At 66.6% G+C, this 55,960-nt stretch carries 57 protein-coding genes and 1 pseudogene (2 of these 58 only partly in view); 23 read left to right on the forward strand and 35 right to left on the reverse strand.

Annotated elements, in window-relative coordinates; translation table 11 throughout:
- Positions 1-552: the 3' portion of a carboxylesterase gene (locus DIE03_RS22705; RefSeq protein WP_124454236.1), read on the forward strand. Its footprint begins 264 nt before the window's first position; the window shows 552 of its 816 coding nt (coding positions 265-816); the start codon falls outside the window, past its left edge; its stop codon occupies positions 550-552.
- Positions 553-559: 7 nt separating this feature from the next.
- Here the strand turns inward: DIE03_RS22705 and DIE03_RS22710 are convergent, their stop codons facing one another.
- The 14 genes from DIE03_RS22710 to DIE03_RS22775 form a co-directional block, all read right to left on the reverse strand.
- Positions 560-1,582 (reverse strand): MerR family transcriptional regulator, encoded by a 1,023-nt coding sequence (locus DIE03_RS22710; RefSeq protein ID WP_124454238.1) that lies wholly within the window; start codon positions 1,580-1,582, stop codon positions 560-562.
- A gap of 82 nt (positions 1,583-1,664) precedes the next feature.
- Complete coding sequence (gene xylB, locus DIE03_RS22715; protein ID WP_124454240.1) at positions 1,665-3,131, reverse strand: xylulokinase; 1,467 nt, start codon at positions 3,129-3,131, stop codon at positions 1,665-1,667.
- Positions 3,128-4,063 carry an AraC family transcriptional regulator gene (locus DIE03_RS22720; RefSeq protein WP_124454242.1) on the reverse strand — a complete coding sequence of 312 codons (936 nt, stop codon included), beginning with the start codon at positions 4,061-4,063 and terminating at the stop codon, positions 3,128-3,130. The genes xylB and DIE03_RS22720 overlap by 4 nt, the downstream gene beginning before the upstream one ends.
- Positions 4,064-4,092: 29 nt before the next feature.
- Positions 4,093-5,286, reverse strand: coding sequence for an ABC transporter ATP-binding protein (locus DIE03_RS22725; RefSeq protein ID WP_124454243.1), 1,194 nt, complete (start codon positions 5,284-5,286; stop codon positions 4,093-4,095).
- A gap of 3 nt (positions 5,287-5,289) precedes the next feature.
- A complete protein-coding gene (locus DIE03_RS22730) occupies positions 5,290-6,324 on the reverse strand; it encodes an NAD(P)-dependent alcohol dehydrogenase (protein WP_124454245.1) in 1,035 nt (344 codons plus the stop codon).
- 10 nt (positions 6,325-6,334) lie between these two features.
- Positions 6,335-7,162, reverse strand: coding sequence for a carbohydrate ABC transporter permease (locus tag DIE03_RS22735; RefSeq protein WP_124454247.1), 828 nt, complete (start codon positions 7,160-7,162; stop codon positions 6,335-6,337).
- Positions 7,150-8,109, reverse strand: a complete 960-nt coding sequence (locus DIE03_RS22740) for a carbohydrate ABC transporter permease (protein ID WP_260434937.1) — start codon at positions 8,107-8,109, stop codon at positions 7,150-7,152. Before DIE03_RS22740 ends, DIE03_RS22735 begins: the two co-directional genes overlap by 13 nt.
- The gene (locus DIE03_RS22745; RefSeq protein WP_409364430.1) at positions 8,093-9,358 is read right to left on the reverse strand and encodes an ABC transporter substrate-binding protein; all 1,266 of its coding nucleotides are present in this window, start codon (positions 9,356-9,358) and stop codon (positions 8,093-8,095) included. The genes DIE03_RS22740 and DIE03_RS22745 overlap by 17 nt, the downstream gene beginning before the upstream one ends.
- Positions 9,359-9,584: 226 nt before the next feature.
- Entirely contained in the window at positions 9,585-10,553 is a 969-nt protein-coding gene (locus DIE03_RS22750; RefSeq protein WP_124454251.1) for an amidohydrolase, read from the reverse strand.
- A gap of 1 nt (position 10,554) precedes the next feature.
- Positions 10,555-11,502 carry a YncE family protein gene (locus tag DIE03_RS22755; protein ID WP_124454253.1) on the reverse strand — a complete coding sequence of 316 codons (948 nt, stop codon included), beginning with the start codon at positions 11,500-11,502 and terminating at the stop codon, positions 10,555-10,557.
- 43 nt (positions 11,503-11,545) lie between these two features.
- Positions 11,546-12,838 carry an MFS transporter gene (locus tag DIE03_RS22760; protein WP_124454255.1) on the reverse strand — a complete coding sequence of 431 codons (1,293 nt, stop codon included), beginning with the start codon at positions 12,836-12,838 and terminating at the stop codon, positions 11,546-11,548.
- A 126-nt stretch (positions 12,839-12,964) separates the two neighbouring features.
- Positions 12,965-13,882 (reverse strand): dihydrodipicolinate synthase family protein, encoded by a 918-nt coding sequence (locus DIE03_RS22765; RefSeq protein ID WP_124454257.1) that lies wholly within the window; start codon positions 13,880-13,882, stop codon positions 12,965-12,967.
- An 8-nt stretch (positions 13,883-13,890) separates the two neighbouring features.
- The gene (locus DIE03_RS22770) at positions 13,891-15,063 is read right to left on the reverse strand and encodes an L-rhamnonate dehydratase (protein WP_124454260.1); all 1,173 of its coding nucleotides are present in this window, start codon (positions 15,061-15,063) and stop codon (positions 13,891-13,893) included.
- Positions 15,064-15,121: 58 nt separating this feature from the next.
- The gene (locus DIE03_RS22775) at positions 15,122-16,177 is read right to left on the reverse strand and encodes a 4-hydroxythreonine-4-phosphate dehydrogenase PdxA (protein WP_124454262.1); all 1,056 of its coding nucleotides are present in this window, start codon (positions 16,175-16,177) and stop codon (positions 15,122-15,124) included.
- Positions 16,178-16,292: 115 nt separating this feature from the next.
- On the opposite strand from DIE03_RS22775, the gene DIE03_RS22780 reads away from it, so the two are divergent.
- A complete protein-coding gene (locus DIE03_RS22780) occupies positions 16,293-17,240 on the forward strand; it encodes a LysR family transcriptional regulator (protein ID WP_124454264.1) in 948 nt (315 codons plus the stop codon).
- Between the two features lie 274 nt (positions 17,241-17,514).
- Here DIE03_RS22780 and DIE03_RS22790 read toward each other — a convergent pair whose 3' ends face one another.
- A complete protein-coding gene (locus tag DIE03_RS22790) occupies positions 17,515-18,786 on the reverse strand; it encodes an MFS transporter (protein WP_124454269.1) in 1,272 nt (423 codons plus the stop codon).
- 183 nt (positions 18,787-18,969) lie between these two features.
- Between DIE03_RS22790 and DIE03_RS22795 the strand changes: the two genes are divergently transcribed.
- Positions 18,970-19,656: a hypothetical protein gene (locus DIE03_RS22795; RefSeq protein ID WP_124454271.1), complete on the forward strand. Its 687-nt coding sequence runs from the start codon at positions 18,970-18,972 to the stop codon at positions 19,654-19,656.
- 25 nt (positions 19,657-19,681) lie between these two features.
- On the opposite strand, the gene DIE03_RS22800 is transcribed toward DIE03_RS22795, so the two are convergent.
- The 4 genes from DIE03_RS22800 to DIE03_RS22815 all read right to left on the reverse strand — a co-directional run bounded on the left by DIE03_RS22800 (position 19,682) and on the right by DIE03_RS22815 (position 22,341).
- A complete protein-coding gene (locus tag DIE03_RS22800) occupies positions 19,682-20,767 on the reverse strand; it encodes an ATP-binding protein (protein WP_124454274.1) in 1,086 nt (361 codons plus the stop codon).
- Positions 20,764-21,501 (reverse strand): response regulator, encoded by a 738-nt coding sequence (locus DIE03_RS22805; protein WP_124454276.1) that lies wholly within the window; start codon positions 21,499-21,501, stop codon positions 20,764-20,766. The genes DIE03_RS22800 and DIE03_RS22805 overlap by 4 nt, the downstream gene beginning before the upstream one ends.
- A gap of 354 nt (positions 21,502-21,855) precedes the next feature.
- The gene (locus tag DIE03_RS22810) at positions 21,856-22,011 is read right to left on the reverse strand and encodes a DUF3309 family protein (RefSeq protein ID WP_034185249.1); all 156 of its coding nucleotides are present in this window, start codon (positions 22,009-22,011) and stop codon (positions 21,856-21,858) included.
- A 138-nt stretch (positions 22,012-22,149) separates the two neighbouring features.
- Entirely contained in the window at positions 22,150-22,341 is a 192-nt protein-coding gene (locus DIE03_RS22815) for a DUF1737 domain-containing protein (RefSeq protein ID WP_124454278.1), read from the reverse strand.
- A gap of 175 nt (positions 22,342-22,516) precedes the next feature.
- On the opposite strand from DIE03_RS22815, the gene DIE03_RS22820 reads away from it, so the two are divergent.
- The 6 genes from DIE03_RS22820 (at position 22,517) to DIE03_RS22845 (ending at position 28,093) form a co-directional block, all read left to right on the forward strand.
- Positions 22,517-23,191, forward strand: coding sequence for a histidine phosphatase family protein (locus DIE03_RS22820; protein WP_124454279.1), 675 nt, complete (start codon positions 22,517-22,519; stop codon positions 23,189-23,191).
- Between the two features lie 19 nt (positions 23,192-23,210).
- Positions 23,211-24,242 (forward strand): phosphotransferase, encoded by a 1,032-nt coding sequence (locus tag DIE03_RS22825; protein ID WP_124454282.1) that lies wholly within the window; start codon positions 23,211-23,213, stop codon positions 24,240-24,242.
- A gap of 69 nt (positions 24,243-24,311) precedes the next feature.
- Positions 24,312-25,076, forward strand: coding sequence for an SDR family oxidoreductase (locus DIE03_RS22830; RefSeq protein ID WP_124454284.1), 765 nt, complete (start codon positions 24,312-24,314; stop codon positions 25,074-25,076).
- A 7-nt stretch (positions 25,077-25,083) separates the two neighbouring features.
- On the forward strand, positions 25,084-25,842 hold the full coding sequence (locus DIE03_RS22835; RefSeq protein ID WP_124454286.1) for an SDR family NAD(P)-dependent oxidoreductase: 759 nt from the start codon (positions 25,084-25,086) through the stop codon (positions 25,840-25,842).
- A 39-nt stretch (positions 25,843-25,881) separates the two neighbouring features.
- On the forward strand, positions 25,882-27,126 hold the full coding sequence (locus tag DIE03_RS22840; RefSeq protein WP_124454288.1) for an acyl-CoA dehydrogenase family protein: 1,245 nt from the start codon (positions 25,882-25,884) through the stop codon (positions 27,124-27,126).
- A 61-nt stretch (positions 27,127-27,187) separates the two neighbouring features.
- On the forward strand, positions 27,188-28,093 hold the full coding sequence (locus DIE03_RS22845) for a LysR family transcriptional regulator (RefSeq protein WP_124454290.1): 906 nt from the start codon (positions 27,188-27,190) through the stop codon (positions 28,091-28,093).
- 43 nt (positions 28,094-28,136) lie between these two features.
- On the opposite strand, the gene DIE03_RS22850 is transcribed toward DIE03_RS22845, so the two are convergent.
- From DIE03_RS22850 to DIE03_RS22860, 3 genes are all read right to left on the reverse strand, one after another.
- Entirely contained in the window at positions 28,137-29,264 is a 1,128-nt protein-coding gene (locus DIE03_RS22850) for a J domain-containing protein (protein WP_124454292.1), read from the reverse strand.
- Positions 29,265-29,373: 109 nt separating this feature from the next.
- The gene (locus DIE03_RS22855) at positions 29,374-29,697 is read right to left on the reverse strand and encodes a DUF4148 domain-containing protein (protein ID WP_124454294.1); all 324 of its coding nucleotides are present in this window, start codon (positions 29,695-29,697) and stop codon (positions 29,374-29,376) included.
- A 153-nt stretch (positions 29,698-29,850) separates the two neighbouring features.
- Positions 29,851-32,235, reverse strand: a complete 2,385-nt coding sequence (locus DIE03_RS22860) for a DNA polymerase II (protein WP_124454296.1) — start codon at positions 32,233-32,235, stop codon at positions 29,851-29,853.
- A 483-nt stretch (positions 32,236-32,718) separates the two neighbouring features.
- On the opposite strand from DIE03_RS22860, the gene DIE03_RS22865 reads away from it, so the two are divergent.
- The 4 genes from DIE03_RS22865 to DIE03_RS22880 are packed head-to-tail and all read left to right on the forward strand — an operon-like array spanning position 32,719 to position 33,723.
- Positions 32,719-33,003, forward strand: a complete 285-nt coding sequence (locus DIE03_RS22865) for a hypothetical protein (RefSeq protein WP_124454298.1) — start codon at positions 32,719-32,721, stop codon at positions 33,001-33,003.
- A gap of 47 nt (positions 33,004-33,050) precedes the next feature.
- Positions 33,051-33,260, forward strand: a complete 210-nt coding sequence (locus DIE03_RS22870) for a hypothetical protein (protein WP_124454300.1) — start codon at positions 33,051-33,053, stop codon at positions 33,258-33,260.
- Positions 33,261-33,294: 34 nt separating this feature from the next.
- A complete protein-coding gene (gene rpsU, locus DIE03_RS22875) occupies positions 33,295-33,507 on the forward strand; it encodes a 30S ribosomal protein S21 (RefSeq protein WP_124454478.1) in 213 nt (70 codons plus the stop codon).
- A gap of 9 nt (positions 33,508-33,516) precedes the next feature.
- Positions 33,517-33,723, forward strand: a complete 207-nt coding sequence (locus DIE03_RS22880) for a hypothetical protein (protein ID WP_124454302.1) — start codon at positions 33,517-33,519, stop codon at positions 33,721-33,723.
- A 50-nt stretch (positions 33,724-33,773) separates the two neighbouring features.
- Here DIE03_RS22880 and kdgT read toward each other — a convergent pair whose 3' ends face one another.
- Complete coding sequence (kdgT, locus tag DIE03_RS22885; RefSeq protein WP_124454304.1) at positions 33,774-34,793, reverse strand: 2-keto-3-deoxygluconate transporter; 1,020 nt, start codon at positions 34,791-34,793, stop codon at positions 33,774-33,776.
- Positions 34,794-35,142: 349 nt separating this feature from the next.
- Here kdgT and kdgR point away from each other — a divergent pair, with 349 nt between their 5' ends.
- Together kdgR and DIE03_RS22895 are read left to right on the forward strand one after the other, a co-directional pair.
- Entirely contained in the window at positions 35,143-36,024 is an 882-nt protein-coding gene (gene kdgR, locus DIE03_RS22890; RefSeq protein WP_124454306.1) for a DNA-binding transcriptional regulator KdgR, read from the forward strand.
- Positions 36,025-36,113: 89 nt separating this feature from the next.
- Positions 36,114-36,485 carry an SH3 domain-containing protein gene (locus DIE03_RS22895; protein ID WP_124454308.1) on the forward strand — a complete coding sequence of 124 codons (372 nt, stop codon included), beginning with the start codon at positions 36,114-36,116 and terminating at the stop codon, positions 36,483-36,485.
- Between the two features lie 31 nt (positions 36,486-36,516).
- Here the strand turns inward: DIE03_RS22895 and DIE03_RS22900 are convergent, their stop codons facing one another.
- Positions 36,517-38,001 carry an EAL domain-containing protein gene (locus DIE03_RS22900; protein WP_260434938.1) on the reverse strand — a complete coding sequence of 495 codons (1,485 nt, stop codon included), beginning with the start codon at positions 37,999-38,001 and terminating at the stop codon, positions 36,517-36,519.
- A gap of 16 nt (positions 38,002-38,017) precedes the next feature.
- On the opposite strand from DIE03_RS22900, the gene DIE03_RS38375 reads away from it, so the two are divergent.
- Positions 38,018-38,326 carry a hypothetical protein gene (locus DIE03_RS38375; RefSeq protein WP_185658207.1) on the forward strand — a complete coding sequence of 103 codons (309 nt, stop codon included), beginning with the start codon at positions 38,018-38,020 and terminating at the stop codon, positions 38,324-38,326.
- Positions 38,327-38,625: 299 nt separating this feature from the next.
- Here the strand turns inward: DIE03_RS38375 and DIE03_RS22905 are convergent, their stop codons facing one another.
- Positions 38,626-38,931 carry a hypothetical protein gene (locus DIE03_RS22905; protein WP_124454312.1) on the reverse strand — a complete coding sequence of 102 codons (306 nt, stop codon included), beginning with the start codon at positions 38,929-38,931 and terminating at the stop codon, positions 38,626-38,628.
- A 50-nt stretch (positions 38,932-38,981) separates the two neighbouring features.
- On the reverse strand, positions 38,982-40,028 hold the full coding sequence (locus tag DIE03_RS22910; protein WP_124454314.1) for an AraC family transcriptional regulator: 1,047 nt from the start codon (positions 40,026-40,028) through the stop codon (positions 38,982-38,984).
- Between the two features lie 94 nt (positions 40,029-40,122).
- Between DIE03_RS22910 and DIE03_RS22915 the strand changes: the two genes are divergently transcribed.
- Together DIE03_RS22915 and DIE03_RS22920 are read left to right on the forward strand one after the other, a co-directional pair.
- Entirely contained in the window at positions 40,123-41,139 is a 1,017-nt protein-coding gene (locus tag DIE03_RS22915) for a sterol desaturase family protein (protein WP_124454480.1), read from the forward strand.
- Between the two features lie 36 nt (positions 41,140-41,175).
- Positions 41,176-41,846, forward strand: a pseudogene (locus tag DIE03_RS22920) (alanyl-tRNA editing protein).
- 85 nt (positions 41,847-41,931) lie between these two features.
- Here the strand turns inward: DIE03_RS22920 and DIE03_RS22925 are convergent.
- Together DIE03_RS22925 and DIE03_RS22930 are read right to left on the reverse strand one after the other, a co-directional pair.
- The gene (locus DIE03_RS22925; protein WP_124454315.1) at positions 41,932-42,366 is read right to left on the reverse strand and encodes a phosphatase; all 435 of its coding nucleotides are present in this window, start codon (positions 42,364-42,366) and stop codon (positions 41,932-41,934) included.
- A 323-nt stretch (positions 42,367-42,689) separates the two neighbouring features.
- Entirely contained in the window at positions 42,690-44,048 is a 1,359-nt protein-coding gene (locus DIE03_RS22930; RefSeq protein ID WP_124454317.1) for an NAD(P)/FAD-dependent oxidoreductase, read from the reverse strand.
- A gap of 100 nt (positions 44,049-44,148) precedes the next feature.
- On the opposite strand from DIE03_RS22930, the gene DIE03_RS22935 reads away from it, so the two are divergent.
- Positions 44,149-45,102, forward strand: coding sequence for a LysR family transcriptional regulator (locus DIE03_RS22935; RefSeq protein WP_124454319.1), 954 nt, complete (start codon positions 44,149-44,151; stop codon positions 45,100-45,102).
- A 21-nt stretch (positions 45,103-45,123) separates the two neighbouring features.
- On the opposite strand, the gene DIE03_RS22940 is transcribed toward DIE03_RS22935, so the two are convergent.
- Complete coding sequence (locus tag DIE03_RS22940; protein ID WP_185658201.1) at positions 45,124-45,318, reverse strand: hypothetical protein; 195 nt, start codon at positions 45,316-45,318, stop codon at positions 45,124-45,126.
- Between DIE03_RS22940 and DIE03_RS38380 the strand changes: the two genes are divergently transcribed.
- From DIE03_RS38380 to DIE03_RS22950, 3 genes are all read left to right on the forward strand, one after another.
- Positions 45,317-45,493: a hypothetical protein gene (locus DIE03_RS38380; RefSeq protein WP_185658202.1), complete on the forward strand. Its 177-nt coding sequence runs from the start codon at positions 45,317-45,319 to the stop codon at positions 45,491-45,493. The genes DIE03_RS22940 and DIE03_RS38380 overlap by 2 nt on opposite strands.
- 17 nt (positions 45,494-45,510) lie before the next feature.
- Complete coding sequence (locus DIE03_RS22945) at positions 45,511-46,434, forward strand: AraC family transcriptional regulator (protein ID WP_124454321.1); 924 nt, start codon at positions 45,511-45,513, stop codon at positions 46,432-46,434.
- Between the two features lie 136 nt (positions 46,435-46,570).
- Positions 46,571-47,464, forward strand: a complete 894-nt coding sequence (locus DIE03_RS22950; protein WP_124454323.1) for an NAD(P)H-binding protein — start codon at positions 46,571-46,573, stop codon at positions 47,462-47,464.
- Between the two features lie 133 nt (positions 47,465-47,597).
- Here the strand turns inward: DIE03_RS22950 and DIE03_RS22955 are convergent, their stop codons facing one another.
- The 6 genes from DIE03_RS22955 to DIE03_RS22980 are packed head-to-tail and all read right to left on the reverse strand — an operon-like array spanning position 47,598 to position 53,765.
- Positions 47,598-48,719: an ImpA family type VI secretion system protein gene (locus DIE03_RS22955; protein WP_124454325.1), complete on the reverse strand. Its 1,122-nt coding sequence runs from the start codon at positions 48,717-48,719 to the stop codon at positions 47,598-47,600.
- A gap of 2 nt (positions 48,720-48,721) precedes the next feature.
- A complete protein-coding gene (tssG, locus tag DIE03_RS22960; protein WP_124454326.1) occupies positions 48,722-49,792 on the reverse strand; it encodes a type VI secretion system baseplate subunit TssG in 1,071 nt (356 codons plus the stop codon).
- Positions 49,792-51,681, reverse strand: coding sequence for a type VI secretion system baseplate subunit TssF (gene tssF, locus DIE03_RS22965; RefSeq protein ID WP_124454328.1), 1,890 nt, complete (start codon positions 51,679-51,681; stop codon positions 49,792-49,794). The genes tssG and tssF overlap by 1 nt, the downstream gene beginning before the upstream one ends.
- A gap of 35 nt (positions 51,682-51,716) precedes the next feature.
- Positions 51,717-52,277: a type VI secretion system baseplate subunit TssE gene (tssE, locus tag DIE03_RS22970; protein WP_124454330.1), complete on the reverse strand. Its 561-nt coding sequence runs from the start codon at positions 52,275-52,277 to the stop codon at positions 51,717-51,719.
- Positions 52,270-53,121, reverse strand: coding sequence for a type VI secretion system accessory protein TagJ (locus tag DIE03_RS22975; RefSeq protein WP_124454332.1), 852 nt, complete (start codon positions 53,119-53,121; stop codon positions 52,270-52,272). The genes tssE and DIE03_RS22975 overlap by 8 nt, the downstream gene beginning before the upstream one ends.
- Positions 53,118-53,765 carry a TagK domain-containing protein gene (locus tag DIE03_RS22980; RefSeq protein WP_260434939.1) on the reverse strand — a complete coding sequence of 216 codons (648 nt, stop codon included), beginning with the start codon at positions 53,763-53,765 and terminating at the stop codon, positions 53,118-53,120. Before DIE03_RS22980 ends, DIE03_RS22975 begins: the two co-directional genes overlap by 4 nt.
- 540 nt (positions 53,766-54,305) lie before the next feature.
- Between DIE03_RS22980 and tssH the strand changes: the two genes are divergently transcribed.
- On the forward strand, positions 54,306-55,960 hold the 5' portion of the coding sequence (gene tssH, locus DIE03_RS22985) for a type VI secretion system ATPase TssH (RefSeq protein ID WP_124454336.1). 1,027 nt of this gene lie beyond the right edge of the window; 1,655 of the gene's 2,682 nt are visible here — the first part of the coding sequence; its start codon is at positions 54,306-54,308; the stop codon falls past the right edge of the window.

Consider the following 55,960-nt stretch of genomic DNA (forward strand, 5'->3'; position numbering starts at 1 on the left):
CTGCTGTGCCACCGCGTGCAGCATGCGCGCGGCCGGCTCGCGTTGCTGGCCACGCCGGTGTTCATCGACGGCTGGTCGACGCCGTGGTACCGGTCGCTGCGGCACGTGCTGTACCGCGTGCCGGGTGTCGCCGAGCGAATGCGCGTGGAGGAGGGCGATCCGTTCGGCATCAAGAACGCGACGATCCGCGCGATCGTGAAGAAGAAGTTCGAGCGCCAGGACAGTTTCCACTATGCGTGGGTGCCGCTCGCGTGCGTGCGGCAGGTCGACCGGATGCGCGACTGGGTGCTCGACGCCGCAGCCGGCACACCGTGCCCGACGCTCGTGCTGCATGCGCGCGAGGACGAACTGACGAGCCTGCGCTCGGCCGATTTCCTGCTGGAGAAGCTGCCCGACGCGCGCGGGATCGTGCTGGAGAACAGCTATCACATGATCTGCGCGGACAACGATCGCGACGACGTCGCGCGGCACGTGCTCGAGTTCTTCGGCTTCGATCCCGTGCATGCGGTGAGCCCGGCGATGGCCCGCAGGATGAAGCGGCAGGAATCCTGACGGCGGGCTACGCCGCCGCCGGCCGGCGGGCGAGCCGCTCGCGGATCTCCGGTGTCGCCAGGCACGTCGCCAGGGCTTCGAACCCGGGTGCGCCGGGGTAAGGCGCCACGCGCGCCGGCGGGCTGTGATTGGCCGGGCACAGCAGGAGCGTTTCGTCGGGGCCGACTGCCGCCAGGTCGAGGATCGCCGACGAGCGCGTGAGCAGGAACAGCGGGCGCATGCCGGCGGCCGCGCATTCACGCAGATGAGCGATCAAGGCCAGCTGCGTGGGCCGGTCGAGATCCTGTTCGATCATGTCGACGACCTGCGCGCGCGGGCCTTCCGCTTCGAGACTGGCGAGCAGCGCGACCAGCGCGGGCGACGGCGTTGCGCCTTTGTCGATGAGTGCGGTCAATGTGCGGTCGACGCGCGACTTCAGCGCAGGATCGGCGCGCAATGCCGCGCGTGCTGCCGCACAGTCGTCGTCCAGCCGGTCGAGTCCCACGAACACGGCGCCGGGCAGCGCGTCGGCCAGCCGAAGCGCCAGCCGCGTCTTGCCGCTTCCCAGCGAGCCGATGATGTAGTTCAGCGGCCGGATGTCGCGACACTCGAACCATTCGCCGCCCCACGGCCACGGCAGGTTGAACGCGACACCGGCGTCCGGCTCGTCGAGCAGCCGCGTCAGCTCGCCGTCGGCCGGCATCCGGCCGCGCGCGAGGCCGGCGCGGATCGCGTGCACGCGGTCGACCTTGCGCACGAGATCCTGAATGCCGTGGTCAAGCGCCGTTTCATGAGCGGCCAGTGCGTCGTCGAGGCTGCGCGCGTCGCCGTCGAGTACGTTCGCCACCTGGGAGAGGCTGAGGCCGAGCTTGCGCAATGCCGCGATGTCGGCCGCGCGGGCGAGATCGTCCGGGCCGTACGCGCGGTATCCGGCCGGCGTACGCCCGGGCGTGACGAGGCCGTGCCGCTCGTACAGCCGCAGCGCCTTGATCGAGACGCCGAGCCGCGCGGCGGCCGCCGATGCGTTCAAACGGGGCGTGGACCTACCCATTCGTCACCTCTTCGCTGTCGATTCGTTGCGGTCAGCATAAAGGCGATCCCAAGGGCCGGGTCAAGCGCGATTGCGCGCTCGCTCAATCGGCCGCCGCGAATTCCTCCCGCAGCGCGCGATACAGCCGCCGATACCGCGCAAGCCGGCCGGCCAGCAGGTCGACCGACGCGGAATCGGGCGCGACCGTCTCCGTCACCGGCGGTGCGACGCAGACTTCCGCGAGCGAGTCGTCCGTCGCAGCCAGTCGCGCGAGCCGCGCGGCGCCGAGTGCCGCGCCGACCGCACCGTCCGCATGGCGCTGCATCGCAAGCCCGGTCGCATTCGCGCACAGCCGCGCCCAGAAAGCGCTCTTCGATCCGCCGCCGATGAACGACACCGCGTCGAGCGTGGTGCCGGCCGCGCGCAGCGCGTCGTAGCCGTCCGCCATCGCGAACGCGACACCTTCCATGACCGCATACGCGAGGTCGTCGGCATCGTGTTCGTTCGACAGTCCGAAGAACACGCCGCGCGCATGCGCATCGTTGTGCGGCGTGCGTTCGCCGCCGAGATACGGCAGGAACAGCGGTGCGCGAGCCGGATCGGCGCGTTCAGCGCGCACGGCCAGCACGCCGGGCGTCGTCCCGTGCGCACGCGCGAGCCAGTCGAGGCTCGCGGCGGCCGACAGGATCACGCTCATCTGGTGCCAGCGCCCTTCGATGCAATGACAGAACGCGTGCACGGCGGCATCCGGATTCGGCGCGAAGCGGTCGTTGCCGGCGAACAGCACGCCCGACGTGCCGAGCGACAGGAAGCCGCTGCCGGCGCCCGTCACGCCCATGCCGATCGCGGACGCCGCGTTGTCGCCGGCGCCGCCGGCGATCGTCACGGGCCCCGCGATGCCCCATTCGCGCCGCAGCGTATCGCGCAGCTGCGCGGCGGGCGCATTGCCTTCGACGAGGCGCGGCATCTGCGCACGCGACAGCTCGGTCGCGGCGAGCATCCGGTCGGACCAGTCGCGGCCTGCGCAGTCGAGCCACAGCGTGCCCGACGCATCGGACAGGTCGGACACGAATTCGCCGGACAGGCGCCAGATCAGGTAGTCCTTCGGCAGCAGCACCTTGTGCACCGCGCGGAACACGGCCGGCTCGTATTTCGCGAGCCACAGCAGCTTCGGCGCGGTGAAACCGGGCATCGCCATGTTGCCGGTGATCGCGCGCGCTTCCGGCACCAGCGCCTCGAGCTCGACGCATTCGTTGCCGGCGCGCGTGTCGTTCCACAGGATCGCGGGGCGCAGCACCTGGTCCGCGCGGTCGATCAGCGTCGCGCCGTGCATCTGCCCGGACAGCGCGACGCCTTGCAACGCGGCGAAGCCGGCAGGATGCGCGGCGCGCACCGACACGATCGCATCGAGCATCGCGTGCCACCATGCCTGCGGGCTCTGTTCGGACCAGTGCGGATGCGGGCGGCTGATCGACAGCGTGGCCGAGCCGGTCGCGAGGGGCACCGAGCGGGAATCGGTGAGGAGAACCTTGACCTCGGACGTGCCGAGATCGATGCCGAGAAATGTCACGTATGAAGCGTCCTGTCTGGGGCGCGCGGCGGCGCGCGTCGCGGGGGCGGCGCGTCGTCGCGGCCATGCGGTTCGTTGAGCCGGTGCAGCGCGCGGAACCTCGACGGCGGCACCTGCTTCATCGCGAGAAACTGACGGTTGAAGTTCGACAGGTTGTTGAAGCCAACCCGGTAGCAGATGTCGGTTACCGTCAGGTCGGAAAACATCAGCAGCTCGCAGGCTTCGTTGATGCGCAGCCGGTTCAGGTAGCGCACGAACGACGAGCCGGTGTGACGCCGGAAGAACCGCGTGAAGGTGCTGACGCTCATGCCGGCGAACGCGGCGACGTCGGTCTCGCGCAGCATGCCGGGCAGGTTCTGCTGCAGGTACGACAGCACTTGGTTGATGGTCGACGACATGTAGTGCTGCGCGTTGCTGCGGTAGCCGGGGCCCGCGAGCACGCGCCGCTCGCGGCACGACGACAGCCGGTCGAACAGCGACATCAGGATCTCGACGCGGCGGCAGCCGTGCGCGTTCGCGAGTTCGAGCATCAGCGGCGCGACTTCGATGCCCACGCGATCGGGAAACTGCACGCCGCGCGCCGCGTCGTCGATCAGGTCGATCACCGGCTGCAGCTCGCTGAACGCGCCGACCATCTTCTCGATCGCATCGCGCGAGAACTGCAGCACGACGTCGCGCGACGGCACGCGTTCGCCGTCGGCGAGCTCGCTGACCCAGTTGTGCGGCAGGTTCGGCCCCGTGACGATCAGGTTGCCGGGGCCGAAATCGCCGATATGGTCGCCGACGAACACCTTGCCGCGCGACGCCTGGATCAGATGAATTTCGTACTCGGGATGAAAGTGCCACTTCGCGACCGAATGCGGGTAGTCGTGAACCCACGCGCGGAACGACTCGTCGCGGTGGGTGGGAACGATCTCGAGATCCGGGTTCATCGTGTGCTCCGTCGAGGCGTGCCGGCGTGCTACGAACGGGACATCGACCAGCCCGTCGCGGCGGGCGGCGTGGCGCGCGTCGCGGCCGCCGGCGGCACCGCGTGCGCGATCGGGTTCGCGTCCGGCAGCGCGACGTTGCGCTCGGTGCCGGCGTCGAACAGGTGCAGGGCTTCTTCGTCGAAGCGAAACGCTACCACGGCGCCCGGCGCCGGGGCCATCGGGGCCGGCACGAGGGCCGCGCACGGCTGGCCGCGCCAGTCCAGCGTGACGAGCGCCTCGGCGCCGAGCAGCTCGACGAGTTCCACGGTGCCGGTCAGCGCGAGCGTGCCGGGGGTCGGATCGCCTTCGGCGACGAGCCGCAGGTGGTTCGGCCGGATCGCGGCCTTCACCTGCTGGCCGTCCTGCAGCCGCGCGAAGCGCGGCGACGCGAGCGGCCAGCGCGCGCCATTGCAGGCGAGCAGCACGTTCGCGCCGGCGCGCTCGATCGTGCCGTCCGCGAAGTTCATCGCGGGCGTACCGACGAACCCGGCGGCGAACACCGTGTGCGGTTGGCCGTACAGCTCGGCCGGCGTGCCGATCTGCTCGATGTGGCCGCCGCGCATCAGCACGACGCGGTCGGCGAGCGTCATCGCCTCGAGCTGGTCGTGCGTGACGTACAGCGTGGTCGTCTTCAACTGCCGGTGCAGCCGCTTGATGTCGCCGCGCAACTGCGTGCGCAGCTTCGCGTCGAGATTCGACAATGGTTCGTCGAACAGGAACACGGCCGGCGTCTTGATCATCGCGCGCGCGATCGCCGCACGCTGCTGCTGGCCGCCCGACATCGCGCGCGGGCGGCGGTCGAGCAACGCATCGAGGCTCAGGATGCGCGCGACGTCGCGCACGCGGCGGTCGATCTCGTCGGCCGGCACCTTCAGCCGCCGCAGGCCGAACGCGATGTTGTCGTACACCGTCATGTGCGGGTACAGCGCGTAGTTCTGGAACACCATCGCGACATTGCGCTCGCGTGACGGCAGGTCGTTGACGACCGCGTCGCCGATCACGAGCTCGCCGCCGGTGATCGCCTCGAGGCCCGCGATCATCCGCAGCATCGTCGACTTGCCGCAGCCGGACGGGCCGAGCAGCACGATGAATTCGCCGTCGGCGATCTCGAGGTCGAGCGGGTGCAGCACGGCGGGGCCGCCGTCGTAGTGCTTCGATAAAGCGTGGCAGACGATTCGGGCCATGGCTCAATCCATTTCGATCTGAATCTTGACGTCGCTCGGCAGGCCGCTCGCTGCTTCCTCGAATGCGCGCACGCCTTCGGAAAACGGGAACGTGCGCGAGATGAACGGCCTCACGTCGATCGCGCCGGATGCGATCAGCGCAAGCGCGCGCGGGAAGATGTTCGCGTAGCGGAACACCGATTCGATGCGGCCTTCCTTCGCCTGCAGCGCGACCACGTCGAGCGGCACCGGCGCGACGGGCATGCCGATCAGTACCGCGCAGCCGCCCGGGCACATCAGGTCGACGAGGCCCGCATACGCGTTCGCGCTGCCGCTCGCCTCGAACACGACGTCCGCGCCCCAGCCGGCGGAGGCTTCGGCCACCGCGTCGGCGAGCGGCCGCGTACGCACGTCGACGGTCGTGACGGCCGGGTTGCCCGCGAACAGCGCGAGCTTGTCGGGCACGACGTCGGCGAGGACCACACGCGCGGCGCCGCCCGCGAGCGCGGCGAGCGCCGTCATCGCGCCGATCGTGCCGGCGCCGATCACGACCGCGAGGTCGCCCGGCTTCATCGCCGCCTTCTTCGCGGCCTGCAGGCCGATCGACAGCGGCTCGACGATCGCGCCTTCGGCGAACGACACGTTGTCGGGCAGCCGATACGTGAACGCGGCCGGATGCACGACGAACGGCGTCAGGCAGCCGTGGATGGGCGGCGTCGCCCAGAAGCGCACGTCGGGGTCGAGGTTGTAGAGCCCGCGCAGCGTCGCGGGCGAATCGAGGCGCGGCACGCCCGGCTCCATGCATACGCGGTCGCCGACGCGCAGGTGCGTGACGCCGGCGCCGGTCTCGACGACGGTGCCGGATGCTTCATGGCCGAGCACCATCGGCGCGTCGACGCGAAACGGGCCGATGCCGCCGTGCACGTAGTAATGCACGTCGCTGCCGCAGACGCCGACCGTATGCACCTTGATCCGGACGTCGCCGGGGCCGACCTGTTGCGGCAGGTCGATGTCGCGCAGCGCGAGCTCGCGCGTGCGTTCGAGGACGAGTGCTTTCAACGTGTTCTCCTTATTTTCCCTTGACCATCGAATTGAGCAGCCGGCTCAGCATGCCGACGAAGACGAGCGGCGGCAGCGCGAGCAGCACCGTCGACGCGTTGATCACGCCCCACGGCACTTCCTGGCCGAGCGACGTGAACGCGGACGCGACCACCGGCAGCGTCGCGCTGCGCGACGACGTGAGCGCGAGCGCGATCATCAGTTCGTTCCACACCAGCACGAAGCTGAACACGATGCCGCCGAGCAGCGTGCTCGCGCACACCGGCAGCGCGATATGCCAGAACACCGCGTACGGGCCGTAGCCGTCGAGCGCGGCGGCCTCCTCGATCTCGCGCGGCAGCCGGCGGAACACCGGGATCGACAGCCACGTGATGGTCGACAGCGTGACGAGCAGGTACGTGACGATCATCGACAGCTTGGTGTCGTACAGCCCGAGATCGACCCAGATCGCGATCAGCGGCAGCGCGACCGCGACGGGCGGCAGGAAGCGCAGCGACAGCAGGAAGAACTGGATGTCGCGCTTGCCGCGTATCGGGTAGCGTGCGATCGCATACGCGGCCGGCACGCCGAGCACGGCGCCGATCAACACGGCCGCACCGACGATCGCGATGCTGTTGCCGAGCCCGATCAGCACTTCCGGGCTCGACAGCACCTGCTCGTAGTTCGCGAGCGTCGGCGTGAAGATGAAGCGCGGCGTCGGCGTGACGATGTCGAGCAGGTGCTTGAGCGAATTGAGCACGGCCCAGAACAGCGGGAACGCGGCGACGAGCAGGATCGCGCCGGCGATCGCGACGGTGGAAACGGCGGCGGGGCCGCGGCGGGCCATCAGTCGTCCCATTTGTTGACCCTCTTCCAGATGAGCGTGAAGACGAGCGTGGTCGCGACCATCATCAGCACGGCCATGCCGGACGCATAGGACACCTTGCCGGCCAGGCCGATGCCCTGCTGGTACGCGTAGAGATCGAGCGTCTCGGTCGCGATGCCGGGCCCGCCCTTGGTCATCACGTAGATCAGGTCGAACGAACGCAGTGACTCGACCATCTTGATGAACACGAGGCTCACGAGCGGCGCCTTCAGCATCGGCAGCGCGATGTACGCGTGCACCTGCCACGTCGTCGCATAGTCGAGCCGCGCGGCTTCGAGCGGCTCGGGCGGCAGCGTCTCCAGCAGCTTCAGGATCACCACCGCGAAGAACAGCCCCCATTGCCACACGTCGACGAGCGCGACCGCGTACAGCGCGAGATGCGGATCGGCGAGGAACGCGGTGTGCTCGACGCCGAGCGCGCCGAGCAGCCAGCTCAGGATCCCGGTGAGCGGCGCGTACATGAACTTCCAGATGAACGCGGCCGACACGCGCGGCAGCAGCACCGGCATGATCAGTACCAGCGACGCGAAGCGGCGCCAGCGGCCGTGCACGCGCTCGAACAGGAACACCGCGAGCGCGATGCCGACCAGCACCGCGCCCGCGACCGTGACGACTTCCCACAGCACCGACACCTCGATCGCGTTCAGGAAGCGCCGGTCCGACGCGAGCCGGATGAAGTTGCGCAGGCCGACGTATTCGCTGTCCGGATAGCGCAGCACGCGGTTGCGCAGCGCGAGGTTGATCGCGGCGACGGTTGGAACGAGGCTCAGGACCGCGAGCAGCGCGAGCGTCGGCGCGAGGAATACCCACGGCAGGCTCGTGCGGTCGCGGCGCGCGCTGCTGCGCCGGGCCGAAGGCGGGGAAGGGGCCGGGCGGACGCCGAGCGCGCGTCCGCCGGCGCCGTCATTTGCGAGCGCCATGTTCGAGCGCGTCCTTCGCGTACTGGGTGGCGTCGTCGAGCGTGCCGCGCGGGTCCGTCTGCGTGCCGGTGAACACCTGTTCGAGCGCGATGCCGAGGTTGTCGCCGATGTCCGGCCACTGCGGCGTGCGCCAGATCGTCACCTGTGTGACGGGGTTGGTGTCGTTCAGCCCGGCCTGGATCTGCGGCGCGACGTGCTGCTTGAAGTACGGGCTGCCGATCGTGCTCGAGCGGTTGTAGTCGCTGAACACGCCGTTGCGCAGCCGCGCCTGTTCCTGGTCCTTGCTGGTCGCCCATGCGATGAAGCGGCCGGCGGCCATTCGCGTGCAGTCGTCCTTCGCGCCGACCGCCGAGATCGCGAAGCCGTGGCCGTATGCGGCCGACGGCAGCGGTGCCGGCGGGCGCGTGTAGCCGACCTTGCCGGCCACGCTCGACTTGCTCGCATCCTCCATCCAGTCCGCGAACGGCGTCGATTCGATCATGAACGCGACCTTGCCCGAGCGGAACGCTTCGAGCGCGTTGCTCCAGTCGTAGGTCGCCGAGCCCGGCGGCGCGTACTTGAACAGGTCGCTGTAGAGCTGCGTGGCCTTCACGGCGGCCGGCGAGTTGAACGCGGGCTGGCCGCCCTTGTCGGTCCACGTGCCGCCCATGCCGAGCATGAACGGCGACCAGCGCCACACGTTCATCCCCGAGCCGCGCTGGCCGCGCGCGACCCAGCCGTACAGCTTCGGCGGCGCGTTGAGCTTCCTGATCGCGGCGACGAGCTCGTCGAGCGTCTTCGGCACCGGGATGTGCGCGGCGTCGAGCAGGTCGCGGCGGTAGAACAGGAAGTCGCCGCCGCCGATCAGCGGCGCGAAGTACGCGACGCCGTTGTAGCTCGCGACCGCGCGGCGGCCGGGCAGGAAGTCGTCGTAGTCGTAGTCCTTCGGGTAGTACTTGAGGAGCGGCACGATCCAGTTGGCCGACGCGAATTCGGCGACGTTCGCCTCGTCGACGTAGTAGATCTGGTAGGAACCGGCGCCGGTCGACGCGTCGAGCCGCGATTTCGCGCGGCGGTCGTTCTCGCCGAAGTAGCTGATCTCGACCTTCGTGCCGTTCTTCTTCTCGTAGTCGGCCAGCGATTTCTCCATCACCGACAGGCCGAGGCTCTTCTGCGCGAGCACGCGGAGGGTCGGCACCTTGCAGGCTTGCGCGGCCGCGACGCCCGGCAGACAGGCGCCGAGCAGCACGCCGGCTGCGACGATTCGCATCTTGTTCACCCGTGTCTCCTTGATTCTGCTTGTTCGAATGCCGTCGATGACGGCAGGAACAATGGTGTGACTCGGGCGACGCGATCACCACATCAAAAGGTTTCGCGAACCGATACTTTTTGCTCAGGTTGAGTCGTGCGATGCACAAAATGTGGTGGGTCGGGTCGGGGCGGGCGATGCGAAATGCGACGCCCGGCCGGCAGGGGAGGACAACGGGAAGGCGGCGTCAGCCGCGCGCCGAACAGGGCGGCGCGTCGAGCGCGATCCGGTACACGCGCAGCGCGTTGTCATGCCAGATCGCACGGCGCGCGGTGTCGTCGAGATGCGCGATGGCGCGGGCGAACGTGCGCAGCAGAACGGGATAGGTCACGCGCAGGCCGGCCACCGGGAAATTGCTCGCGAACAGGCAGCGCTGCCAGCCGAAGATCGCGACCGTGTCGCGGATGATCCGCGCGTTGTCGGCGTCGTTCCACGCCACGTCGCGCAGGCCGAGTTCGGAGATTTTGACGGCGACGCGTGGCAACGCGGCAAGCGCTTCCATGCCGCTGCGCCAGCGCGCGAGCCCGGCTGCCGAGCGGTCCCACGGCAGCCCCGCGTGTTCGAGCACGACGTCGACGCCGGGCGCATCGGCGAGCAGCGCGGCCGCGTCGCCGAGATGCCAGAACGGCACGCGCAGGTCCCAGCCGAGGCCGTGCGCGGCGAGGCGTTCGAGCGCGGCCGGCCAGCGCGGATCATGCAGCGCGCCTGGCCCGTCGACGAGCGCATCCGGCGCGGCCGCGGTGCGCGGCTTGAAGCGTACGCCGCGCACGCGCGGCCACGCGGCCTGTTCGGCGAGCCGTTCGTCCGCATCGCCGGCCAGCAGGTCGACCCACGCGACGATGGCCGACGGCAGCCCGTGCGCGGCCGCGACGTCGTGAAGCCAGCGCGTTTCGGCCAGCGCCTCGTCGCGCGCGCGTTCGGCCTCGACGTGCACGCTGGCGACGATCGGCGCGTGTTGCGCCGCGTGCCGGAAATCGTCGACGCCGAAGTTGCGGCACAGCGCCGCGTAGTCGCCGAACATGAAGCGCGCCGGATCGTATTGCGCCTGCAGCCACGGGTAGTGCGCGCCCGCATCGAGCTGCCACAGGTGGTGATGCGCGTCGACGAGCGCATCGGGCAGGCCGCCGAGGTCGTCGGGCGGTATGTCGTCGCGCATGTCAGCGTGTGCCGGCGAGCACGTACGACGCATCGGGCTCGCGCAGCGTCGCGAGCGCGCCGACGAAGCGCCACGTATCGAGATCGAGTTCGCGCACGTAGTCGTCCTGGAACGACACGTACGCGACGCGCCGCGCCGGATGGAACGACAGCGCGGTCGGGTTCGCCGGCAGCGCGATGCGCTCGATCTCCTCGAGCTGCCTCGCATCGAACACCGAGATCGACCGCTCGCCCGAATTGGTCAGCAGCAGCAGGTCGCGGCCGTCCGGCGCGCTCGTCCGGTAGATGCGGTTCGGATCGCTGCGCGTCTTCACGCGGCGGCCGCAGGTCATCGTTTCCGTGTCGATCTCGACCAGCGTGTCGTCGCCGCGATTCGCGACGAACAGCGTGCGCTCGTCGCTCGACAGCGCATTGCCTTCGGGGCGCGGCCCCGGCATTACCGCGCGCGGCGCGACCGTCGCGTCGCGCGGATGGAACTGCGTGACCGTGTTCGACAGCAGGTGCACGCCGTAGGCGCGGCTCGCATCGCGCGTGAGCGTCACGAGGTGCGTCTTCACGCCGCCGGACGGCACGGCCATGTTCGGCACCGGCTGCAGGGTCGGCTTGTCGAAGACGAGCAGCATGTCGTGCGCCTCGCTCATCGCGTACAACCGGCCGTCGCGGTCGCTCGCCATCCCGTGCGGCCGGTAGTACGGCCACAGGTCGAGCATGCGCGTATGCGTGCGTTCGACGAGGTCGATCTCGGCGATCCGGTGATCGCCTTCATGACCGCGCGACCATGCGGTCTCGATCCCGAATATGCCGACGTACGCATGGCGTTCGTTCACGTCGACGGTGAATTCGTGCGGGAAGTTCGGCAGCACGATGTGCTTGAGCGGCGCTTTCGTGTCCAGGTCGTAGAAGCTGAAGGTATGGGCGCATTTCTGCACCAGCAACAGGATGTCGTTCATGGTGAGTGTCCGTAATGTCGTTCGTTGCCCCGTGTCTTCGGCGTCAGTCCTCGCAGCGCCCCGGCAGCGTCATCGCGAGCACGCCGGCCACCGCGAGCGTGACCGCGAGGCTGTAGACGCCGGCAGCCGCGCTCACGTGCTGGGTCAGCACGCCAACCGCATACGGGCCGCAGAAGCCGCCGAGATTGCCGAGCGCGTTGATCAGGCCGCGCGCGCTGCCGGCCGTCTCGACGCTGCAGAGCTTCGGCGGAATCGCCCAGAACACGCCGGCAGCCGCCTGCAGGAAGAAGCCGCAGCCGATCAGGAACGTGAACGACACGGCCATCGACGCATGCGTTAGCACCGACAGCGCGAGGCACGCGGCGAAACCGACGAGCGGCAGCAGCACGAAGAGGCGGCGCTTGCCGGTCCGGTCAGACAAATACGACGTGACGAACATCCCGATCACCATCGCGACATACGGCAGCATCGCGAGCAGGCCGATCTTGCCCATCCCGCTGTGCGTGAGGTTTTTCAGCAGTGTCGGTAACCACATCGTATAGCCGTAGATGCCGACCTGATAGCAGAAGTTGATCGCGATGAGCAGCCAGATCGTCGGGTTGCGCAGCAGCTCGCCGAACGACGCGGCCGCCGGCGTGCCCGCCGCGCGCTTGCGTTCCTGCTCGTCGCGCAGCGCGTCGAGGATGTACGCCTTCTCGCGCGGCGACACCCAGCGCGCGGTCTCCGGGCCGTCGTCGGCGAACATCATCCACGCGACCAGGCACAGCAGCGACAGCGCGCCCGCGCTGAAGAACAAGTGATGCCAGTCGTATGCGGCGAGGATGAAGCCGGACAGCGGCGCGGTGATCATGCCCGCGAGCGGCACGAACATGATGACCATCGCGTTCGCGCGGCCGCGCTCGCGATCGGGAAACCAGTGGCTGACCATCGTCAGCACGACGGGCAGCATCCCGCCTTCGGCCACGCCGAGCAGAAAGCGCAGCGCCAGCAGCTGCCAGGTGTGCGTGACGAGCCCGGTCAGCACCGACAGCACGGCCCAGCTCACGAGCGACCACGCGATGAAGGTCTTGCCGCTGCCGAGCGCCGCGCGCCGGCCGCCGGGAATCTGCAGGAACAGGTAGCCGAAGAAGAAGATGCCGCCGGCAAGCCCGGCCATCGTCGCGTCCATGCCGAGATCGGCGCTCATCCCGCCGGGCATCGCGAACGCGATGTTCACGCGGTCCATGTAGGAAATGATGCAGGCGAGCAGCAGCGGCGGAATCACGCGCAGCCAGCGGCGGCGCGGAATGGCTTCGCCGGCTTCGTATGCCGGGGTGGCCGGGGTCAACAGGGTCATGATGTCTCCGATCTTGGTGATGGGCGGCGGCGGTCTTCTGATGAACCGCTGTCACGCCGTGACGCGCCGGTGTCGACCGGCCGCCGATGCGCAACGCCCCGCGGCGTTGCACGTGTGAAGCGATGTCTAGCGCCCCCAGCGCAGCACGAGCGGGTCGAGCCGCCGCGCCGCATCGAGCAGGCCCGCGCGCACCTGCGGATGCAGTTCCGGCCACGGCGCGCGCGGCTGGTCGCACGCGATCACGCCGCCAGCCTTCATCAGCGCTTTCGCGGTCAGGAAGCCCGACTGGCGGTTCTCGTAGTTGATCAGCGGCAGCCAGCGCGCGTATTGCTCGCAGGCTTCGTCGCGGCGGCCGGCGAAATACGCGTCGGTGATCCGGCGAATTCCGTCCGGATAGCCACCGCCCGTCATCGCGCCCGTTGCACCGGCATCGAGATCGGCGAGCAGCGTGATGCCTTCCTCGCCGTCCCACGGCCCTTCGATCGCCTCGCCGCCGAGCGCGATCAGCTCGCGCAGCTTCGACGCGGCGCCGGCCGTCTCGATCTTGAAGTACGACACGGCGTCGATCTCCCGCGCGAGCGTCGCGAGCAGCGACGCCGGCAGCGCGACGCCGCTCGCCGGCGCATCCTGGATCATCAGCGGAATGTCGAGGCCGTCGGCGACTTCGCGGAAGAACGCGCGCACCTGCGCTTCGGGCACGCGGAACGTCGCGCCGTGGTACGGCGGCATCACCATCACCATCGCCGCGCCGAGCGCCTGCGCGTGCCGGTTGCGTGCCGCGCAGATCCGCGCGCTGAAGTGCGACGTCGTGACGATTACCGGCACGCGGCCCGCGACGTGCTCGAGCGTGGTGCGCGTGATCAGGTCGCGTTCGTCGTCGCCGAGCGCGAACTGCTCGGAGTAGTTCGCGTGGATGCAGAGGCCGTGCGAACCGGCATCGATCATGAACTCGATGCAACGGCGCTGGCCGTCGAGATCGAGCGCGCCGTACGCGTCGAAGATCGTCGGGACGACGGGAAAAACGCCCTGGTAGCGTGCGTTCATGGCGGGCCTCACTCGACGATGTCGAACTGATCGAGGAATTCGGTCTTCAGCGTGAGCCCGAGGCCCGGCACATCGTCGCGCAGCTGCAGGAAGCCGTTCTCGGCCACCGGCTCGCCGTCGAAGATGTAGTAGAACAGCTCGTTGCCGACCTCGACGTCGAACATCGGGAAGTACTCGCTCATCGGCGACGCGAGCGTGCTCATTGTCAGGTGATAGTTGTGCATCTGGCCCGCATGCGGAATCACCGGCACGCTGTAGGCCTCGCACAGCGCGTTGATCTTGTGCGCCATCGTGATCCCGCCGACGCGGTTCGTGTCGTACTGGACGACCGATACGGCCTTGCGGTCGAGCAGCTGCTTGAAGCCGTACAGCGAGAATTCGTGCTCGCCGCCGGAGATCGGGATACGCGTCAGCTGGTTCAGCTCCGCGTAGCCGTCGATGTCGTCGGCGATCACCGGTTCTTCGAGCCAGCGCGGCTGGTATTTCTCGAGCTTCGGCAGGATCCGCTTCGCGTATTCGAGGTTCCAGCCCATGTAGCACTCGAGCATCAGGTCGTTGTCGTAGCCGATCACCTCGCGGATCGCCGCGATCGACTTCAGGTTCTCGACCACGCCCTGCTGGCCGTGCGCGGGCCCGTAGCCGAAGCGCATCTTGAACGCGCGGAAACCTTCCTTCAGGTACTGCTGCGCCTCGTCCTGCATCGCCTTCAGGTCGGTGCGGTAGAGCTTCGAGTAGTAGCAGGGGATCTTTTCCTTGGTGCGGCCGCCGAGCAACTTGAACACCGGCTTGCCGACGCTCTTGCCGAGGATGTCCCAGATCGCGATGTCGACCGCCGAGATCGCCGCCATGCCGATGCCCTTGCGGCCCCACGCGTGGGTCGCGCGATACATCCGCTGGTTCAGGTATTCGTAGTCCCACGGGTCCTGGCCGATCACGAGCGGCGCGAGGTACTGGTCGATGATGACCTTCGCGACGTGCGGTGCGAGCGCGACGTTGCCGAGGCCGACGATGCCGTCGTCGGTCTCGACCTCGACCACCGTCCACGCATGGAAGCGGAACGTGCTCATCGTTTCCTGCGGCGCGTACAGCAGGTCCATCGCGTTCGAACAGAAGTTGCCCTGCGGCGGGACGGTCTTTCCTTTCCACTGGAATACGCGAGCGCGTACGGACCGGATTTTCATGAGGTGTCTCCGAGAGTCGGTGTTGTCGTGTGTGAAAGGCGGGCGGCCGGGCTGGCCGTCACGCCGAAACGGCGGGAGTGCGGCGCGCGGCGCCCATCCGGCAGGCGATCTGCAGCGCCTGCCAGGTCGCGCCGACGTCGGCCGTGCCGTGGCCCGCGATGTCGTACGCGGTGCCGTGCGCGGGCGTCGTGATCGGCACGGGCAACCCGCCCTGCACGGTCACGCCACGCGAGAAGCCGAGCAGCTTGATCGCGATCTGTCCCTGGTCGTGGTACATCGTGACGATCGCCTGGTAGTCGCCGGCCTGTGCCTTCAGGAAGATCGTGTCGGCGGGGAACGGGCCGTGGAACGGTGCGTCGGTCGGCCAGTCGCGCGCCTGCAGCTTGCGCACCGCCGGCTCGATGATGTCGACTTCCTCGCGGCCGCAGCTGCCGCCGTCGCCGCCGTGCGGGTTGAACGCGGCGATCGCCACCTTCGGCGCCGCGACGCCGTTTGCGAGCAGCGACCGATAGATCAGTTCGGATGCCTGTTCGATCCGCTCGATGCTCAGGCAGGCGGCCGCGTTCTTCAGCGGGATATGCGACGAGATGCGCGCCGTCCACAGTTCGCCGAGCGTGTTGAATTCGCAGAAGTAGCCGGTCACGCCGAGCGCTTCGGCGAAGTGGTGCAGCTCGTCGTCGTGGCGCAGCCCGCCGAGCTTCATCGCGTACTTGTTCAGCGGCGCGAAGCAGATCGCGTCGATGTCGCCGGCCAGCGACGCGTCGAGGCACCGGTCGAGCACGGCGAGCGTCGAGCGGCCGCCGGCCGCGCCGGGCTGGCCGACCGTGACCTGCGCGGGATCGATCGTGTCGACGGCGACGAACGCGGCGCGCGCGGTCGACGGCCGGCCGCGCACGGCGGCGAGCGACGCGACGGGCTCGACGTCGACGGAGACGCCCGCGACGCGCTGGCCGGCATCCCACAGCCAGCGATCGCCGATCAGCACGAGATTCGCGCGGGCGGTCGCATCGGGGCGGGCGAGCAGTTTCGCGATCAGTTCGGCGCCGATGCCGGCGGGGTCGCCGAGCGTCAGCGCGACGACGGGCAGGGGGGCGGCGGTCGAGGGGGTGTTCATGCGGTGTCTCCGGTGGCGGCGCGTGGCCGTTCGTGTATGGGGTTCATGCTAGGTAGACGGAATGAGTCGGTAAATTGAAAACTCTTGATGAATCGATAACCTGGAGTAATCAAAAATGGGCTCGATCGACCGACGAGACTCGACCCCGCAGTTGCTGAACCGGCTGCGCATGCGCCAGATCGCGCTGCTGCTGGCCGTGGACGAATGCTCGACGCTGCGCGCGGCAGCCGAGCAGATGGGCCTCACGCAGCCGGCCGCGACGAAGATGCTGGCCGAACTGGAGAGCGCGCTCGGCCAGCGGCTGTTCGATCGTGTCGGGCGCGGGCTCGTGCTGAACCCGGCCGGCGAGCGCGTGCTCGGCTATTTCCGCGGGATCCGCGGCAGCATGGAGGCGTTGAACCGCGAGCTCGGCGAACTGCAGCTCGGCAGTGCCGGGCGGCTCGGGATCGGCAGCATCATGGCCGCGTCGCCGGGACGGCTGACCGAGGCGCTGGTGCAGTTGAAGGCGCGTTACCCGTTGCTCGCGATCGACATCGCCGTGGACACGAGCGACCGGCTGATGCCGCAGCTTCGCGAAGGCGTGCTCGAAGTGGTGATCGGGCGCAATGTCGGCACGGATTGCGACTTCCGCGTGGTCGACGACGAGGCGCTCGCGATCATTGCGGGCCGCGCGCATCCGCTCGCGGGCGCGGGGCCGGTCGAATTCGATGCGCTGCTCGACTACGCGTGGATCCTGCAGCCGGCCGGCAGCCCGGCGCGCGAGGTCGTCGAGCGCGAATTCCGCGCGCGTCACCAGCCGATGCCGCGCGGGCTCGTCGAAACGGGGTCGATCCTGACGACCATGAACCTCGTCGACCGTTCGTCGATGCTCGGCGTGATTCCGCTGACGGTCGCGCAGCGCAACGCGGAGCACGGGCTCGTCGCGATCATCGACTACGTGCTCGATCAGAAGCTGCCGTCATACGGCAGCGTCGTGCGGCGTGACCGCCCGTTGAGCATCCCCGCGCAGCAGTTTCTCGCGCTGTTTCACCGGGACGGGGCTGGGGAGGACGGCGGTGCGTAACGGCGCGGTTTGCCAGCCGAGACGGCCGAGCCAGCCGCGTCAACCGCGCTGGCCGAGCAGGCCCGTCAAGCCCATCAAGCCCATCAAGCCCATCAAGCCCATCAAGCCCATCAAGCCGAACCAGCCGAACCAGCCGAACCAGCCGAACCAGCCGAACCAGCCGAACCAGCCGAACCAGCCGAGCCAGCCAAGCCACCCCCAGCGCGGAACGCGGTGAAGCGTGATGGCGATGCCGGCGAGGCGGCCGAGGCAGGCGAACCCGAAGCGAACCGCTTTAGCGCGCCGACGGCGCGGCCGGCGCGTCGGCGAGCGTCGGCATCGTTTCGGACAGCGTGCGGTCCGGGCGGATCCGCAGCGCGGCGACGATCCCGATCAACAGCATCGCGACCGAGCCGATGAACGGCACCGTCCAGCTGCCAGTGCGGTCGACAAGGTAGCCGAACAGGATCGGCGACAGAATCCCCGAGATCGCGGAACCGGCGTTCATCATCCCGCTCGCGATACCGGCATGGGTCGGCGCGATGTCGCTCGGCACGGCCCAGATCGGCCCGATCGTCAGTTCGAGGCACAGGAACGACCCGGACAGGCACAGCGCGACGCCGGCCGTCGAGTGGACGACCGCCAGCGGCAGCAGGCAGACGAGCGCGCCGACGAAGCTCGTGACGATCACGCTCTGGCGCGACAGCGCGAGGTTGCCGGTCTTCCGGTAGATGCGGTCGCAGAGCCAGCCGCCGAGCGTGTCGCCGACCACACCCGCGAAGAACACGCCGGACGCGAACAGCGCGGTCGATTTCAGGTTCAGGCCCTGGCCGTTCAGGAAGAACGTCGGCAGCCATGTGAAGAACAGCCACGCGGTCCAGCCGTAGCAGAAGTAGACGAAGATGGTGGGCGCCATCCGGCGGAACAGCGGCCCCCAAGGCGTCGGGCCGGACGGTGCGGCAGGGCGCGCGGCGCGCGTGCGGCCGTCGTCGTCGCCGAGCGGATGCTCGCGGAAACCGACGATCCACCACGCGAGCCAGACGAGCGTGACTGCGCCGATCACGAAGAACGCCGCGCGCCACGACAGCCAGGTCATCAGCGCGGCGACGATGGGCGGCGTGACCGCGTTGCCGAGCCGCGAGAACGAATGCGTGAAGCCCTGCACGACGCCGCGCCGCTCGCGCGGGAACCAGTGCGTGATCGCGCGGGCCTGGGCCGGTAGCGTCGCGCCTTCGCCGATGCCGAGCAGCAGGCGCGCGGCGAACAACAGCCCGAGGCTGTGCACGAGCCCCGTCGTGAAGGTGGAGACGACCCAGATCAGCCCGCAGCCGATCAGCGTGATGCGGGCGCCGAACCGGTCGGCGATCCAGCCGCCGCCGATCTGGCAGATTGCGTACGAATATGCGAACGCGGAGAATGCGACGCCGAGTTCGGTATTCGACAGGCCGAGCTCGGCCTTGATCGCGCCGGCCGCGGTCGCGAGGTTGACGCGGTCGACGTAGAGGATGAACGAAAGCGCGCACAGCAGCCACAGCGTGTGGCGCCGTTGACGATGGTCGTTGGGCATGTGTCTCACTCCATTTTCGTGCGCGGCGTTGCAATGACGCGGCGTTCACGGGCGAGGCCAGCATCGCGCGGCGGCCGAGACAGTGTCTAATGAATCTTTTGGATCAATTGATAACCTGCGGCATTCATTCCTGTTTCAGCCGCGCCGGACCGACAGACGCAACGGAACACCACGGGTGACGAATTGACCGACAACGACGAACTTTCACTCCGCCCGGAGAGCCGCTTCTGGCAGCTCGCGCCGGTGAGATGGTGGATCCGCGGGCACGGCCGCGACGGCTATTCGTTCCGCCTGCTGCTGTGCCCGCTCGCGATCGTGTTCGCGCTCGAATTCGTCTGCATGATGGTCGACGCGCTTTACACCAGCATCGCGGTCAGCGCGGTCGCGACGCTGTTCCTCGGCTTCGCCGGCTTCTACGGCGCGCAGCGCGAATGGCTGATGACGGCGGCCCCCGCCCGCGCGCTCGTGAAGGCCCGCATGAAGAAGGCGGCCGAGCGGCTCGCGTCGCTCGGCGTCGGCGCGACCGTGCTCGCGATCTTCGTCGCCGCGACGTCGCTGTCGCTCGTGATGTCGGGCCAGCCGGTGCTGGACAGCGTGTCGAAGGATGCGGTGTCGATCTTCATCGCGCTGGTGTTCCTGCCCGTGTACGTGTCCGGTGCGGTGCGCAAGCTGGCGATCGCGCGGATCGAGGAGCTGGAGGCGCTGCGTAACGCGACGGTCGGCGTGAAACTGAAATTCGACCGGGCCGGCGCCGTGCGCGCGGTGGTCGTGCAGGGCGCGGCAGGGAAAGGGACGGTGTCCGTGACGGAGTACGCGATGCTCGGGTTCGGCCCGCCGCTCGAACAGGTCGGGCGCGAACCGCGCGCGTGAAGGTGTAAAGGTGTAAGGGCGCGCGTTACGCCGGGAACCGTTCGCCGTCGGGCGCCGGCACGAGGTCGTCGGGCCACTGCACCTCGAACCGCGTGCCGCCCGCGCCGGTTGGCACGCACAGCGCTTCGCCGCGGTGCGCATGCGCGATCGCCGCGACGACGGCGAGCCCGAGGCCCGTGCCGCCGGGTTGCGACTCGTCGACGCGCCGGAACGCCTGGAACACGTGCGGCGCGAAATCGGCCGCGATGCCGGGGCCGTCGTCCTCGACGCGCAGCCGGCACATGCCGTTCTCGATGCGCGTCTGGATCCGGATCGCGCCGGGCACCGCGTGGCGGCGGGCGTTTTCCAGCAGTGCCAGCAATGCCTGGCGGATGCGGACCGGGTCGCAGCGCATGCGGCGCGGGTCGAGATCGAGTTCCGGATGCTGGCCGGCGGCCTGCAGCGCGTGCGCGAACACGTCGACCACGGCGCGCACCTCGGCGGCGAGGTCGGTGTCGCGGATCTCGATGCTCAGGTGGCCGCTGTCGGCGAGGCTGACCACGCGCAGATCCTCGATCAGCCGCGTCAACCCTTCGACCTGCGCGAGCAGGCTGCGGAACAGCGCTTCGCTCGGCGTGAACACGCCTTCGGCGAGCCCCTGCAGCCGCCCGCGCAGCACGGTCACGGGCGTGCGCAGTTCATGCGCGATCGCCGCGTTCCAGAACGTCTGCTCGTCGGTCACGCGCTGCAGCTCGCTCGCGAGCGCATTGAAGTTGTCGGCGAGCAGCGCCGCTTCCTTCAACGAACGGTCTCCGGCGACGGCCCGCGCACCCAGATCGCCGCGCGCGACGCGGCGGATGCTGTCCGTCACCGAATTGAGCGGCACAAGGATGCGGCGCGACAGGTTGATCGCGACGACGACCGCGATCAACAGGCCGACCAGCGTGGTCGAGGTGATCCACACCCATTCCGGCCCGCTCGGAAGCCAGCTTTCCGGCTGGAACGACTGCGGCGAGTACTGGTACAGCAGGTAGTAGAACGCATAGGCCGTCACGACGATCAGCACCGTGATGCCGAAGGCGATCGCGCCCATCGTCAGCGCGATCTGGCGGCTCAGGCCGTCGAGTTTCACTCGCCGCTCCACAGTTTGTAGCCGACGCCGCGCACGCTCGCCGGTACGCCGGCGACGCCGAGATCGTCGAGCTTCTTGCGCAGCTTGCTGACGTGGCTGTCCACGGTGCGCTCCAGCGCATCGCCTTCCGGCAGGCAGGTGGCCATCAGCTCGGCGCGGCTGAACACGCGGCGAGGCGCACGCGCGAGTTGCGCGAGCAGCTTGAATTCGGTGAGCGTCAGCACGAGCGTGTGGCGCGTGCCGTCGACTTCGACCGTCGCTTCGTGGTGCTCGAGATCGATCTCGAACGGCGCGGCGCGCAGCACGCGCTGTTCTTCCTGACGCGAGCCGGCCATCGACCGGCGCAGCACGGCCTGTGCGCGCGCGACGACTTCGGCCGGGTTGAACGGCTTGACCACGTAGTCGTCGGCGCCGATGCGCAGCCCGGTCAGCTTGTCGATGTCCTGGTCGAGCGCCGTCAGCATGATGACCGGCGTGTCGCCGCGATGGCGGATTTCGGCGAGCACCTTCCAGCCGTCGACGTGCGGCATCTGCACGTCGAGCAGCACGAGGTCGGGTTTCAGCGACAGGTGGAGTTCGAGCGCGCGGCGGCCGTCGGCGGCGTGTACGGTGCGCAGGCCGTTGCGCGCGAAGTAGGCGATCAGGATCTCGGCGATCTCGGGTTCGTCCTCGGCGATGAGGACGAGCGCTTGCGCGCCGTGGCCGGCGCCGGGAGATGAAGAAAAGTCGGGCATGGCCACTCGTTCAGATCCATCGGGGTTCCATCAGGTCGCCATACTACCGTATGGCCAAATCCGCCGAACGGAGGCCGGAGGGGCGTGTGAGTCTGCGCGCAACGTGCCGTATTGCGCGCAGCAGAGGGATCACCCGATGGCGCGTCTGCACATCGGAGGGGGCCTCCACGAGAAATGGCGCACGTGATCGCGACACACCGTGTCCGTGGGCGGGCGGACCCGAATCGAGCGAACGCGCGAGTAAGCGTATGCGATGCCGCTGCGTTTCCCTTTACGACTTACTTTCGCGTGTAAAGAAGTCACGATGGCGATATCGGAGCGCGCGTGCCCATGCAGCGGCACGCGCGTCCGGACTCAGATGCGACCGAGCAGCACCAGTATCACGACAATGACGACGATCAGCCCGACGGTCCCCGATGGCCAGTAGCCCCAGCTTCGGCTATGCGGCCATGAAGGAAATGCCCCGATGAGCAGCAGAATCAGAACGATGATGAGGATCGTACCGAGCATCGCATCCCTCCTGGATTTATTCGACACGGTGTCCGACATCGCAATTCGCGTGCCGCACGGCCGGCGCCTGTGAATCCTTGGGTGCCGATGCCGGATCGGGCGATGCGCGGCAGGGCGATCGGGGTTACGCGCCGGCGCTCATGCGTCGCTGTCCGGCCAGAGCAATGCTTGGGCGACGACGACGTGATCGCCGTTGAAGGTGGCGGCGGGCGATCCGTACAGGCGATAGCCGAGCGCCAGCGCGTCCGACACACGATGGCAAAACGCGGCGTCGTCCTTGCCCGTCAGCAGGCGGTAGCGGGGCAGGTCGTTCGGCGGGGAATGCGACATGGGCGGGACTCCTGTGAAGGGGGCGGATCGCGCAGTATAAGTCGGACGATCCCACGGCGCGTCTTAAGGCGGCGGCACGGGAATTGACGATGTGAATACCCGCTCATTCACCAAATAAATTTTAAAAATGGTCGCCGGCTCGCTATGCTGAATCCTTCACTCAGGCGGGCATGCAATGGCTGAACTCTTTCTGGTACGGCACGGGCAGGCGTCATTCGGCACCGACGACTACGACCGGCTTTCTCCTGCCGGCGAGCAGCAGGGCGCCTGGCTCGGCGAATACTTCGCGCGGCAGGGCCTGGCGTTCGACCGCGTGATCTGCGGCACGATGACCCGCCACGCGCAGACGGTTGACGCGATCCTGCACGGGATGGGCCGCGAAGGCGTGCCGGTCGACCGCCATCCGGGCCTGAACGAATACGACTTCCATGGGCTGTTCGCAGCGGCCGCCCACGACTATCCCGAGATCGCACGGCTTGCCGCCGGTTCGATGAAGGAGCACTTCCGTGCGCTCCGGCAGGTGCTGCAGCTTTGGACCGAGGACAAGCTCGGCGACGCGGCCCCCGAAACCTGGTCGCATTTCCAGCAGCGCGTGGCCGATGCACGCGCCGCGATCCGCCACGGCGGCGGCCAGCGCGTGCTCGCGGTGAGCTCCGGCGGCCCGATCGCGGTGACCGTCCAGCAGGTGCTCGCTGCGCCGCCGTCGAGCGCGATCGCGCTGAACCTGCAGATCCGCAACAGCAGTCTTTCGCAGTTTTTCTTCAACGCCGATGCGTTCCACCTCGCGTCGTTCAACGGCATCCCGCACCTTGAGGATCCCGAACGGTACACATGGCGGACCTACGGCTGACCCACGAACGATCGCGACGATGACGAACCCTTCCCAGCAACTCGACGTAGCCCGCCTCACGCGCTATCTGGAAACGCACGTGCCGGGCTTCGAAGGCCCGGTCGACACGGAGAAGTTTGCCGGCGGCCAGTCGAACCCGACTTTCCTGCTGAACGCGAAGAGCGGCCGCTACGTGCTGCGTCGCCAGCCGCCGGGCGAACTGCTGAAATCCGCGCATGCGGTCGACCGCGAATTCCGCGTGCTGACCGCGCTGTCTTGCACCGCGGTGCCGGTCGCGCGCCCGTATCACCTCTGCGAAGACCGCGACGTGATCGGCAGCCTGTTCTACGTGATGAGTTTCGAGGATGGCCGGATCTTCTGGGATCCCGCGCTGCCGGAACTGCCGCAGGCCGATCGCGCGACCTGCTACGACGCGCTGCTGCAGACGATGGCCGCGCTGCACGACGTCGATGTCGATGCGGTGGGCCTCGCCGACTACGGCCGCCCCGGCAACTACTTCGAACGCCAGATCGGCGTGTGGACCAAGCAGTATCGCGCGGCCGAAACCGGGCGCCTCGACGCGATGGAAACGCTGATCGACTGGCTGCCGAAGGCGTGCCCCGAGGACACGGGCCGGCCGGCGCTGGTGCACGGCGATTTCCGGATCGACAACCTGATGTTCGCGCGCGACGGCTATCGCGTGCAGGCCGTGCTCGACTGGGAACTGTCGACGCTCGGCAACCCGCTCGCCGACCTCGCGTATTTCTGCATGTGCCTGCGGCTGCCGTCAGGCGGGCAGGTGCGCGGGCTCGCGGGCCAGGATCGCGCGACGCTCGGCATTCCTGACGAAGCGGCGATCGTCGCGCGCTATTGCGAGCTGCGCGGCATCGCGCCGATCCGCGACTGGCACTTCTACCTCGCATTCAGTTTCTTCCGGCTCGCGGCAATCGCGCAGGGCGTGAAGGCGCGCGCGCTGCAGGGCAACGCATCGAGCGAGCAGGCGCTGCGCGTCGGCGAAATGGCCGGCCGGCTGGCCGAACTGGCCGTCGGCGTGATCGACGCGCATCGCTGATATCGGCACGAATCGCAACGCGCGCCGAGCGGCGACACGACAATCCAATCAATGGAGGAGCACAGCAACATGGCAACGAACCTGTTCGACCTGACGGGCAAGATCGCGCTGGTGACGGGCGCAAGCCGAGGCATCGGCGAGGAAATCGCGAAGCTGCTCGCGGAGCAGGGCGCGCACGTGATCGTGTCGAGCCGCAAGCTCGACGACTGCCGGGCCGTGGCCGACGCGATCGTCGCGGCGGGCGGCCGCGCCGAGGCGCTGGCGTGCCACGTCGGGCGCCTGGAGGATATCGCCGCGACGTTCGAGCATATCCGCGGCAAGCACGGGCGGCTCGACATCCTCGTGAACAACGCGGCGGCAAACCCGTATTTCGGGCACATCCTCGACACCGATCTCGCCGCGTACGACAAGACCGTCGACGTGAACATCCGCGGCTACTTCTTCATGTCGGTCGAAGCCGGCAAGCTGATGAAGGAACACGGCGGCGGCGCGATCGTCAACACGGCGTCGGTGAATGCGCTGCAACCGGGCGACCGGCAGGGCATCTACTCGATCACGAAGGCGGCCGTCGTCAACATGACGAAGGCGTTCGCGAAGGAGTGCGGGCCGCTCGGCATCCGCGTGAACGCGCTGCTGCCGGGGCTCACGAAGACGAAGTTCGCGGGCGCGCTGTTCGCCGACAAGGACATCTACGAGACGTGGAAGGCGAAGATCCCGCTGCAGCGCCATGCGGAGCCGCGCGAAATGGCCGGCACCGTGCTGTATCTCGTGTCGGATGCGGCGAGCTACACGAACGGCGAATGCATCGTCGTTGACGGCGGCCTGACGATCTGAGCGCGCGATGAAGATCGACAGCTACGCCGGCCAGGCCGTGATGATCACCGGCGCCGCGAGCGGCTTCGGCGCGCTGCTCGCGAGCGAACTCGCCGCGATGGGCGCGCGGCTCGCGCTCGGCGACCTGAACGGCGAGGCGCTCGAACGCGTGGCCGCGCCGCTGCGCGCGGCCGGCGCCGACGTGATCGCGCAGCGCTGCGACGTGCGCGTCGAAGCGGACGTCGCAGCGCTGGTGCATGAAGCCGTCGCGCGCTTCGGGCGGCTCGACGTCGGCATCAACAACGCGGGCATCGCGCCGCCGATGAAGGCGCTGATCGATACCGACGAAGCCGATCTCGACCTGAGCTTCGCGGTGAACGCGAAGGGCGTGTTCTTCGGGATGAAGCACCAGATCCGCCAGATGCTTACGCAGCGCGCAGGCGTGATCCTCAACGTCGCGTCGATGGCCGGTCTCGGCGGCGCGCCGAAGCTCGCCGCGTATGCGGCGTCGAAGCATGCGGTGGTCGGGCTCACGAAAACGGCTGCGCTCGAATATGCGCGCCACGGCATTCGCGTGAACGCGGTGTGCCCGTTCTACAGCACGACGCCGATGGTGACCGACAGCGAGATCGGCGACCGCCAGGACTTTCTCGCGCAAGGCTCGCCGATGAAGCGGCTCGGCAGGCCCGACGAAATCGTCGCGACGATGCTGACGCTGTGCGCGAAGGAAAACACTTATCTGACCGGGCAGGCCGTCGCCGTCGACGGCGGCGTCTCGGCCTTCTGAACCGAACGAACGGAAACACCGAATCTCGAGGAGTCGATCATGGAATTTGGCTACACCCCGAAAGTGGAAGCACTGCGCGAACGCGTGCGCGCATTCATGGACGCGCACATCGTGCCGCGCATCCGCCAGTGGAACGAGGAAGTCCATGCGGGCCAGTACCCGGTGTCGTTCATGGAGGAACTGAAGGAGCGCGCGAAGGCGGAAGGGCTGTGGAACCTGTTCCTGCCGCACCTGAAGGACGACGAGCCCGGCACGGGCCTGACGAACCTCGAATACGCGCCGCTCGCCGAGATCATGGGGCGCGTGGGCTGGGCATCGGAAGTGTTCAACTGCAACGCACCGGACACCGGCAACATGGAGCTGCTGCACATGTTCGCGACGCCCGAGCAGCGTGAACAGTGGCTGCTGCCGCTCTTGCGCGGCGAGATCCGCTCGGCGTTCGCAATGACGGAGCCCGACGTCGCGTCGTCGGACGCGACGAACATCACGACGCGCATCGAGCGCGCGGGCGACGAGTACGTGATCAACGGCCGCAAGTGGTTCATCACGAACGCCGCGCATCCGAACTGCAAGATCTTCATCGTGATGGGGAAGACCGATCCCGAGGCCGAGTCGCACCAGCAGCAGAGCATGATCCTCGTGCCGCGCGACACGCCGGGCGTGACGGTCGTGCGCAACATCACGGTCGTCAATCACTACGCACCGGAAGGGCACTGCGAGATCACGTTCGACAACGTGCGCGTGCCGGCGCGCAACCTGCTCGGCGAGGAAGGCAGCGGCTTCGCGCTCGCGCAGGCGCGCCTCGGGCCGGGCCGCATCCACCACTGCATGCGCTCGATCGGCGCGGCCGAGCTGGCGCTGGAATTGATGGTCGACCGCGCGCAGTCGCGCGTCGCGTTCGGCAAGCCGCTGAACCGGCACGGCACCGTCGGCGAATGGATCGCGCGCTCGCGGATCGAGATCGACCAGGCGCGCCTGCTCGTGCTGAAGGCCGCGTGGATGATCGACAAGGTCGGCGCGAAGGCCGCGCGCAAGGAGATCTCGATGATCAAGGCGCTCGTGCCGACCGTCTATACCGATGTGTGCGACCGCGCGATGCAGGTGTTCGGCGCGGCGGGGTTGAGCCCCGATACGCCGCTCGCCGATCTGTGGACCTGGGGCCGCGCGCTACGCTTCGCCGACGGCCCGGACGAGGTGCACCTGCAGGCCATTGCGCGGATGGAGATCAAGGACGGCGAGCCCGGTTCGACCGCGCCGTACCTGACGCCGCCGCTGCGCGGTTGAGCGCGGCGACGTGGACGAACGAATGGCGCCCGCCGTAAGATCTCGGCAAGGAGATCCGGCGATGCGCCTTACGAAGATTGATCTGAACCTGTTCGTCGTATTCGAGGCGATCTACAACAAGCGCAACCTGACGCGCGCGGCCGAGGTGCTGAACCTCACGCAGCCGGCCGTCAGCAATGCGCTGGCACGGCTGCGCAAGACGCTGGACGATCCGCTGTTCGTCAGCACGCCGGCCGGGATGATGCCGACGCCGATGGCCGAGAACATCGTCGGCCGCGTGCGCGAGGCGCTGCAACTGCTCGATTCGAGCGCGCACGAAGGCGACGTGTTCGATCCGGCGTCGTCCGAGCGCGTGTTCCGGCTCAGCATGAGCGACCTGACCGAAGCGCTGCTGCTGCCCGCGCTCGGCGAACTGCTGCAGACGCAGGCGCCCGGCATGCACGTGCGCAGCTACACGATGGACCGCCGCGAAGTCGCGACCGCGCTCGCGAACGGTTCCGTCGATATCGCGATCGACGCGCCGCTGATCGGCGATCCGCATCTGCACCAGGCGCTGCTCGTGCAGGACCGCTATGCATGCATGATCCGCGACGATCATCCGTTCAGGGGCGACACGCTCACCATGGACGACTACCTGTCGATGGGGCACATCCACGTGTCGAGCCGCCGCAAGGGCAGCGGGCACGTCGATGCCGAGCTGACGCGGCTCGGGCTGCGCCGCAACATCCAGATGCGCGTGCAGCACTACATGGTCGCGCCGCTGATCGCGATGCGCGGCGATCTCGCACTGACGGCGCCGCTGCGGCTGCTGCAGCGCTATCCCGCGCGCATCCTCGAACTGCCGTTCGAGATGCCGGGGCTCGATTACTTCTGCTACTGGCACCGCAGCGCCGATCAGGACCAGGGCAGCCGGTGGCTGCGCGAGCAGCTGATGACGTTGATGGGCGGGATCGGCGAGGTGCGGTGACGGGTGGGGCGTGCGCGTCGCACGTTCGTCCGCCCTTGCCGGGTCAATACGAATCGTCGTCGAAGCGCGACGAAGCCGGCCGGCGCTTCATGTCCTTCAGCCAGTCGCGGACGTTGTCCGGATCCTCGAACTCGCGCAGCGCCACGGTCAGGTCCTGGTTGCTCCGCTGCATGCCGGCGATATCGCGCGTGAGCATCCGCATCACGGTATCGGGCGCGACCTTCGTGGACGACGCGATGCCGTACGTTCGCCTGAAATCGTTCTCGACGTGCACGATCTCCTGATCCAGTTCGCGGATCTGCTCCTCCAGGATGCCGTTGTAGCGCGTCAGTCGCGCTTCGCTCAGGCCGTCGATCGCGCGCCGGTCGATCTGTTCGATTTCCAGCTGCAGTTCCAGCAGTTGCAGCAGATTGCCCTTCGCGTACGCGTGGTTGACCCGCTGCATCAGCACGGTCTTGCGTTCCTGCTCTTGCGGATCGGTTTCGCGATCGGGGTGCAGCGCGCTCGCGAGCTTGCGATAGATCTCGCGGATCGACTTGCTCGATTCGGCCTGCTCGGCTTCGCGCCTGGCGGTTGCGGCCGATTGCCGGGGCGCTTTCTTGCGCTTCGCGCGCTGCGCCTCCCGGGCCTCGTGGGCGGCCATGTCGCGCTCGAACTGCTCGTCGAGTTCGGCTTGCATGCGCTCGGCGAGTTCGTCGGGCGACAGCGCGTCGAGATCGTCCGCAGGTTCAGCGGCAGGCATCGGCCCCGGTTTCTGCGTTGCCGGTGTGCGGTCGGTCGCTGAGGGGGCGTCGTCGCCCGATGCGCTGTGCCGGTTGTAAATGACTTTCAACGCAGCGTCGTCGCTGAAATCCAGCAGGTTGCGCGCCATATCGGCGATCAGCCCCGACAGCGTGCGCTGCTCGGCCTTGCTCAAGCCCTTCTGCAGGAACGCGTCGTCGAGCAGATTGAGCAACCTGATCCGCAACGCCGTCGACGCCTGTTCGAGCGGCAGCAGCCCGTCGACGTATTTCTTCTGGAAGGCCGGCATCACGGCGTCCCACGCGGCGAGACGCTCGCGCCGCTTTTCGATCTGCTTGACGAGCGTATTGAACGTGCTCTGGGCTTTCGACAGGCTGGCTGTCTCGTGTCCGGGTGCGATGGCGACCGCGGCACCGCGACGTGCGGTCATGATCAAATTCCTCCAGCCGCGGCGGGACGCGCAGCAGGCCGGTATTTTAGCCGGACGGGCTGCGGAGCGGCCCGCAAGGGCGCTTTCCCCCGCAGCGGCCAGCGGCGCGTTACTGCTTCACTGTCGCAACGGCCGCTGCGCCCGACTCCGCGTCCGGTGCACCGTTCGACCCGTAGGCCGCTTCGGCGCTCTTGCGTTCGGCGAGGCGCTTGGCGGCAAGGCGTTCCTGCGCGGCGACGATGTCGCCCGGATAGTTCTCGCCGTCGGCGGCGATCGGCTCGTAGCCGACCGATTCGAGGTCGAACAGCTCCTGGCGTACCTGGGCGCGCGTGAGCGTGGAGTGCGACGACTGTGCGTACGACACGGCCGGTGCGGCGAGGAGAACGGTGGCGGTAGCGGCGGCGGTGGCGATAGTGGCGATGATGGATTTCACGGTTTCCTCAGACGGTTTCGTTGCGGTTCGGCACGCATTTGCGTGGCTGAACCGACGCCACAAGTTTAGGAACCCGGACGGCCCGGATAAATGGAGAATCCGTGCCAGCTGTGTTACAGAACGAGCAAGAGTGGATGGGGCGGTACCGTTGCGTCAGTCGCCGAACAGTTGCCCTTGTCCGGAGATCACGCGCTCGAAATCGTCCCGCAGGAACGGCAGGATCGCATCGGCAACCGGCTGAAGCTGGCGGCTGAGGTAGAACGCATAGTCGATCGGCGCACACATCGTTTCGAGCGGCTCGGGGCCGGCCGTCGTCATCACGTAGCTGATCCAGCCGCCGCGCTGATACTGCAGCGGCCGGCCCTGCGCGAGGTTGAACTCGTCGGCGATCCGCGCCGCACGCACGTGCGGCGGCACGTTGCGTTCGTATTCGCGCAGCGGCCGGCGCACGCGCTTGCGGTAGACGAGCTGGTCGTCGAATTCGCCGGCCAGCGTGCGCTGTACGTAGTCGCGAATGAAATCCTGGTACGGCTCGCGCCGGAACACGCGCCGGTACAACTCGCGCTGGAACTGCTGCGCGAGCGGCGTCCAGTCGGTGCGCACCGTTTCGAGCCCCTTGAACACGAGGTCCTCGCTGCCGTCGGCCGCGGCCGCGAGGCCCGCGTAGCGCTTCTTGCTGCCTTCTTCCGCGCCGCGCACGGTCGGCATCAGGAAGCGGCGGTAATGCCGCTCGTATTGCAGCTCCAGCGCGCTGTCGAGCCCGAAGTGGTCGCGCAGGTGCGCCTGCCACCAGCGGTTCACGTGCGCGACGAGCGCGCGGCCCTTGGCGCCGGCTTCGTCGTCATCATGCGCGCGGCCGAGCCACACGAACGTCGAATCGGTATCGCCGTAGATCACTTCGTATCCCTGGGCTTCGATCAGCTCGCGCGTGCGATGCATGATCTCGTGGCCGCGCATCGTGATCGACGACGCGAGGCGCGGGTCGAAGAAGCGGCAGCCCGTCGAGCCGAGCACGCCGTAGAACGAATTCATGATGATCTTCAGCGCCTGCGACAGCGGTGCGTTGCGTTGCCGCTTCGCGTCGTCGCGGCCTTCCCATACGCGGCGCACGACGTCGGGCAGGCAGTGCGCGGTGCGCGAGAAGCGCGCGCCGAGGAAGCCGGGCACCGACGCTTCCTCGCCGGGGTTGGCGAGCCCTTCGATCAGGCCGACCGGATCGATCAGGAAGGTGCGGATGATCGACGGATAAAGGCTCTTGTAGTCGAATACGAGCACCGAGTCGTACAGGCCGGGGCGCGAATCCATCACGAAGCCGCCGGGGCTGTTCTGTCCCGTCACGTCGCCGAGGTTCGGCGCGACATAGCCGAGCCGGTGCATGCGCGGCAGGTACAGGTGCGTGAACGCAGCGACCGAGCCGCCGGTGCGATCGGCCGCGAGGCCCGTGACGCTCGCGCGTTCGAGTGCGAAGGCCAGCAGGCCGGCCTTGTCGAAGATGCGCGTGACGAGTTCGCAGTCCTTCAGGTTGTAGCGCGCGAGCGCGGGCTTGTCGTGATCGAAGCGGCGCTGGATCTCGTCCATCCGCTGGTACGGGTTGTCGATCGACTTGCCTTCGCCGAGCAGCGCCTGCGACACGTATTCGAGGCTGAACGACGGGAACGTCCACGTCGCGGATTTCAGCATGTCGATGCCGTCGAGGATCAGCCGGCCGGCTGCGCCTGCGAAGAAATGGTCGGGCTGCTGGCCGTGCGCGCGCCAGTCGAGCACGCTGCCGCCGCGCCCGAGCTTCAGCGGGATGCCGTATTGCTCCGAATGCGCGTGCAGGATGCGCAGGTCGAATTGCACGAGGTTCCAGCCGATTACCGCGTCGGGATCGTGTGTTTCGAACCAGTCGTTGAGCCGCGTGAGTATCGCGGCCCGGCTGTCGCAGTAGTCGAGGGTGAAGTCGAGCGCGCCTGCATCGCCGCTCGCGTCGCCGTTCGGCGGGCCGAGCATGTAGACCTGCCGTTGCCCGCAGCCTTCGAGCGCGATCGAATACAGCTCGCCGTGGACGCTGGTTTCGATGTCGAGCGACACGCAGCGCAGCGTCGGGCGGTAGTTGTCGGCGGGCTTCAACTCGCAACCGGTCAACGTGCCGTCGCGGCCGGGCTGGCCGCGGAACTGCACGGAGGCCGTGATGAAGCGCTCCATCGCGTAGCGGTCGGGCGGCTGCACGTCGGCTTCGTAGACATCGACGCCGGCGGCGGCCAGGCGCTTCTGGAGCCCGGACAGATGGCGGTAGCGCTTGCAATAGAGGCCGACGACGGGGCGCTGCCGGAAGTCGCGCAGCGCGAGCGGGCGCAATTCGGCCTCGCGCTCGCCGGCCAGTGCGCGCTCGGCGAGCGCCTGCTGTTCGGCGGGAATGAACGCGACGGCTTCCTGCGGGCGCAGGCGCACGCGGCGCGGACCGTGTTCGGTTGCCAGCCAGAACTCGATCTCGATGCCGGATGCGGTGTCCCGCCAGTGGCGGGTGAGGATGAAACCGTGCTCGAACGCCGTCAAAACGCTTGCTCGTTGTGGATGCTCAGGCGGCGGATTTTAGCGCTTGAATGGCGGTCGTGCCGACTGGAGCGAGCGTGGCAACAGGTGGCAGGAAGCCGTTGGCCGACGCGCGAACACTTGCGGGTCGACTGACGTCGCGTGGAACATCTTCTCCGGCACCGAGGGCCCGTAATCGCGATCGGGTGGCGCGGCGAGCGTCGGCGTCGTGGCCGGCACCGCATGCCGTCCGGCTAGCCCTGCGCGCATTGTCGCGCGCAACCCGGAATAAGTTGGGCATCCGACAAACGATGCGCGTATGATGGGTTCATTCGAGCCGGCACCCGCCCGCCGGCCGCTCGCCCCTCCTAATACCCGCTTGCTGCATCGCCCCGCCTCTGCGCTGCAACGTTGTCCCTTTCACCCTACCTGCCCGCCCCGCAAGGGGATGCAGGCCGGATGTGTTCGACCATGCGATGCGTCGTGGCCGAACGCCAGGAGTTCGTCATGAGCATGCATATCTACCGTGGATTCGAGATTTATCCACTGATTTACCCACACGTGCCGGCGCCCAATGGCAGCCCGCACAACTACGACGCCGGTTTCGATGCGGCGGTCAAGATTTGCCTTCGCGGCACCGACGATACGCTGACCCGCAGCCAGACTTTCATGCTGCGTGAGCGTCGCCCGTTCGACAATGCCGGCGATGCGCGTCGTGCTTCGCTGCGCTTCGCCGAGGGCATCATCGACGGCAATCGCGAAAAACAGGATTTTTTCGCCGCCTCGCTTTGATGTGACGCGGTCAGGCAATGCAATGCGTGATGAATTCGGAGGGCGAAATGATCGTCGATGAACTGCTTGGATTGATCGGACGGCGCGAGGTGACCTGGACGGGCACGACCGTGCCTGCCGGAATCGCCGATTCGGCGCAGTGCCATCAGCAAGAACTGCAGATGTTCGCGGCGGTACGCGCACTGTCGATCGGAGCCGGATATTCGGAATTCGAATCGGACGGGATCGCGAGTGCCGTCATGACACGGCTTGGCTAGTTTTCCGTTCCCTCTTTTCCTGAACAGGACCCTGATGACAACCATTACCCTGAAGGTCAACGAACCGATCGATGTCGCGCTGCGGCGATTCCGCCGCGACATCGAGAAAACCGGGCTGATCCGGGAGCTGCGCAGTCGTACCGGCTATGAAAAGCCGACGACGGAACGCAAGCGGAAAAAGGCCAGCGCCGTGGCCAGGCAGCGCCTGCGGGCGAAGCGCATGCTGCCGCCGCGCAAGATGTACTAGGAGAGCATCGTGTACAACATGCCGGCCGAGGCGCCCCCGTTCTTCCCGTTGACGAAATGCGAAGTCGATCTCGATCGGCAGAAAGACATGGTGACACTGCTGCCGAGCTTCTATGCGTTCGGGTGCGAGTACACCAGCCGCGGTTTTCTGATCGGGCGGGACGATGCGTTCAAGCTGATCGCCGCGCTGGAGAAGGCGCTCAGCATTCAGGGGTGAGGCGGGTGGCGATTCGTCGCGATGGTGCGTACGAACCCGCACCGGTCTCGTCACACATGCCCCTCATGTTCGATCGCCCCACCACGCCCCGTCGGTACTGCCACCCTCACCGGTACGCCTGACGCTTTAGCCGCCCGCTTCGCCCACATCGCCGTCAAAATCGGCACGAGAATCGCCGTCACGAGGCAGGCCGTCGCGACGATCGCCGTCGCGGCCGGCACCATCGGCTTGAACTTCGGAATCATCTCGCCGATGATCGCCGGGTTCGCGACCGCGGCGCCGGCCGTCGACGACGCGGCGAGCCCGGCAGTCCCGTTGCCGCCGCCGAAAAACTTGTCCGCGAGAATCAGCGGCACCCCCGTCACGACGATCACCGCGAGCCCGAGCGCGATGCCCGGCAGCCCGCTCTTCGCGATCACGTTCAGATCGATGCCGTTGCCGAGCGCGAAGCCGAAGAACGGGATCAGCGGATGCACGCAGCGCCCGAACAGCTCGCGCAAATCCTCATCGAGGTTGCCGAGCGTGAAGCCGATCATGAACGGCAGCACTGCGCCGACGAACAGCCGCGTCTCGAACACCGCGACACCGGCCGCGCCGAGGATCAGCATACTGACGAGCGGCCCCGATTCGATCGACATCAGCACGAACGCGCCGGCTTCTTCCTTGCTGCCGTACTGCTGCATCACGGCCGCATAGAGGCCGCCATTGGTCATGTCCATCGACGTCGTGATCGCGAGCAGCGACAGGCCCGCGAAGAGGCCCGTGCGGATGCCGTCGTCGGGGATGAACTGCGCGGCGATCAGGGTCGCGAGCCACGCGACCACGATCTTCGTCGCGAGCAGCGTACCCGACTTGCGCAGCACGACACCGGTCGCGCGCAGGTTGATCGTCGCACCCATGCAGAAGAACCACACGGCGAGGATCGGCACGGTGCCCGCGATCAGCCCGTTGGTGAACGAGCCGAAGTACTTCCCGGCGTTCGGTGCGAACGTGTGCACGCACGCGCCGAGCAGCATCGGGACCAGCATGAGCCCGCCCGGAATGCGGTCGATGGCCTGTTTCAGCTTCACGTCTCCTCCGTGGACGTCGATGCGTCCCGTTGTCGAATGATGTCTGCTGACTGACTATAGGAGAATATTCGGAACGGTGGTCCGTTTTTGTGAATTCCAATGATGGTCGTATACCCGTAATCCACGACGGCATTGAAACGACAGGAATCTATCGATCGTTGCCGCTAGATAACAAATCCGGATCGACGTTCCGAATTTTGAGGATGTGTGCTTCAATCTTCATCGGGGTGATCGGTGGCGACGGTGTCGGCGGCGTACCCCTTCCCCATGGAAATCCGGCTCGCGCGCTGGCCGTGCCGCGTAGCCGACGCGTTATGCTCTCCCGCTTCGCACTTACGGATTCACGGACATGACAGCAACGCCCAGGCAGCGCAAAGGCGATCAGGCGAACCAGGGGGCCGAAGCCGACGCTTCGGCGGCAGGGGCCGCCGAAAAGGCCGATTCGGTCGCGGCCGTCGGCAAGGTCTTCACGATCCTCGCCGCGCTCGGCGATCGCCGCGAGATCGGCATCAGCGAACTGTCGCAGCATCTCGGCATGTCGAAGACCACGGTTCATCGTTTCCTGCAGACGCTGAAGACGCTCGGCTACGTTGCGCAGGAGGGCGAGACCGACCGCTACCGGCTCACGATCCGGCTGTTCGAGCTGGGCAGCAAGGCGCTGGAAAGCGTGGACCTCGTGCGCGAGGCCGATCTCGAGATGCGCCGCATCGGGCAACTGACGCGCGAAGCCGTGCACCTCGGCGCGTTCGACGAGGACGCGATCATCTACATCCACAAGATCGACGCCGATTACGGGCTGCGCATGCAGTCGCGGATCGGCCGGCGCAATCCGCTGTACAGCACGGCGATCGGCAAGGTGCTGCTCGCATGGATGACGCCCGACGAAGCGCGCGCGGTGCTGGCCGGCATCGAGTTCAGGAAGTCGACGGCGAAGACGCTCGCGTCGGCGGACGCGGTGATGAGCATCCTGCCGCACGTGCGGCAGCAGGGCTACGGCGAGGACAACGAGGAACAGGAAGACGGCCTGCTGTGTCTCGCGGTGCCCGTGTTCGACCGTTTCGATCGCGTGATCGCGGGGCTGTCGCTGTCGTTCCCGACGATGCGTTGCGGCGCGGACACGAAAGCGCATTACGTCGCTCTGCTAAAGGAGGCCGGTCGGGCGATTTCCGCGCGGCTCGGGCATCGTCAGGAGGCGACGGGTATCGAGGCGGCAGCGATCGTGCACGATTGAGCGTGCCGCATGCGGCGCTACAATCGGTGCCGCGCCGGCCGCGAACCGGCGAACCTCGAACACGACTACGTGAAGGACGAACCATGGGGATGAAAATGTCGATGCGCGCGTGCATCGCGATGCTGGCGATCTGCGCGAGCCTGGGCACGAACGGCGCGCAGGCAAAAAGCACGGTGGATTGCGGGCAGCTCAATGCCGCCACGAGCGGCCCGGACGACAACTTCCGGCCGCCGGCGTCCGGCACGGTCATCGGCACAGGGCGAGCGTATTTCTACTCGGCACCCGACGCGCAGTGCATGACGAAGCGGACCTTCATCGTGCCGGGCGATTCGGTGACCGTCTACAAGTCGCACGGGCGCTGGTACAACATCATGTACGTGAACGGCAAGACCGGCGACGACTTCGAAGGCTGGGTCGAGCTGAGCCGCGTGCGGCTCGGCGGTCAGTACGGCGCGCAATGACCGCCGGCCGTAAGCGCCGGGCGCGATACCGCTACGCCGACGCCCACGCGAAATCGCGTTTCAGGTTCTCCGCGCGCTGCGGCCGCCGATACAGATAGCCCTGCGCATACTGAATCCCGACCGCGTGCAGCGCGCGATGCTGCGCTTCCGTTTCCACGCCTTCCGCGATGATCTTCAGGTCGTAGTGATGCGCGAGGGCCGCGATTCCCTCGATCAGCCTTGCGCCGCCGCCGTTCAACTGCGCGACGAACTGCCGATCGATCTTCACGTAGTCGAACGGGAAGCGCGACAGCATGTCGAGATTGCTGTGATGCGTGCCGAAATCGTCGATCGCGAACTTCGCGCCTTTCGATCGGAGTGCGTGGAATATTTCGGTGGTCCGCGCATTCTTTTCGAGCAGGATGCGTTCGGTGACTTCGAGCACCAGCGTGAAGCCGGGCGGCAGCGCGTGGATCGCCTCCTCGACGACGGCCACGAACCGCGCACGCTCGAGATCCTGCGGCGCGACGTTCACCGCAATGCGCAGCGGCGCGGACGGCGTCAGCGCGGCCAGTTCGGATACGGCCGTTCGCAGCACGAATTCGGTCACCTTCGGCAGCACCGTGCTCGCTTCCACCTGCGGGATGAACACGGCCGGGCTGATGGCCCCCCACTTCGGATGCTGCCAGCGCAGCAGCGCCTCGACACCCACGGTCCTGCGCGTCTGCACATCGACGATCGGCTGGTACACGACATGAAACTCGTTGTGCCTGAGTCCGTGGCGAACGGCTTTCAGCAACAGCCGCCGCGGCGCCATCGCCAGCAGGTAGGCGGCCATCACGAGGCCGTCGGCCAGCAGCACGATCGTCACGGCGATCAACCGGTAGTGGCCCTGGACGTGCGAAGCGTACTGAGCCGACTCGACGACCGACACCGTGAACGGCCAGCGTTGCGATGCAATCGAGGTGCCGCCGGCGGGGCCTGCGCGCGATTCCGGCGTGAACTTTCCTTGCTCGTCGAGACGGCCCGATCCGGCGATCGACAGCGTGGCGGTTTCCGTCCCGTTGCGGACGCTCGGTGCGAGCGCGTCGACCACGTAGTCGCCTTCGATCAGGTACAGGACACCCGCGCCATGCGCGGTGGCGCGATACATGGCCAGCACCGGGATACCGTGCTGAAACGGCGTCTGGCGCAGCAGCGTGACGATCGTCGAGCCCGGTTCGGGCTCACGCGTGTACGCGTCGAGCGGCAGATCGATCGCACCGAGCGCCGACGAGCACATGACGCGGCCATCGTTCACCAGCGCGACGGCGCGCAGGTAGCGCAGGCGAGTGCTCACTTCGGCGAGCGTCCGGAATATCGTCGCGCAGGGGCGCCCGACGAGTGCGGTCAGCTCGTCCGCATGCCGCATGCGAGCGCCGTCGAGGATGCGGTCCACCGTGGCCACGATGTCGTTCGCGGCGACACGTTCCTGCATGGTGACGGCATCGCGGGCGTAGCGATCGGCAAGCACGATCGCGCCGGCAGGCACGAGCACGCAAACGATTACGGCGATGAAAAAGACGGCCCGCGGCCACGCGCCGCTGCGCTGGAAAACGGACTTCGAGCCTGGTATGAGCGCCGGCATTCCCGCGTTGCCTTTGATGTTGTACGCATGGAGAGGCAAGTCGAACCGATGGGGTGCGCGTGCGGCGCGCACGCGTCATGCCCGGTTCGGGCGATCCGGCTTGCGCATCGATATCGCGATGCAAACCGGGTCAACGATCGTGATGGGCCTCGGCCACAGCTCCGTCGCGATCGGTCATGCAGTCCGGCGGCGCGCGTCGATAACATGTGCCTTCCGCACATCTATATTGACGTAGCACACCGAAAAAAACCCCGACCGCAGGGTCGTGCGGCCGGGTCGAAAGACACCGTCTCTTGGCACGAGGATGGTGCGCGGCAAGTATAAGATGCGGCGCGCTATTACGAAATATTATTGATTAAAAATTGGTGCAGTTTTGTGATTGTGTCTCAAAACGAAACATTGTCGCGACATGCCGTTTTCAGACGACGTGTCGCCGGCGCGCATTTCCGAAAGGATTGCGAAAGAATGGGCTGCCGCTGAAGAGGCTTGACGTGGAACGAACGATGCAGGGGCGTCGGTCGGCGCGGCCGCGATTCAGAAATCGTTGCGCATCTGATGAAGCAGGGCGCCGGGCGACTGGTGCGTATCGACCGCGGTGAGGACATCGGTCAGGAACCACGGCAGGTTCAGTTGCGTATCGGAATCGCCGACGCAGACGCGGATCGGCGGGGCCTTCGACGGCGAGCGGGCGTTCTGCGCAGCCTCTCGCGACGGGACACAGTTTTTCCCATGTGCCTGGACGGGAGCCGGCGCGGTGGCGCCGGACGGTGCGCCGGCGATTGCCGGCAAGCTGACGGCGGCAAGCAGGGTCAGGACAGCAGCAGTGGCAACGCGTTTCATGAGGATTCTCCGGCGATGCCCGTTCGACCGCGCGGGCCGGCGCGAGTTCGTCAGGCGCGCGCGACGCTGGCCGGCCGCGCCGGCTGCCGGCTGCGCCACTGCTGCGGCGATTCGCCGGTCCAGCGCCGGAACGCGCGCGTGAATGCGCTGTGTTCCGAATAGCCGAGCAGCCAGGCGACTTCCGCCAGCGTCAGCCGCGGATCGTTCAGGTGATCGATCGCGAGCCGTCGCCGCGTGTCTTCGCGCAGGAACCGGTAGTTCAGCCCGAGTTCGGCCAGCCGGCGATGCAGCGTGCGCGACGACACATGCAGTTCCGACGCGATCTGCTCGATGCTGGCTTCGCCTTGCGTCAGCAGGCGCGCGACGGCTTCGCGCACCGACTGTTCGAGGTCATCGGTCTGCCGCAGTTCGGCGAGCAGCGCGCTCGCCTGGCGTTCCATCATGTACCGCAGTGCGTCGTCCGGCTGTTGCAGCGGCTGCGTGAGCAGGCGCAACGGAAAGGCGAGCCGGTTCACCGGCTGGCCGAACCGCACCGGGCAGCCGAAGTAATCGACGTACGGCTGCGCGTCGCCGGGCGACGGATGCACGAAGCAGACTTCGTCGGGCCCGTTGCGCGTGCCGGTGATGTTGCGCGCGAACTGGACGATCGCGGTCAGCGCGACTTCGTCGACGAGCGGGCCGAGCGGCTCGGGCGCATCGTGCCATTCGATCGCGACCGACGTCGCCTCGACCCGCACTTCCATGCGCGCGACGTTCGCGATCAGGTGTTCGTATTGCTGCCAGCGCGCGAGCGCGGCACCGGCGTCGCGGCATGCATGCAGCGCATAGCCGAGCGCACCGAGATGCGCGGGCGTGATCCGCTGGCCCACGTGCAGGCCGAGCAGCGGATCGTCGAGCGCACGGACCGCGCGTTCGAGCAGCCCGCGCCAATGCGCGCTTGCATACAGCGTCAGGCCGCGATCGTCCTCGGGCGGCCGCGCCTCGCCGAGCACGCGGACAGCATCCTGGCCGTGCTCGGACAGATAGTCGAACAGCAGCCGCACGTAGGTGCTCGAGTAGTAGACGCGCTGAGTCGCGAGCGGAGAAGCGGCGGGCATGGCGGAAAGTGTCAAGTAATCGTCGGCAAGTGTCAACGCGGGCCGACCCGTGCGCGACCATACTGCCCGGCAGTTCCTGATCGAGACTGCCGACATGCCGACCGAGTTGATGACGTGGCTCCATGCGTTCCTGGGTAACGACGTGGACTGGAAGCAGGTGCTGCTGATCGGCATGACGCCCGTATTCCTGATCGCGTTCGCGATCGAATACGCGGTGATGACCGGGCGCGGGCGCCGTGAGCCGTTTCGCTGGAAGGAGATCGTCGCGAACCTGTCGCTCGGCGCCGGTTATCAGGTGGCCGAGACCGTGATGGGGCTTCTGTTCACGGGCGCGATCTTCGCGTGGGTCTACCGGCACCGGCTGTTCGACGTGCCGGTGAACGGCTGCACGATCGTGCCGATCTTCGTCCTCGTCGAATTCTGCTACTACTGGTTTCATCGCACTTCGCACCGCGTGCGCTGGTTCTGGGCTGCGCATGTGCCGCATCACAGCGGCGAAGTGATGAACTTCACGACGGCGATGCGGCAGTCGCTGCTGAATGCATTCGTCGGCGTGTTCGTGTTCTACCTGCCGCCCGTGTGGCTCGGCATTCCGCCTGCCGTCGTGCTGTTCCTGCTCGCGGTCGATCTCGCGTACCAGTACTTCGTGCATACCGAAGCGATCGGGCGGCTGCCGCGCTGGTTCGAGTACGTGTTCGACACACCGTCGAACCATCGCGCGCATCACAGCCGCAATCCGCGTTATATCGACAGGAATTACGGCGGCGTGCTGATCATTTTCGACCGGATGTTCGGTACGTATGTCGAGGAAACGGAACCGGTCGACTACGGAATCACGCAGCAGATTCGTTCGTACAACTTCCTGGTGCTGAACGTGCACGAATTCGTCGACATGTGGCGCGACGTGTTCGCACCCGGGCCGGTGCTGCAGCGTTTGAAACACCTGTGGATGCCGCCCGAGTGGGAGCGGCCGGGGCATCGGCCGATCCATACATGGAGCGTCGAGCGACAGGGCGAGGGCGACGCCACGGTGCCGCGCATCGCGCCGGGCGAGGACGCGACGGCATCCGGGCGCAAGATCGTACAAGCCGCCCGGACGCGTTCGGGCTAGGCTGGGCGTTTTCCTCGACGAAAGGCGCGGCGGGCGATGACAAGGAAAGTATTCTGGGACGATCCCTACCGGACCACGCTGGATACCGTCGTCACGCACGTCGACGGCGATCGCGTAAGAGTGGACGCGACCATCTTCTTCGCGTTTTCAGGCGGCCAGGAAAGCGATGCGGGGTCGCTGGGCGACTATCCCGTCATCCAGGCCGAGAAGCTGGGCCTCGACATCGTCTATACGCTTCCGCATGACCACGCGCTGCGCGCCGGGGATCCGGTGACCTGGCGCATCGACTGGGCGCGCCGTTACCGGCTGATGCGCCTGCACTTCGCGGCCGAAATGGTGCTGCAACTGGTCTACCGCTCAGGCCCGGTATCGAGCGCATCGGCGCGCATATCGCGCAGGACAAGGCACGCATCGACTTCGCGAGCGGCACGAGCCTGTCGCCGCTGTTTCCGGAGATCGAATCGGCAGCGGCCGAGCTGTCGAAGCGCGACCTGCCCATCGTGACCGACTTCAGCGATGTCGTCGCGCAACGCCGCTTCTGGACGGTCGACGGCTTTGCGACGATGGCGTGCGGCGGCACGCATCCGGCGACGACCGGCGAGATCGGCATGCTGACGCTCAAGCGCAAGAACACCGGGAAGGGCAAGGAGCGGATTGAGGTCATGCTGCTCGAGCCGTCGGTGGCGGCCCGACCTTCAGGTTCATGATCGACGCGAACGGAATCACGATCTCCGCTACGTGATTGCCGTCGGATCGACGCTGGCCGGCTGCCGCCGGCCGGTGTGCCGGCGCTCAGTGCAGATCGGCCGATGCGATCGAGCGCACGGTGTCGGTGATGTTCACGCAGCGCGACAGGCCGAAATGCTCGGCTTCGCGGCGCTCCGGCTCGCTGCTCGCGATCGCGAGCGCGCGCTCGGGCGGCACGCCGAGCGCCTGCAGCGCGACGTCGAAAGGATGCTGATTTGATCCGGATTCCTTTTGATTGGAATCTGTGACGACGACCGAGAAGCGGTCGAGGTTCGCACGGCCGAACTGGCCTTCGAACATGTCGCTGAGCCGTGCGGCCGGCAGCGTCGTGACGAGACCGAGCCGATATCCTTCTTCCGATGCACGGTCGAGCCACTGGATGATCGCGTCGCGCTGATGGCGCGATTCGCGCGAATCCGGTGTTGCTTCGATCTGTGCGAATGCTGCGTCGAGACGGGTGACGATGGCTTCGATAACCACGGTGATTCCTCTTCAGAGACGTGATGATCCGTTCGCCGACGGGAATGCCACACACCTTAGCGTCGATCCCGAAAACACAACCAATTAATATTTTTATCCGACTCATACGATCTGACTAATGAATCGGGTGAGAGCCAGAGTGGGCGCGGGATGCGTGTCTGGTGGTGTTTTCCGCGCACATTGCGTCGCATCGACGGCCTTCGATGTGATGCACCGGCGTGGCGCACGGTCTGAATGTATCGGGCATATGCATATAGAAAAACGGCATATCGAGCGAGGGCCGCCTGATATGCCGTCATGCAATGCTGCGCGTGCGTCGTCGATCAGTGCAGCTTGATCGACGGCTGGTTGCGGCTTTGCAGCCAGTGGCTCAGCGACTGGAACAGCGCGCGCTTCACGCCGACCACGCTGAACAGGTGCTTGCGATACAGGAACTTGTACAGCCCGATCGCGGCGAGCCCGTCGACGATCAGCGAGCGCGAACGCACGCTGATGTCCGCCTGGTACACGGCGCCCGCATGCCCGAGCGACACGACAGTGCCCGCATCGTGGAACGTGAAGCCGGTCACCGGCTTGCCGGCGATGCGCCGCGCGAATGCATTGACCAGGTACACGGCCTGCTGGTGCGCGACTTGCGCGCGCGGCGGCAGGAACCCGCTCGCACCGGTCGACGGGCACGCGGCGCAGTCGCCGAACGCATAGACGTGCGGATCGTCGGGCGTCTGCAGCGTGTCGGTCACGATCACCTGGTTCGAGCGGTTGAGCGCGAGGTCGCCGATGTCCCGCAGGAGCGCGGGGCCCGCGACGCCGGCTGCCCAGATCGTGATGTCGCTCGCGAGCCGCTCGCCCGTCGCGGTTGTTACGGCATCCGCGCCGACTTCCGCCACACGCGTATCGGTCAGCACGTCGACGTTCAGCGTGCGCAGTTGCGCGTGCATCTTGCCGGACAGCCGCGCGTCGAGTGCCGGCAGGATGCGCGGGCCGCCTTCGATCAGCCGGATGTGCACGTCGCGTGCGGACACCAGCGCCTTGAAGCGATACGTCGTCAGTTGCTGGACCGCGTGCCGCAGCGCGGCCGCCAGCTCGACGCCCGTCGCACCCGCGCCGATCACGTTGATGCAGATCGGCGCCGCGCGCCGTGCCGGCTGCTGCTCGGCGAGGTGATTCGCCTTCGTGCAGGCCGCGAGGAACTTGCGGCGGAAATCCTCGGCCTGGTCGAGGTTCTCGAGCGGCAGCGCATGACGGGCAGCACCCGGCACGTTGAAGAAGTTCGTCACGCTGCCGACGGCGAGCACGAGATCGTCATAGCCGAGTTCGCGCTGCGGCAGGACTTTGGTGCCGTCCGCGTCGTGCAGGGCCGCGATCGTCGCTGTGCGGGTCGCGCGGTCGACCCGCTGCAGCGCGCCCTGCACGAAGCGAAAGCCGTGGCGCTTCGCCTGTGCCGCGTATTCGATCGTGTGCGAGGCCGGATCGCGATGGCCCGATGCGGCTTCGTGCAGCAGCGGCTTCCAGAAGTGCGTCGGATAGCGGTCGACGAGCACGATGTCGGCCTGGCCGCGACGTCCGATCGTGTCGCCGAGGCGCGTCGCGAGCTGCAGGCCGCCGGCGCCGCCGCCGACGATCACGATGCGCGGCAGGCGCGGTGCGCGGTCCGTTGCAAGGTTGGGCGTGGTGTTGTCCATGTTGGGCTCCCGCTGAATGACGATTCGGATGACATTGCTCAAGAACCGACGATATAGTTTCGAACCCACTCGAACAATTTAATGTTTATAAGCGACTCATATGTATTCACTTATAGGAAAGACCGCGACGTTCCGGCAGCTGAAGGCGCTGGACATGATTGCGCGGCTCGGCAGCGTGTCGCGCGCGGCCGAGGAGCTGAACCTGACGCAGCCGGCCGTGTCGCTGCAGGTTCGCCTGCTCGAGGAGGCCGTGGGCGCCGCGTTGCTGCAGCGGGTGGGGCGCGGCGTGCAGCTGACCGCGGCCGGCGAGATCGTGTCGCGCTATGCGCGCGAGATCCTGCATCTGTGGAGCGAGGCCGGCGATGAAGTGGCCGCGCTGACGGGCGACCTCGGCGGCACGCTGCGGATCGGCGCGATCACGACGGCCGAATACCTGATCCCGCCGCTGCTCGTCAAATTCACCGCGACGCGTCCGCACGTGAAGACGTACTTCAAGGTCGGCAACCGCGACGACATCATTCGCATGCTCGCGACGCATGAAATCGATCTCGCGGTGATGGGTAGTGCACCGAAGGAACTGCGTACGCATGCGGTCGAATTCGCGAAGCATCCGATGGTGTTCGTCGCGGCGCCCGGCCATCCGCTGATGCAGCGCAAGCGTGTCGCGTTGAAGGATCTCGAATCCGCGCACCTGCTCGTGCGCGAGCGCGGCGCGGGCACGCGCTCGACCGTCGAGAGCCTGTTCAAGAACGCCGGCTACCGGTTCCATGTGGGCTCCGAACTGTCGAGCAACGAGGCCATCAAGCAGATGGCCGAAGCGGGGCTCGGCATCGCGTTCCTGTCGTTGCACGCGTGTGCACTCGAACTGCGCACGGGGCTGCTCGGGCAATTGCCGTTCCCCGGCAACCCGATCGAGCGCGAATGGTACGTGGTCACGCTCGCCGACCGGCGGATCTCGCAGGTGACGGGCCTGTTCCGCGATTTCCTGATCAAGCAGGGCGCGCCGGTGATCGACGGCGCGACGGTGGCGCTGCACGAGCGGCGGCGCAAGTAGGCCGATACGGCGGCCGGCCGGTCAGACGAGCCCGAAGTCGTCGTTGCTGTCGGGAATCGACGCGAGCAGCCGTTCGAGCCGGTACCAGCCGATGACGCGCAAGCACCACGCGGCGACGGCGGTGCGGCCGGTGCGGGAGTGGGGGCCGGATGACGGGCAGGCGGCGGAGGGCGAGCGCGCGATGAACGACGCGTGTAGCGGGCAGGAATAGGGCATGACGGGCTCCGTAGGTGTCGGATGGGGCGATCGTAAGCGTCGCGGCGCCCGCCGGCGCGCACGCAAGGATCGTCGTGAGCAGAAACGGATGATCTTTTTCTGCTCGATGCCGCGGCAGGCGCGCAGGCCCGGCACGCCGGCTCAAAACGCGTCACAATGCGCGTTCGTCACCTGATCTGGTGGAGACAAGCGATGAGCGATCCGATTCTTGCCGCGCCGACGGACAACGGCATTCCGGTCAGCCTGCGCTCCAGCCGCGGGCTGGGCTGGCAGGGCTTTGGCGCGTCGCTGCTGGAGATCCGCGCGGGCACGTACCGGATCCCGGCGGCCGAGCATCACCGGATCGGTGTGCATATCGGTTCGCCGGTTCGTGCGGACTGCGTGTGCGACGGCGAGCGCGTGTCGCGCATCCAGGCGCACGGCGACGTCGACGTGATTCCGGCCGGCCTGCCCGGCCAGTGGACCGACAGCGCCGACTGCCGGATCCTGCATATCGCGCTCAGCGACACGTTCGTGCGGCGTACGGTCGAGCAGCTCGAACTGAAGCCGTCGCAGGCGCAGATCCGCCGCCGGCTGCAGGTGCGCGACCCGCGGCTGCAGCACATCGCGTGGGCGATGGCCGCCGAACTCGAAGCGGAAGACGCGTCGGATCCGCTTTACGCGGAAAGCCTGTGCACGGCGCTCGTCGCGCGGCTGGTCGACGGCCAGCCGGCGTTCCGCGAACGCCGGCGCACGCTTGCGCCGAAAGCGGCCGCGCGCGTGATCGACTATGTCGAAGCGAACCTCGAGCGGCGCATGACGCTGGCCGAGCTCGCGGCGCTCGTGTCGATCAGCGTGCCGCATTTCAAGGTGCTGTTCCGCGAAACGCTCGGGATGCCCGTGCACCAATACGTCGTGCGGCGCCGGGTGGAGCGCGCGAAGGCGCTGCTGCTCGAAGGCCGGCTCAGCATCAGCCAGATCGCGCTGGAAGCCGGGTTTGCACACCAGAGCCACATGGCGAACTGGATGAACCGCGTGCTGGGCGCGACGCCGACGGAGATTGCACGGTCGGGCGCGCGGGGCGGGTTGCGGCTTGCTTATGATGGTGGGGAAGGCGAGAAGCCTGCGCGTCGATAGCTGACGGGGCGGATTGCACGATCCGTGTGCGTCCTCGTATCCCGTCATCCTTTCCTGCTCGATTCATCCCTCCCTGCGCGCCTTCCCAGCGGCGCATGCCGACAATCACAACACTTTCATCCCTCAGGAGCAGATCGTGTTCGTGATCTTCGGAGCATCCGGCAACGTGGGCCTGTCGACCGTGACAGCCTTGCGCAACGCCGGCCATTCGGTGCGCGCGGTGCTGCGCGACGCGCGCCATCGTGAACGTTTCGTGCGGCTCGGCTGCGATGTCGCGATCGCGGACCTGACGGACGCGAACGCGATCGCCGCGGCGATCGCCGGCGCGCAGGCCGTGCAGATCCTGTGCCCGGTGCCGGCTGCCGATCCCGATCCGGCCGCGACGATGACGCGGACGATCGATGCGGCGGCCGCTGCAATCGCCTCGAACCCGCCGCCGGCGCTGCTCGCGTTGTCCGATTACGGCGCGGAGCTTGAAGGCAATACGGGTATCACGCGCCTGTTCCATGACTTCGAGGAACGGCTGAGGGCGATCCCCACGCAGCTGACGCTGCTGCGTTCGGCCGAGCATCTGCAAAACTGGGCGCGCGTGCTGCCGGTCGCGCTCGGCACCGGCGTGCTGCCGAGCTTCCACCATCCGGTCGGCAAGGTCTTTCCGACGGTCTGGGCGCCCGATGTGGGCGTCGTCGCGGCGCGGCTGCTGCTCGATGCGCCGGAAGGCAGCAACGGGCCGCGCATCGTCAGCGTCGAAGGGCCGCGGCGGGTGAGCGTGACGGCGATCGCGGATACGTTGGGTGCGGCGGCGGGGCGCGCGATCGTCGCGCGCGAGCTGCCGCGCGACACGTGGAACGCGACGCTGCTGCGCGCCGGGCTCAGCGAACGTCATGCGCAGTTGATCGTCGACCTGTACGACGTGCATAACGCCGGGCAGATCGACGTCGAGGACGGGGTGTCGGAGCGGGTGTATGGGACGACGGCCCCGGAGGAAGCGCTTGCCGTGCTGGTGCGCGCGCATGCGGCGCCGGCGTGATGCAGGTAGCCGGCACGTCGCACCAGATGAGAAACGCGGCTAACTAAGCATCGCAATTGTGCTGACACGGTAGCCTGTGGCCCCGGTCGACGAGAACGCTCGCGACAGAATCGATCAATCTCGGCGAGCGCGTCTATTCCAGACTATCCGTCTGGTCCCATTGTGCAAGAAGCTCGCCCGGAATCGCGTTGACAACCTCGACGTAACGTTTGCCGACGAGCTGCTCGGCCCGCTTCAGTAATACCGGGATAGGGCTACTTGGTTCGTTCGTTTCGAACCACTGGCGGGCCATATTGATCAATGTCAGCGCTGCCTGGCGGTCCATCGATACAGGTTCAGGACGGGGGGCGGCGCTAGATGCGGTTGCGTCCGAGATAAATTCGCTGCCCTGAGGAATTGCCGCGCATTTTCCACCGGGCTGCGCACCGTTTGCATCCAGGCTTTCGATGTCGTCGACGAAAACGTGGACGACGTCCAAAGATGCGTCGACATGCGCAGCCGGGACATTCAACAGTTGCAGCAATCGAATCAATGGCTCAAGGTCGGGCAGATACGTGTCGAGATGTGCCGCCCCCCACATGTTGATCGCGGCAAGATTTGAAATCGACTCGTCGAACGCACTCATCAATTCCCGTTGTTGCATCCGCAGATCCTGCAACTGCTGAATGACCGAATCCGGTGCAAGCGCATCGGCTGAACGCGGATAGGCGAAGGCGCGCTCGACATCCCGCATCTGGAGGCGCGTGGCGGTCGACGCCATCAGCACGATTTCCCGGACGTCGGCCAGCAACCCGTCTGGATCCGACAGCGCCTGCAGGGCGTTCATACGCATCTCCAATGCGGCATCGCGATCGTGATCCGTGTTTGCCTGCGGGTGAATGCTGTCGGGAAATTCCTGCAGCCATGCCGCGAGCAACCCCGTTCCTTCCGCCAATCCCGATGCACCGCCAAGGCGTGTGCGACAACGAGCGTAAAGTACCCCGACACGTATATCCTTCGTGCGCAGCATCAGCCGGCGACAGTTGCGTTCGAGTTCGCTCCAGTTGAGCGGATCAGGTGAACCGACAAACGTGCCGTACTGCACGTCCGGCCGTGGCGCTGCGTCGGCGAACAGCATCACGAAATCGTGGTCATACTCGAGATCCGAGCCGCACGGTGCGTCCTCGCCCAGCGGCGTCAGCCAGTCGACGCGCGTGGTATCGGGCGCGGAGGGGCGGCTCGGCTTCGCAGGGGCGACCGATTGCTTCGTGCTCATGGTCAGTCAGTTCCAGGGTTTGTCGGGCGGCGATCGAACTGGCGCGCGTAACGCTCGGGTTCGAACCGCATTCCAGTAATGGGTTTGCGCTGGGCCGGTCGCCCCAGCCATCCCGACCAGCCGATGCGTTGTTGGCCGCCCATTACCGCCGGCGGTGCACTCTCGGGCTTGATACGCAACTCGAGTTCCCATTCCAGTTCGTAGCCGACGAACGTTCGTACCCATTCGACGAGCCGTGGCAAATCCTCGCCCTGAGGCGTGAAGCGCAGATAGGCATCGAGATCGAGCGGGCCGATGATGATTCGAAAGCGGTGCTGACGGTCCGGCGCGACACGTCCGAGCATCGCGCCTTGTCCCATCGTCGCGGCAGCGCCCGGGCGACCCATGCGGCCGCGATCGATCGGGTCGATTTCGATCCAGTGGAACATGTTTTCCTCGAGCTCGACCGGCACGCCGAAGTAGCGTTCGAGCGTCGCGCGCAGGCCGTCGGGATTGCGTGATTCACGTACGAGATGTGCCGTGGCGGCGAGGCGCGCATGCGATGGCAGCGGGCGATGGGAAATTTCGCTGACGTCCAGTCCCGCGAGGCTTGCGATGTAGAACGAAAATCGCTCTTCTTGAGTTCGGTCGAGTCCGGCGGTTGATTGAGCCGACGCCCACGCCCGATAGAAGAGCGTGAAGTAGCGATGATGGAAGATGTCGAAAAAATCGACGGTCGTCGTGTCGCGCCGGCTATCTTCGCGATCTTTCGCGATTTCAGTGAAGTGAATCGGTAGCGGACCATTGGGACCGAGCATCCCGAGACTGAAAAGCCGCACTTTCAACCGTCCCGCCGTTTGTTCCGCGCTGGCGACTTCCCGCGGCGCAAAGGCGAGGCTCGGCTGCTGGCCAAACCGGAAAGGCTCCAAGCCTGGCCGGCGTGCAGTGCCGATTGGATCGATCGCAGGGTTCGCGCCGATGCGACGCAACAGCGGCAGAAAACCGAACTGCCATGGCTCGGCCTGCAAGCGTTCGAACTGCTCGGTCGACAGCATGTTGTTGTGCAGCAGTGCGGGCAGTGTGGTGCGCCTCATCAAAGTACTCCGCGTGTGCCGGTGCGCACCGGCCAGCGTGCGATTTGGCCTCGCTGCATCGAATGCAGTTCGGTTTGCGTAAAGCTGTTGATTGACACATGCCGCGCAAGCCAATGTTCGAGGATCACACCGAACAGATAGGGGCTCATGCCCGAGAAGTCCGTCTCGTCGACGGTCAGTGTGCATTCGATGCCGCGGCCGAAGGTCATCGGACCGCTCCCCGGCAGCTTGCGTGTCACCGGGCGCGTCTTCACGCCGACGAGGCTTTCGACTTGTCGGCCTTGTCCGGCGTTGCCCTCGGCGACGTACAGGCGCAACAGATCGCGCAGCCCTCGACCTCCTTCGCGGTGGTCGAAATCGTCGAGCGGCAGATAATTGAAGTTGAGTTGGCGGATCAGGCGCCACGCCATTTCACGTTCGGCATAGGGCGGCAGCGGCGGGCTGGGCGGGCGGATGAGGCCGATGCTCTCAACCGGTGCGGATTCGGCCGTGTCGAGGTCGTCGATACCGTTGCGCGGCACGAGCGTCGCGAGATCGCGATTTGTCAGCAGCGCGTCGACCGACAGGTAGCGGATGCTTTCGTGATAAGGCGCTTCGTTCTGGTCGACGAGAGAGAGAAACACTTCTGTGCCGACGTAGGGCGTGCGCGTACCGTAGCGACGAGCTGAATCGGATATGAGACGCCGCTCGCGTCTTGCCGAAAAGTAACGGCCGTGATTGCCTTCGTCGTTGTTCAGCGTTTGGTAGAGCGGGCGGAACGTGAGTTCGTCGGATGTCGCGGCCACGCGGCCGTACACGGCATCCACCGAAAACACCTCGTAATCGAGCGGCGCGAGCCGTGTCGGTACCAGATGAAACTCGGTTTCTCGCGGTGTGATCTCGATCCGGTCCGTATGCTTGCTGAAGAGGTTGATGACGGGCGTACAGAACAGTGCGAAGCGCGAGGCGTCGACGAGGTTTGCCAATTGAGCCGGCGAGCGGTCGAGCAGCACGACGACCTCGACTTCCCGCCCGTGTACCGTCGAGAACCCTTCTGCGAGTCCGTTCAGCGCAAAGAACCAGAATCGGGCCGGGCATGCAAAATATTCGTGCAACAGGTTATGCCCATGGAACTTCGTCCAAGTGAGTGGCAGCAGGTTCTGGTCGGTGCGCAGCCCCTCATGTTCCACTGCGTTACGCGTCACGGCCGCGAGCGGGCGCCCTGGGATGCCGAACTCGCCGGGCGTGCCGATCACGGATGCGATGGCGCCGGCATGCAACAACTCGAACAGGTGCGATGCAACCTGCTCGTCACCGGCAAGGTAGACCGGAAGTCGATCGAGCCCCTTCAGGTCGGAGATTCGGACGTCACCGGTCGTCGCCAGGCGTAGCCGCAGTGCGCCCCGCACCTGCGTATCTGGGGGCGCGTAGCGCTCGAGGCCGGCGACGTCCGGCGGAACGCCCGTCAAGCGGGCCTCGGTGATCGTCAGCGGCCACAGCATCACGTCCTGACCGCTCGTGAATTGGCACGCCGTTCTTTCGCCGTCGGGAATGCGGGCAGTAAATGCAGTGCCACGCGCAATTCGATAACCGTTCGCGAGGCTGCCTTCCGTCCCCCCGGGATGCAGGCGTGCGACCGCAATGGACGGCGTGGGCGCGACGTAGTTCGGATAAACGACTTCAAGCAACCGTTCGGTAAAGCGCGGGAATTCTGCATCGAGCTTGAGCTGCATGCGAGCTGCCATGAAGCTGAACGATTCGATCAGGCGCTCGACGTAGGGATCTGCCACTTCGCCAGCCTGCATGCCGAGTCGGCGGGCGATCTTCGGGTGTGCATGCGCGAATTCAGCCGCGAGTTCGCGCATGTAGATAAGTTCCTGGTTGTAGTAGTCGAGTAGTCGCGGGTCCATCGGAACGGTCTCGTTATCGTTGTGGCGTGCCGCGCTTAACTCGTGCGCATGCCGGTGATGCGAATCTCGCTGGTTTCGAGATCCAGCGAACTCTGCACCATGAACTCGAGCGGGTACGGATCCATGTGAATCAGGCCGCGAACTTCGAACGCGAGGACGTTGTGATGCTCGTCGGCATCGCCGCTGCCGAGGCGGGGCGATACCACCAGGGAATCCGGAATCAGCCGCGGTTCGAAATGGGTAATGGCCCGCCGGATCGTCTGCTCGACGTCGTTCCATTGACGCGATGCGATAAAGGCGCCTGCAAGGGGCGGCACGCCGAAGTTCACGGTCGATGCGGCGACTTGCGGGTGGCGACTCCGATCGATCTGGTCCTCGATGCTGGTTGTATTGAGCAGATAGGCGAGATCGCGCTGCACGATGTCGCGCATCTGTTTGCGGGTGACCGTGTATTCTTCCGGCGCCTCCGTCTTTCTGTGCGGGGCATCGTCACGCAGCCGGTCCAGCAGGGTCGGCATCAGGTGCGTATTGGCGCGCCGTGGCGTGCGGACGGAGAGCGAGTCCACGGCCCGCGGCATTTTCCTGCGCTCACTCATCGATCGGCTCTCCGGCCGTGGCGCTGTTTCCGATATCTGCGCCGAACGCCGCGTTTGTCAGCTCGAACAGTCCGAAGTCTCCCCGATCCGTTGACCAGGTCTTTTGTCCAAGCGCCATGACGCCGGTTCGGCCGTGCTCCTGCCAGAACGTTTCGCGTCCGATGCGAGCGGCATCGATGCTGGCCTCGGAACCTGGATATCGAGCCGGCATGAAACCGTGGATGATGGCGCCATCGCCAAGTGTGAACGTGCACGGTGCCCAAATCAGATCGATGACCTTCGTCGGAGGCGACACGCGCCATGACGCCAGATCGACGAACGGAATCCAGCGATAGTGCCCGGCCACGATGATTTCGCAGACGGGGCCGAACCGGGAGTCGCTATCGACGATCCAGGCTACCGGACCCTGCGGGATGCGCGCCGCGACGGTGAGAGCGGCATCGAAAGCCGCTTCGCGCGCGTCATCGGCTACCTCGATCCGTCCCATCGCGGCCAGATGCAGTGCATTCAGCAATCCATCGATCCATGCTGGATGCTCGAATACGAAACCCGGGCGCTCATGCCCTTCGACCACCTGCTTGCGCCAGCATTCGGCGCGGATCAGGTCGCGATAGACCTGGGCGGTTGCCGTCTGCCCGGGTTCGAGCATGGCCCATGTCCGCAATTGCTGGATTGCCCGCGCCCATTCGCCCACGACGCACAACAGCTGGAATAGCGCCCATCGATGGGACGCGATGGCCGGTTGCTCGCGCACGCGTGCGGAGATTCGTTCGATTTGTTCGCTGAGGGAGGCATCATCCAACCAAACGAGAGGGGGCGGGGGGGAAGCGGTAAGCCGGGTCAATCTTCATCCTTGCGCACGGGCGCGGACAGCGGGCTGTCGATAGTCAACGCGTGGTGTTCGCGCCGTGTTAGCGCGGGGGGATGTTGCGCGGCCGTCGCTCGAAAATCGGGAGGCGCAAACAGATGCAGGATCTCGGGAACGGGTTCACCGTCCGGCAAGGGGCCCGCGTGCTCATCCAGTCGCTCGAATACGTCGTCGAGCGTGCGGTTGCCAAACAGCAGCGCTTCGATCGGATCGCGATCGTGATTCGCATCCGGACAGTCCGGCGAATCGAGCGCGGTCGTGCGCGTTGCCGGTTCCGTCGCCGCGGCGACTGATACCCATTCAGCGATAGCGGAAGCGTGGGGACCAGCCAGTGCCCGCCAATACTGGGCGTGCAATGTATCGATCAGCACGTCGGCATTGTCGGACGTGTCGACGGATGCCCGAGGCGAACGAGCCGAATGTCGCGCGATACGCTCCTTGCCGCCGATGCCTAGCTGATCGAGCAGGCCGTCGGCACAGGACGACGCGGATGATTCGCCTGCTGGAACGGTCGGGTGGGCAGTAGCAGTGTGGCTGGGCCGCGCATGATCTTTACCACGCGCGATCAGCGTGTGCGACACGTCCGGTTGGCGACGCCACGGCAGACGAAGGAAACGCATCTGGCTATCCAATGATGAGATAGCCCGCATTTTAACCACGAGTTCCGGCTGATTTTTTATTGAAATGAAAATAATGGGTCGAGTGAAATTGGAGATGTATTTTAGAGATAAATGAGGAATGTAAAATAAAGTGATAAATGTGGGCCTAATTATTTTGAGATAAAAGCGCTGATTCGTTGACGGTCTTGAGTCTTTGGGAGAGATGAATTTATCTCAAAATAACAAAGACTTGTGTGAGTGAGTTGAGGGTCGATCGGTCGAGGCTCCAATCGAAGGTTGATCTGATGTTGCGTATATTTGGGCGGTAATTTGTCGAAAGGCGATCGGGTGAATTTCTGAGAGATATTTGCGGTTGAATGCATTGACGTAAGTTGTAACTCATGCTGATAATGCGGCTTCGATTTGATTGGCCGATCGAGTCGAATCGAAGAAAGGACGATGTATCGGTGTTTACGCGGACATCCGGAAGACAGCCTGTATAGCAGTCCTGACAGATCCTGGTGGTGCGTGAAGCCATCGCACCCAACAACAAAGATCAACATGACCATTTCTCGCCAAGCACTATTCGGCAAGCTCGGGGTTCAGCTTTACCGAGGTATCGAGTCGGCGACGAATTTCTGCAAGCTGCGCGGGAATCCGTTCGTCGAGCTCGTCCACTGGCTGTACCAGTTGCTGCAGCAGCCGGACGGCGATCTTCAGCGGATCGTGCGTCACGCCGCGATCGATCGCGATGGGCTCGAACGCGATTTCGCGCGGGCGCTGGCCGCCTTGCCGGCCGGCGCAAGTTCGATCAACGACTTTTCGTGGCATATCGAATCGGCGATCGAGCGGGCCTGGGTGCTCGCAACGCTGGAGTACGGTGACCGACGCGTGCGCGGCGCGTGGCTGATCGCGGCACTCATATCCGTCCCCGAGCTGCGGCGTGTCATGCTTGCGATCTCTCCGGCGTTCGGCAAAATTCCGGTCGATGATTTCGACGACTTGCTGCCAGCCTGGATAGCCGGTTCGCCGGAAGCGGACGACGGTCCGTATGACCATAGCGAATATCTGCCTGCCACGCCTGGTGAGGCATCCGGTGCGATGCCGGTCACGCCGAAGGGCGACACACTTGATCAATATTGCGCGGACCTGACGGCACGTGCTCGCGCCGGCGAGATCGACCCGGTCATCGGTCGCGAATTCGAGATTCGCACGATGATCGATGTGTTGCTACGCCGTCGACAAAACAATCCGTTGGTGACCGGCGAAGCCGGGGTTGGCAAGACGGCCGTGGTGGAGGGGCTCGCGCGTGCGATCGCATCGGGCAACGTGCCGCCAAAGCTCGCGGATGTGCGTTTGCTGAGCCTCGATGTCGGCGCGTTGCTGGCGGGTGCTAGCATGAAGGGGGAATTCGAGGCGCGCCTGAAGGCGTTACTCGAAGCGGCCGCGAAGTCGCCAGCGCCGGTCATCCTGTTCATCGACGAAATCCATACGCTGATTGGCGCGGGCGGCCAGGCCGGCACGGGCGACGCCGCCAACCTCCTGAAGCCGGCGCTCGCGCGCGGCACGCTCCGCACGATTGGTGCGACGACCTGGATCGAATACAAGCGGCATATCGAGAAAGACCCGGCATTGACGCGACGCTTTCAGGTCCTCCAAGTCGCGGAGCCGTCCGAGTCTGCGGCCGTCGATATGGTGCGGGGACTCGTGCAAACGTTTTCTGAGCATCACGGCATAGTGGTGCGCGACGAGGCGATTCGAGGTGCGGTGACGTTGTCTCACCGGTACATCCCGTCGCGCCAGTTGCCGGACAAGGCGATCAGCTTGCTCGATACCGCTTGCGCACGTGTGGCGCTGTCTCAGCATGCCACGCCGCGAGAACTCGACGACGTGCGTCAACGGCTGGCGGCCGCTCGCGCGGAAGAGGCGCTACTCGCGCAGGAGGCACGGATCGGACTAGACGTGGACAAGGCGCGGGACAGTGTGCGCGAACGCATCGCCGCGCTTGCAGCGGACGAAGCAGCCGTCGAGGTGCGCTGGCGTGAACAAGCGGCTGCTGCGCAGGCATTGCTTGCTGCACGTGAAACGATGAGCGGCGACATGGCGCATGCTCCGGTGTCGGTCGATCAGCTTCGCGAGCTCGAACAGGCGTTGCTGGCGCTGCAAGGCGATGCGCCGCTCGTGTTTCCGGAGGTTGATGCGGCGATCGTCGCGGA

This window comes from Burkholderia sp. Bp8992 (assembly GCF_003853705.1).
Taxonomy (GTDB): Bacteria; Pseudomonadota; Gammaproteobacteria; order Burkholderiales; family Burkholderiaceae; genus Burkholderia.

Coding starts and splice junctions, on each gene's coding strand:
- DIE03_RS38375 (WP_185658207.1), top strand. CDS start 38,018: ATGAAAAAGACGGCCCGCGGCCACGCGCCGCTGCGCTGGAAAACGGAC.
- DIE03_RS22750 (WP_124454251.1), bottom strand. CDS start 10,553: ATGCGCGACGACATACCGCCCGACGACCTCGGCGGCCTGCCCGATGCG.
- DIE03_RS22915 (WP_124454480.1), top strand. CDS start 40,123: ATGCCGACCGAGTTGATGACGTGGCTCCATGCGTTCCTGGGTAACGAC.
- DIE03_RS22850 (WP_124454292.1), bottom strand. CDS start 29,264: ATGACCGCACGTCGCGGTGCCGCGGTCGCCATCGCACCCGGACACGAG.
- DIE03_RS22740 (WP_260434937.1), bottom strand. CDS start 8,109: ATGGCGCTCGCAAATGACGGCGCCGGCGGACGCGCGCTCGGCGTCCGC.
- DIE03_RS22910 (WP_124454314.1), bottom strand. CDS start 40,028: ATGCCCGCCGCTTCTCCGCTCGCGACTCAGCGCGTCTACTACTCGAGC.
- DIE03_RS22775 (WP_124454262.1), bottom strand. CDS start 16,177: ATGAACACCCCCTCGACCGCCGCCCCCCTGCCCGTCGTCGCGCTGACG.
- DIE03_RS22755 (WP_124454253.1), bottom strand. CDS start 11,502: ATGAACGACATCCTGTTGCTGGTGCAGAAATGCGCCCATACCTTCAGC.
- DIE03_RS22725 (WP_124454243.1), bottom strand. CDS start 5,286: ATGGCCCGAATCGTCTGCCACGCTTTATCGAAGCACTACGACGGCGGC.
- DIE03_RS22720 (WP_124454242.1), bottom strand. CDS start 4,063: ATGAACCCGGATCTCGAGATCGTTCCCACCCACCGCGACGAGTCGTTC.
- DIE03_RS22830 (WP_124454284.1), top strand. CDS start 24,312: ATGGCAACGAACCTGTTCGACCTGACGGGCAAGATCGCGCTGGTGACG.
- DIE03_RS22940 (WP_185658201.1), bottom strand. CDS start 45,318: ATGCCCTATTCCTGCCCGCTACACGCGTCGTTCATCGCGCGCTCGCCC.
- DIE03_RS22765 (WP_124454257.1), bottom strand. CDS start 13,882: ATGAACGCACGCTACCAGGGCGTTTTTCCCGTCGTCCCGACGATCTTC.
- DIE03_RS22930 (WP_124454317.1), bottom strand. CDS start 44,048: ATGGACAACACCACGCCCAACCTTGCAACGGACCGCGCACCGCGCCTG.
- tssE (WP_124454330.1), bottom strand. CDS start 52,277: ATGAGTGAGCGCAGGAAAATGCCGCGGGCCGTGGACTCGCTCTCCGTC.
- DIE03_RS22845 (WP_124454290.1), top strand. CDS start 27,188: ATGCGCCTTACGAAGATTGATCTGAACCTGTTCGTCGTATTCGAGGCG.
- DIE03_RS22905 (WP_124454312.1), bottom strand. CDS start 38,931: ATGAAACGCGTTGCCACTGCTGCTGTCCTGACCCTGCTTGCCGCCGTC.
- DIE03_RS22790 (WP_124454269.1), bottom strand. CDS start 18,786: ATGCCCAACGACCATCGTCAACGGCGCCACACGCTGTGGCTGCTGTGC.
- rpsU (WP_124454478.1), top strand. CDS start 33,295: ATGACAACCATTACCCTGAAGGTCAACGAACCGATCGATGTCGCGCTG.
- DIE03_RS22895 (WP_124454308.1), top strand. CDS start 36,114: ATGAAAATGTCGATGCGCGCGTGCATCGCGATGCTGGCGATCTGCGCG.
- DIE03_RS22735 (WP_124454247.1), bottom strand. CDS start 7,162: ATGGGACGACTGATGGCCCGCCGCGGCCCCGCCGCCGTTTCCACCGTC.
- DIE03_RS22825 (WP_124454282.1), top strand. CDS start 23,211: ATGACGAACCCTTCCCAGCAACTCGACGTAGCCCGCCTCACGCGCTAT.
- tssG (WP_124454326.1), bottom strand. CDS start 49,792: ATGAGGCGCACCACACTGCCCGCACTGCTGCACAACAACATGCTGTCG.
- DIE03_RS22710 (WP_124454238.1), bottom strand. CDS start 1,582: ATGGGTAGGTCCACGCCCCGTTTGAACGCATCGGCGGCCGCCGCGCGG.
- DIE03_RS22865 (WP_124454298.1), top strand. CDS start 32,719: ATGAGCATGCATATCTACCGTGGATTCGAGATTTATCCACTGATTTAC.
- DIE03_RS22840 (WP_124454288.1), top strand. CDS start 25,882: ATGGAATTTGGCTACACCCCGAAAGTGGAAGCACTGCGCGAACGCGTG.
- DIE03_RS22945 (WP_124454321.1), top strand. CDS start 45,511: ATGAGCGATCCGATTCTTGCCGCGCCGACGGACAACGGCATTCCGGTC.
- DIE03_RS22980 (WP_260434939.1), bottom strand. CDS start 53,765: ATGCGTTTCCTTCGTCTGCCGTGGCGTCGCCAACCGGACGTGTCGCAC.
- kdgR (WP_124454306.1), top strand. CDS start 35,143: ATGACAGCAACGCCCAGGCAGCGCAAAGGCGATCAGGCGAACCAGGGG.
- DIE03_RS22815 (WP_124454278.1), bottom strand. CDS start 22,341: ATGTCGCATTCCCCGCCGAACGACCTGCCCCGCTACCGCCTGCTGACG.
- DIE03_RS38380 (WP_185658202.1), top strand. CDS start 45,317: ATGACGGGCTCCGTAGGTGTCGGATGGGGCGATCGTAAGCGTCGCGGC.
- DIE03_RS22780 (WP_124454264.1), top strand. CDS start 16,293: ATGGGCTCGATCGACCGACGAGACTCGACCCCGCAGTTGCTGAACCGG.
- DIE03_RS22955 (WP_124454325.1), bottom strand. CDS start 48,719: ATGAGCACGAAGCAATCGGTCGCCCCTGCGAAGCCGAGCCGCCCCTCC.
- DIE03_RS22810 (WP_034185249.1), bottom strand. CDS start 22,011: ATGCTCGGTACGATCCTCATCATCGTTCTGATTCTGCTGCTCATCGGG.
- DIE03_RS22770 (WP_124454260.1), bottom strand. CDS start 15,063: ATGAAAATCCGGTCCGTACGCGCTCGCGTATTCCAGTGGAAAGGAAAG.
- DIE03_RS22820 (WP_124454279.1), top strand. CDS start 22,517: ATGGCTGAACTCTTTCTGGTACGGCACGGGCAGGCGTCATTCGGCACC.
- DIE03_RS22835 (WP_124454286.1), top strand. CDS start 25,084: ATGAAGATCGACAGCTACGCCGGCCAGGCCGTGATGATCACCGGCGCC.
- DIE03_RS22760 (WP_124454255.1), bottom strand. CDS start 12,838: ATGACCCTGTTGACCCCGGCCACCCCGGCATACGAAGCCGGCGAAGCC.
- DIE03_RS22870 (WP_124454300.1), top strand. CDS start 33,051: ATGATCGTCGATGAACTGCTTGGATTGATCGGACGGCGCGAGGTGACC.
- DIE03_RS22745 (WP_409364430.1), bottom strand. CDS start 9,358: ATGCGAATCGTCGCAGCCGGCGTGCTGCTCGGCGCCTGTCTGCCGGGC.
- tssF (WP_124454328.1), bottom strand. CDS start 51,681: ATGGACCCGCGACTACTCGACTACTACAACCAGGAACTTATCTACATG.
- DIE03_RS22935 (WP_124454319.1), top strand. CDS start 44,149: ATGTATTCACTTATAGGAAAGACCGCGACGTTCCGGCAGCTGAAGGCG.
- DIE03_RS22805 (WP_124454276.1), bottom strand. CDS start 21,501: ATGCCCGACTTTTCTTCATCTCCCGGCGCCGGCCACGGCGCGCAAGCG.